Below are 57,671 nucleotides of genomic sequence, written 5' to 3'. Positions count from 1 at the left end.
TAGGCCTGTCGATTAGGGCAGATTAGCACCACTTGGCATTCCTCATTAAGCCAAAACATACTGCCAATAATTAATTGCACGCCAAGTTGGTGATTTTTGATAGCCGTATGCGCTCGCACTACGCCTGCGACCGAGCATTCATCGGTAATGGCGAGTGCGCGATAGCGGAGAAAATCCGCTTGTAAAATCAGTTCCTCAGCGTGTGAAGCTCCACTAAGAAATGAGAAATTGCTCTGACAAAAAAGCTCAGCATAGGCCATGATTTTCTCCGTTTAACTGAATTGACCGTGGAGAAACCACTGTTTGTCTTGGTTGCGAAAAACCCATAACCAGCGACCTTGTTCACTACGGGCAATAAAGTAATCACGGGTGATGTCGCCACCATCCCACCAGCCAGTAACAAAACGTTCAGGGCCTTGAATTATGGAGACTTTTTCTTGCAAAGGTGTGGGTTCAGGCAATAAAAAACTGGGGCGGCAACGTGCAATGTTACGATGAGTAATCGGTGGTGTTGATTGTGTTGGGTCACACAGTTGAGTTGCCTTTTCTGGACGCGGATCTTGGCTTAGTGCCACTTTACGAACTTTCTCTTTGCCTAACTTGGCTTGCAATAGGCTAACCAATTCTAGTGGTGACTGCTGGCCTTGTGGACCGTTAAACATATCTCTGCTAGTGGCTTCTAACGCGCCACCCCTCACGATCGCTAAGGTTAAGCCTTGTACTGGAGCGGTGAGTTTGAGTGATTCTAATGTGAGTTGGCACAGCTTCAGCCAATGTTTGGCCATTGCATCGCCACAGGCCGAGGTAAAAGTGATGGTATCGTTTTGTTTATCTCGTTGATGCAAAGTGAGTTGCAACTCATAGGCGATATGATTTCTCAAAGTTAAGAACAGCTCTAAGCGTTCAAGTAACTTTTTGAGTGGTCTTTCTAACCACTGAATATTCTCAATCTCGTAGAGTAACTCAAGATAGCTATGAAATTTCTCTGGTGGATGATAGAAGACCAATGGATGTTTGAATTGCCCCAGTAATCTACCGACGTAATTGACTAAATCGATATCAAAGCGGCGCGCTAACTCAGACATGGGTAAGCTCAGTAAATCCGCGAGGGTATTTACGCCTACTCGTTGCAAAGCGGTGACTTGTTTCTCAGCCAGTTCGGTGCAAGTGAGCGAGAAAGGTTGCAAGGTCGCCATGAGCTGTTCTTTATCATCACAGATAAGCATGGTGGCCGATTTGGCGAATAACATCGCCGAATAGGGAGAAAAACCAGTGGAATAGTCGTAGCGATAGCCCAGCTTATCCAGATGTTGCGATAAAGTTTGCCAATAAGCCTCAATGCCCCCATACAGGCACAGCATATCGGTAACCTTGAGTAACAGCCCTTGCGGGGGAAGTAACACAATATCGGAGGTGACCAAGTAGAGCCATTGAGCGATATCGACCAAGGTTTGCTGCTCTTGCTTTGCATCATAAGGGTGTACTTGTAATTCATGGCAAAGCGCACTGGCGCTACCAAGCCCCATCCCGGCCTTAATGCCAAGCTCTAATGCGACTGGGTTGACTTGCACAATTTGAAAGTGCTGCCCATCCACGATCACCATCGCTTGGCCGTTTTTCTCAGCAAAGAGGGCATCCAACTGCAGGGTTGGAAAATGTAGGTAAAGCCATAATTGCATCGTTTAGCCTTGTTTGCGCAGCGGGAAAGGGATCACGACCGGTTGTGGCTCTGCAATCACTAATTGCGACCAGCGCGAACGCATATCGAGGACAAAACTGCCATGTGGCCAACCCCCTTTACGTTTGGTGATAGTCACGGTTAGTCCGTGATGATGCGGCTCTAAGCGCATACTTAAACTCACAGGAAGAGAGAATAGGTGTTGTTGTGGCTGTTTGAATAAAAAGTGCAAGCAGCGGCCAGTTTCACTAGCGACTTGTAAACGACGCGCTTGGTGTACTTCCAGCTCAGATTGCCAAAGTAATACATTGCTACAAGCGCCGCTTTTGAGGCATTGCTCGGCGGCCCATAACGCATGTTGTGGGTTGTCTGGGTAGATGAGCAATATCTGGTCGAGATCGAAACCTTGCTCGACCAACATTTCTGCGCAGAGGTAGCCAGGTGGCTGAATGAAAACACTCATACGCTCTTTGCTGCTGTTTAACAGATGCGGCAATAGTAGCCTCAGTTCACCAATACCAGTCACGCTTTGCAGTTCAATGACGCCCTGTTTTGGAAAGCCACCTTCTAATTTGCAGTCCAGCAACGCAAAGCCCGTTGGGTGAGCGTCAATAGGCTGATGTTGGGCGTTACCTTGCCACAATCCGTGTTTCTGTTTTAGGTGTTCGATAAGTTCAGACATAGGCAGTTGTTGAATAAATGTACCTGTATACTTATACAGTATAATTTATCCTGTAAACACTGCAAGAGGGGATAGAATGAAAAACGCCTTGTGGGATCACAAGGCGTTGAAGTCAGGCTAGTTATTTTTTCGGTTGAGCATCGATGCATTGACCGTGAATCGCTTTGCCCTCAGGCGCCATCAAATAGAGGTAGAGTGGCATAATATCTAACGGTGTTTTCAGTAAATCACTATCTTCTGCGGGGAAGGCTTTTGTACGCATACCCGTACGAGTGCCGCCCGGATTAATCGCATTGACGCGAATGTTCGTATCGCTGAGCTCATCTGCGAGAACTTGCATCATGCCTTCGGTGGCAAATTTTGACATCGCGTAAGTGCCCCAGAAAGCACGACCGACATGACCCACAGTGGATGAAGTGAACACCATGCGAGCATCCGATGCTTTGTGTAGCAATGGTAGTACCGCTTGTGAGAGAAGAAATTGCGCTTTTACGTTGATTTGCATTACGTCATCAAAGCTGTCTTCGCCAATTTGATCAAATGGGCTAATCACACCAAGAATACTGGCGTTATGCAGTACGCCATCAAGTCGGCCAAATTGACTTTCAATGGTATCGACCATATCCAAGTAGTTTTGTTTACTGGCGCCTTTCATATCGAGCGGAATGATGGCCGGTTGTGGGTAGCCAGCTTGCTCAATCTCATCATAGGTTTGTTCAAGCTTTTTAACGGTACGCCCTAATAATATGACGGTTGCGCCATGTTGGGCAAAACTGATGGCGGCTTGTTTTCCAATACCAGCTCCAGCGCCTGTAACAAGAATGACTTTATCTTTTAAGGCGTTGTCAGCTACTGAATAATCCACGCTATGCTTCCTTATTGTTATGAACTGCTTTATGTCTTCGTGACAAGATGGTTACAATACAGCAATTCGCACAGTGAGAGGATATTCAGCTTGGAATTTTTGTTGGACTACGGCCTATTTTTGGCCAAGATTGTGACTGTGGTAGTCGCATTGGTGGCGATTTTAATCATTGTAAAAAGTGTTGGTGGTAAAAGTGGTGCGTCGAAAGGCGAGCTAGAAATTACTAATTTAACCGAGCAACACAAACACACGGTTGAGCAATTAGAGCACCATTTACATGATGAAGCCTTTCTAAAAGCGCGTGACAAAGCGGAAAAGAAAGAAGAGAAAGAGAAGCACAAAGCGCGCGAAAAAGAGATCAAGCAAGCGGTTAAAGAGGGTGAGTTAGAAAGCAAACGTGAAGCTCATCTGTTTGTACTTGATTTCAAAGGCAGCATTGATGCAAAAGAAGTCGCGTCACTGCGTGAAGAAGTGACGGCGATTTTGGCCGTAGCTCGTGAAGGTGATGAAGTTCTGCTTCGTCTTGAATCTGGTGGCGGCATGGTGCATGGCTATGGTCTTGCGTCATCTCAACTGGATCGCCTTAAATCAGCTGGTCTGCCATTGACGATTTCCGTTGATAAAGTGGCAGCCAGTGGTGGCTACATGATGGCATGTATCGCTGATAAGATTGTTTCGGCTCCGTTTGCGATTGTCGGTTCGATTGGCGTGATTGCTCAGTTGCCTAACTTCAATAAAGTGCTGAAAAAATACGATATTGAATACGAGCAAATCACCGCAGGTGAGTTTAAGCGCACCTTAACCATGTTTGGCGAAAACACCGATAAAGCGCGTGATAAATTTAAGCAAGAACTGGAGGAGACCCACGTATTGTTTAAAGACTTTATTCGTGAACGTCGCCCTGATCTTGATCTTGAAAACGTTGCAACCGGTGAGCACTGGTTTGGTACTCAAGCACTAAGCCTTGGCTTAGTCGATGAGATCAAAACGTCAGATGATTTGGTGGTTGAAGCGTGTAAAGACAAGACAGTGCTAGCGATTCATTATGTTGAGAAGAAAAAAATCACGTCGAAACTGGCTGCGCTAATGGGCGAAGCGGCAGACAATGTATTGATGAAGCTTATCGATCGTGGTCAACGCCCGATTGTTTAATGGTTTATCTCTACGCTAAATCAGCAATAGAATAAAAAAGGGAGCCTTGACTAGAGGCTCCCTGTTATAACACCGACTATAGGGGGGGATGGTGTTATCTTACCAACTTGATGCAATCTGATGACGAGTCTTTATATTCAGGAGCGATATATTGATTCAGTAGCCAATCACATCAAGCCGATTAAGCTAGGTTTAAAGTTTTCCTTCGCTACCGCATACGCGAATCTTACTCATCACCACTTCTTTCATTGCTGCTTTACCTGGAATGATGTACTTACGAGGGTCATTCGCATCTGGGTACTCGCCAAAATACTGTTTTACGGCGTCAGCGAAAGCAATTTTCAACTCCGTTGCTACGTTTACTTTACAAACTCCAAGGTCAATACAGCGACGCACCATCTCATCTGGTACGCCAGAAGCGCCGTGCAATACCAATGGAATATCGACGACGGAACGAATTTTCTCTAAACGATTAAAGTCGAGTCTTGGCTCTGCTTTATAAAGACCATGCGCAGTACCAATCGCCACTGCAAGTGAATCAATACCAGTATGGCGAACGAACTCTGCCGCGGAGGCTGGATCAGTCATCAAGGCATCAGCACTGTCGACGATTAAATCATCTTCTTGACCGCCTAAGCGACCAAGCTCTGCTTCGACACTGGCATCGAAACGGTTACAGTATTGCACCACAGAGCGAACGATATCGATATTCTGGTCGAAGGCATAGTGCGAGCCATCAATCATGACTGAGCGAATACCTTGTTGTACCTTATGTTGAATATCTTGTTGATCTTCATGGTGGTCAAGGTGCAATACTAAAGGAATCGAGTGCTTGTGCGCCGCTTCTTTACAGATGCTGATCAGATAATCTGTACCAGCGTAATCGTAGGTGCCAGGCGTGCCAGCAAGAATTACCGGCGATCCCATTTCTGAAGCTGTTTCGACGACCACTTGAACGGTTTCAAGGTTATGAATGTTGAATGCAGGAACCGCGTAGCCGCCTTGTTGAGCACGTTTAAGCATTTCACGAGAAGAGATTAGATACATAAAGCCTCCTGACTTGGTGTTGCAATGGCATCGAATACGAGACGTCCGTTAACCCAAGTTTTTGCAATTGAAAAATCTGAATGAATAGCCACCATTGAAGCGCGTTTACCGACTTCTAAAGTGCCTAATTGATGTTGTAAGCCTAAGGATTTTGCTGGGGTCAAAGACGCCATCAGCCACGCTTGCTCAAGAGGAATGTCGAGCCAACGTTGAATGTTTTGTACCGCAGTTAGCATGGTCAACGTGCTGCCTGCCAAACCGCCTGAATCAGTGGTGACGACACCATCTTGCATCTGCACTTGGTATTCACCGAGGGTGTATTCACCATCGGGCATGCCCGCAGCGCACATTGCATCGGTAATGAGTGTCATACGGGCGCCACAACAACGGTGAGCCACTTCGATAGCCGCCGGATGAACATGATGACCATCGGCAATCATTTCTACATAACTGTTTGGATGAAGAAGCCCTGCGCCAACCACTCCCGGATCGCGGTGATGCAATCCACGCATTCCGTTGTAGCAATGCACAATGCCACTTGCACCGGCATCAAGTGCTTGTTTAACTTGGTCGTAACTGGCATCGCTATGACCTAGCATGACCTTGATACCTTGCTCATGTAAGTAGCGAATGGCTTCAATCGCACCGTGTTTTTCTGGCGCAAGTGCGACGGTGATTAATTGGTTATCAGAATACGAAATCCAGTTTTCGAGCTCTTCAACCGAGAGTTCACGAAACCATTCCGTTGGGTGTGCACCTTTGTTTTTCTCGGTGAAGTAAGGCCCTTCTAAATACGCACCAAGAATTTCTGCCCCATTAACCCCTTGTTGTTTGCTTTTGGCTACTTGCTTTAGAGCTGCGCGAATTTTTGCAACTGGCGCCGTCACTGTGGTAGCCGCGAAGGCGGTGACGCCAAGGCTGGCAAAAAACTCAGACATAGTGTTGAGTGAGTCATGGTTTGCATCCATAACATCACAGCCTTTCGCACCATGCACATGGCTATCGATCATGCCGGGCATTAGGCTAACGTCACCTAAGTGAATCACGCTTGAATGCTTGGCGACATCAAAGGCCTCAATCGCATTAATTACGCCATCGCTATTGACGGAGATAACGGCATCATTGAGCCAAGTTTCACCATTCAGTAGGCGCTGAGCTCGATAATGGCGGGGATTAGATTCCATCGTCTTCTACCACTGCTTCTTTTTCATTACGTAATGCCATTTCAGCGGCTAAAGAAGTGATACCACGGTGGCCACACTCTAATGCTTGATCGCGAAATTCGAGTAGATTGAGTTCATCACGTTCGAGCAGCATTTCTGCCGCCATTTGTAGGTTAGTTCCTGTCACCACTTGGATATCATTGCGCTCTTGGCTCAGGAGTGATGCGGTGCGAAATGGCGTTCCACCTAATAAATCTGTCAGAAACACAATCCCTTCACCCGAATCGATATCCGTGATGGCTTGGCGCATTTGTGCTTCCAGTTGTGGGGTTGTTGACTCTTCTGGGAAGTCGATAAATTTGAACTGAGCTTGCTCGCCAATCACCTGATGAATCGCCTGCGCGATACCAGAAGCAAACCCACCATGACCAGATAAAATTACAGCAATCATTTGTCGTTCCTTATTTGGGGCTGGCGTGCCAGCCCCTTTTATCGTTTTAAATTCTCGTTTACAGAAAGTGGCTAAGCGCTATAGGAAGCCCATAAAGCGACCAACAATGGCGAGCGTTACGGTTAGACCTATCAGTTTTAGTGGGCTCCAGCCGCGTTTCACAAGGGCATACATCGTGAGCGTGTATACCAGTGGTAGGAAGGCTGGCATTAGCTTGTCAATCACATCTGCCTGTAGTTTCACTACCGCGTCGCCCGCTGTAATTTCAGCCGTGGTTGATAAGCGAACATAGGTCGCAACCAGTGCGCCAATGACGGTCATACCGACCATTGAAGCGGCATGGCTAACTTTCTTGGTGTTGGCTTTAATCACTGGAATGGCCGCCACACCCATGCGGTAGGCGTAGTGCGCAAGACCAAAACGCAGACCAAAGTGCACCACGTTAAATAGGACGATAAAGAACACCGCACCCATGATTGAGCCTTGTAACGCAAGGTCAGCACCGATACCGCCACAGATAGGCAATAGGGTCAGCCAGAACATTGCATCACCGATGCCACCCATTGGCGCGCCCACGGCAATCTTGGTACTTTGGATACTGTTGATGTTCTGTTTTGAACGCTCCATCGCCAGTACGATACCCATCACGAAGGTCACCAAGAATGGGTGAGTATTGAAGAAGCCCATGTGGCCTTGCATCGCCTTAGATAAGTCGGCTTTATTGGTGTGAATCTTCTTCAGTGCAGGCAGTAGACCGTATAACCAACCTGATGCTTGCATACGTTCATAGTTAAAAGAGGCTTGGAGTAGTAGTGAGCGCCACGCCATCTTATTGATGTCAGATTTACTTAATTCAGCGCCAATTTCCTTGTTTTCATATTCATCAGAAGAAACACCTGGTGCAGGTTGTACTGCAGGATCTGTGACGTTTAGGTTTAGCTCTTTGCTTACATTAGATTCCATCTTCAAAGTCCTCTGCTGAGCCCGCTGCTGGTGCAGGAGTTGGTTCTGATTTACGCATGAAGTCGATAATTGCCATTGCAGTTGCGGCTGCAGCAATCGCTAGGATTGGCAGTTGTAGCCAAGCGGCTGCAACAAAACCAAGGATGAAGTAAGGAATGTAGGCATTTTTCATCATGATCTTCATCAGAACAGCGAAACCAATCGCAGGCATAATGCCGCCCGCAACGCCTAAGCCATCAATCAGATCTTTTGGTAGAATTTCGACCATTCTTCCTGCGTGCTCTGCGCCAAGGTAGACCGGTAAAAATGCGCATAAGAAGTAGAAACTACCCAGCACAGCAAGCGCCATGTAGTTAACACGTTCAATACCATCGGTATCCGCGTTTTGTGCGTATTCGTCACATTTAGACATCACAGCAGACATTGCTGAGAAGAGTAGGGTGATCCCCATTTGAACAGCGACGGCGAACGGTACAGCAACACCAACGGCAACGTTAGGCTCGACTTGGGTTGTGATCGCGAAAGCCGTACCGACGATGGTGCCGATGATGACGTTTGGTGGTTGAGCGCCGGCAAGCGGTGCGAGCCCCATCCAAATCAGTTCCAGCGTACCACCGACAAGAATACCGGTTTGCACATCGCCTAAAATTAGGCCAACGAGCGGACCAAGTACCACTGGGCGGTGGAAGTGAGTCAGGCCGTTGAACATATCTAGGCCAGCAAAGAAGGCGAGAATGCCGAGCATTACTGCCTGTAAGAGTCCTATTTCCATGGTTGGTGTCCTTATTATTAGATAAGAGTAAAGAGGTCTGTTGCACTTTCGGTCGGCACACCTTGCATGGTGCACTTCACCCCTAGTGCTTTTAGTTTTTCAAATTCCGCGACGTCTTCAGTTCCCACTGAAACCGTTTTGGCAATTTGTTTTTTGCCTTCGACGTAGTGCATGTTACCTACGTTGATATTGCTAATTGCTACGCCACCTTCGACCAATTGACGGAAGTCTTTTGGTGTGCGGCATACAAGAAGAATTCGTTGACGATCAGAAGCCTTATGGATGGTGTCGATGGTCTTTTGCACGCTCCAGAAACGAATGGCAATACCATCTGCCAGCACCATTTCCATCAGGTTTTGTTGGATGGAGTCTTCAGCTACTTCGTCATTGACGACAACCACGATGTTTGCATCAGCAAAACCGACCCATTGCACGCCGACTTGGCCGTGGACTAAACGCTCATCAATGCGACTTAATACGATATTTGGCATGGTAAATTCCTTATAAAATCGGTTATTTATTCAATGGGTAAATCGTGACACCTTGCACAACGCGGTTGACTTCACCGGTTGGGCATGGATTGTCAGGGCCGTAACCCAGTTGGAGTGACTTTTCAAACGCCAAAATTTGACAGAACAGCACGTATGGGAAGCAGAGCCATTGATCGCCCAAACCTAATTGGCCAAGCTCAAAGACATCCTCTTCATTGAGTGCGGTTTCCGAAATCGCGATATGAGCCAGCGCTTGTTTGTCGCGACGGATTTCATTGAACAGGTCTAAATCGTACTGGCGGGTGTACTCGTCACTAGAAAATAGTTGGATCACCAGCGCCTTATCATTGATGCTGAATTTAGGTCCGTGACGGAAACCTAGGGAAGAGTCAAAGGTAGTCATCACTTTGCCTGCGCTCAATTCCAAAGACTTCAACGAAGCTTCACGAGCAAGGCCAGCAAAGCCGCCACTGCCAAGTACAATTAAACGCTCATAAGGCTGTTTAGCTAACTGTTTGATGGCTTGCGGCCACTGTTGCAGTTTGCTATCACATAAGCGGGCAGTGGCTTCAATTTGATTGCGCCATTGCGTGAGCGTTTGACCACTAAATAGGGTGAATGCTGACATCAACATACAGGTGAAGCTTGATGTCATGGCAAAGCTATTATCGTTTGACCCCTCAGGCATCAGCAGGCAGTAGGCGTTATCGGCATTTTCTGCATAACGGGCCAATGCACCTTCGCCATTACAGGTTAAAAAGAGGTGGTGACAATTTGGCACCAATTGATCGACCAATGTTACGGCAGCAACACTTTCTGGACTGTTGCCAGAACGAGCAAAGGAAACCAATAGGGTTGGTCGATTACTATCTAGATACTGTTCTGGATTTGAGACAATATCCGTGGTTGGAATCGATTCAACTTGGAAACGTAACCCGGCTTGAATAAACGGAACAGCGGCGTCACCGACGAAGGCTGACGTGCCTGCACCGGTTAAAATGATGCGCAATTCTGGTTGAGCGAGCAGTGGATTTAAAAAAGCACTAACGGCATCGTATTGCTGCTCTAAAATATCCGCCAACGCACGCCATAGACGCGGCTGGTGGCTAATTTCTTTTGCGGTATGAATGCCATTATGTTGCTCTAACCATGGCTGTTCGTAGCCTAGAAATAGGTTCATTACATCGTCTCCTTGCAAACCACTGCATTTGAATAACAGGCTGCGGAATAGACCTCAGTCACTTCCATAATCTTGTGAATTACAATGTCAGCGGGATGGTTTTCAATTTGTTGTTGAGAAATGGCTTTCGCCTGATTTGGTAAATACTGACTCAGTAGCGTGACCGGTAATGGCTTAGCGGCTAAATGGTCAAATAGGGCTTGTTGTGCAGCTTGAACTTCTGGATGTGTCCAGTAGTAGCGAATGCGATCGCTTAAGCTGTAGCTGCAATCAAGAAATTGTTGATGGCCTTTGCTGGCATAGTGTGAGCGCCAGTAGTTAGGTTGCTCATGCATGACTTGCTCAATGGTGTCACGCAGGTGAGAGGCATGATGCGTCCCTAGCCACTCTTTCTCTGCACGATCAAGACCATATAACGCTTCTCGCAGAGCAAAAGTTAAAGCTGGGCCCACTTTTAAAATCGCAAAATGATCACGTACAAGTTGCGAGTAGGCGCTTGGGTTTTGGTAATCGGTTGAGTGCGCTTCAAAGACAAGGTGAGGCTGGCTGTCAATCATGCGGCTTAGCGATTGTGCTTTTTCACTCTCATAGTGATGCACGTTATGATGATCAAACTCGACGCCAGGTTGCACCACTAGGCCAATAACACGAGGCCACACATAGCCAAGGCCTAAATCGCTAAAGGCTTGATGATGGGCATTTAATGTCGCTAATGCTTGTTCTGGTTTGGTAACCTCAAGTGCTTCGTCTTCGAGTGACTCTAATGCACCGCCAGGTGTAGGAACTTCAGTCCCGACAACATAAAGTGGTGCCTCTCCGCCAGTTTTCTTCCATGCTTGCTCAGCAATTAAACACAGACGAGCGGCACGCTCAGCCATGACTGACTCACTCAGTGGGGTTTGATCGTCGGCACATGACATTGAGCAATCAAGGTGAATCTTTTTAAAGCCAGCGCAGACGTAGTCGTGGATCATTTGCTCTGAGTAATCCATCGCTTGTTGTGCAGGAAGAGCTTGCCAGCAGTTAGGACCAAGGTGATCGCCGCCTAAGACAATCTTCTCTGCCGGGAAACTTAGACGTTCAGCTAAAGCAAAAACATGGTCGGCGAAATCTTGTGGCGTCATGCCTGTGTAGCCACCAAACTGATTCACTTGATTTGATGTCGCTTCAATCAGCACCAATTGTTGGTCTTGTACTGCTTGCTTTATCGCGGCTTCTAAAACCAGTGGGTGCGCAGAACAGACGGAGTAAATGCCGATCGATTGGCCCTGTTTATGCTGTTCTATTAGATCAAGTAACGATTTCATGATGATTCCTAATTTACGGTTTGGTCGGCGAGAATGACGTCGACACCCATTTCAAGCAGGGCTTGGTGAGTGGCGTGTGGAATATTGCTGTCGGTGACGAGCACATCAATTTGGTTGGCGGCGCGGATCATGCAAAAGCTCTTACGGCCAAATTTGCTGGAGTCTGTGACGGCGATAACTTGTCGTGCAACGTCACACATCGCTCGGTTGATTTGTGCTTCGTGATTGTCTGGGGTGGTAATGCCGGTCTGAAGATCGAAGCCATCAACGCCTAAAAACAACTTGTCGAATAAATAAGAGCGAATCTGTTGTTCACCGTGATGGCCAATTAAAGAACACGATGCGCGGCGTAAGCTGCCACCAACAACATGTAAGTCGATCGACTCGATGCCGCTGAGTTGGTATGCGGTATTGAGCGCGTTGGTCATTACCACCAATTGCTTCTTATTGGTTAGGTATTGCGGCATCAAGCCAATGGTGGTTCCGGAGTCGAGGATGATCGCTTCACCATCGCCAACTAAATTCGCCGCAGCCAGTGCGATGGATTGTTTGGCAGTGCGATTGAGTTGGTCTTTACGATAAAGTGGTTGATCGAAGGCAAAGTTGGGGTTGAGATTGGCGCCACCATAACAACGAAAAACGCAGCCTTCTTTTTCCAGTAAGTTAAGGTCATGACGAATGGTCACTGCAGACACATTAAATTGGCTGACAAATTCATCCACTTTGCCAGTTCCGTGGTTACGGATATGCGCCATGATTTTCTGTCTTCGCTCTGCACTGGTCATTGAACCACCTCTTCTTTCGTTGTGTTTCATTTCATAATGGAAACACTTCGATTCCTTTTGATTGGTATTAAAGCAGGGCAGGAAAAATAAAAGTGAAAGCTAGATCACAGCGACTAACCTTTCGGTTTGTGGCTCTTTTCTCTTTCGCTTTGCGTAAAGTGAAAGGGATTTCTTTCAATTGAAAGCGTGAGTTGAGCGGCTAGAGGGTTGTGGGTGTTAACTTTATTGATTGGAAAACCGAAAGGGGGTGATAAAAGTGATAAAACGAAAGGGTTTCGAAGTGAAGAGTGCGTGAGATCACAAAAAAACATTTACGCTTTAAATTACGCTAATTTTTTATTGCGAGATGAGCTGAAAATTCATGACTTAGTCTAACTAAAGGCATGTTAGGGTTCTCAGAACGGTATGGTAGTGTGAGCTTATGATGCAGGTTGCATTTGTACTGGGGTGTGTAGGCCCGTAGGCCCAGTCGCTATCGATGATCCTGGCGAGCGCTTGTGAGAAAATGAGCAGCTAAGTATGAATAGTAAATGATAGGGCTGAAGTGCAGCTCAGGGGGCTTATTGGAGTGTAATAAAGGTTAAAAATGCTTTACAAGCTGATTTTCTCATGTATCATGCACGCAGCTCTGTTAGATAGAGTTATTTAAGAAACAATTTAGTAAAGCAAATCTTCAGAATACTTCTTGTGTTGTAAACCTCTGTTATTCCCTTAGCTTCATCGTGCGATTAAATAATTTATCAGACAGTGTCCTCGCGTTTAGCGAAATTACAAACAATTTTAAAAAGGGACATCTCATGTCAAACAAAACTACTGGTATCGTTAAATGGTTTAACGAAGAGAAAGGTTTCGGTTTCATTTCTCAAGACAACGGCGGCGCAGACGTATTTGTTCACTTCCGTGCTATCGCATCTGAAGGTTTCAAAACTCTTTCTGAAGGCCAAAAAGTGTCTTTCGAAGTTGAGCAAGGTCAAAAAGGTCCACAAGCGTCTAACGTGACAGCTCTGTAATCTTTTGATCAGACACAAGTTGATTCGTTCAGCTTGTGTCTATCTTACCTCTAAGTATCTGTAAACCTCCTCACTTTCGTTTCAACTGTTTCAATATGATGCTCGCACTCATTTGCTCACAGCTTATGAGCCCATTCTCTGCATCCCACTTTCCGTATTTAACTCTCTGTATTTGATTTTCGGCATTAAATATTCGCAATTTAACGAATCGTCAAATGAGCTAATCAATCAGTAATCTTGGCCAGATTGTCTTCCATCGTGATTTGTTCAATCAATATCTGCGTTTGTTGAGCCTTCTTTCATCAAGTTCTAACGTCATACTCGCTCTCATTACTTTTCTTTTTAGCATAATTTTTTTGTAATAAAACAATTATACGCTTAAGTGCATATTATAAATCAAAGGAAAAACATTATGTCTCGTTCATCTGGTCGTCATCGCTTTTGGTTCCACAAAGCCAAAGTTAAAACTGCTTCGTTCAACAAATCACAAGGTACGAAATGAGAATAGAATTTACAATTTTTGAAAACAGCAGAAATTGGTCAGCAACGGCTCATCAAATCAACAGTGATATTTTACTAAGAAACGTATTGGTACAAGGTCAAGTCTCTGATTTTGATATTGGTTTTACTTATGATGAGAGGCAGGCTCGTGGAGAAATCATCAATAGACATCAACAAGTTATTGGTGACTTTGAGGTAAGTTTCTAGTTCTCCTCATCTTGTTCCAGTCACTTCATTCAATCGATCTGCGGTATTTATATTTTCTATCCAGCATCGATAATCCTCACATCCACACCCAGCTCTGTTAGCTTGGTGACATAATGCGGTGGAATACCGCTGTCAGTAATCAACATATCCAATTGCTCTGGTCGCGCAATCATGCAAAAACTTTGTCGGTTAAACTTCGAAGAATCGGTGATTGCAATGATGGTTTGAGCTGCTTCAATCATTTTTCGGTTGATATCTGCTTCACCTTGATGGGGCGTGGTAATGCCGCTCTCTATATCAAAGCCATCGACGCCTATAAACAAGGTGTTAAAGCGAAACTCGTTAAGAAGGCTCTCGGCACTCTTGCCATGGAGTGAGTAAGAGTTATCGCGAATCACTCCGCCGGTAAGCATCACGCTGATGTTGGGTTTATTGGCTAAGTGGTAAGCAATGTGGATACCATTGGTCATTACCGTCACGTCTTGCTTGTGCGCTAAATGATGAGCAATTTGCTCGGTTGTTGAACCTGAATCGAGAATCACTTTGTCGCCATCATGGATCAACGAGGCTGCATACTCACCTAACTTTGCTTTGATATTGCAGTTGAGTTGTTTTTTGTCATTAAGCGGTTGTTCAAAGGCAAATGTATTATTGAGCAATGCACCGCCATAGCAACGTGTGACACAGCCGGTTTTTTCTAGATAATTAAGGTCGTTACGTATAGTGACTTCAGACAGTTGATAATGCTGCGCAAAGTAATTTACTTCACCTTTCTGATGAGTTTGAATGTGTTGAAGGATCTCTTCACGGCGTTGAGCGGTAGTAGTCATTGAGAGTGTATAACTATATTTATGTATGGCTAATTACGAGATCATGAGCATATCAAGCTTTTGCTTTTAGGCAACAACTAGACGCTGAGTGAGTGCGAGCTAGCGAGCATTTTTATACAGTGGATAGGAGATAAGCGCGAAGACAATACCGCTTATCACACCAAAGAGATGAGCCTCGACGGCGACACGGGTTCCGATCAGTTCCATACTGGACTGACTCGCCCCCATAGTCAGCTCCCAGCTCACTTTTGCGACCACTCCCACGACTAATAACCAACTGGATGAGCGACCTTGCAACGCTTCACGCAAAGCGTAATAAGCAAAGAGTCCATGCAGTGTACCAGATAGGCCGACATAGCTTTGAACATCACTATATAGCATTCCAATTCCGACGCTAAGACTGATGAAAATGAGTAATGTACTTAATGAACGGACACTGGGTCGAAAGATAAAGCAGATGATCCATAATCCAGCTAAATTCATCGCCAGATGGTTGAAGTTGGTATGAGTGAAATTTCCTGTTAGGATGCGCAACCATTGTCCCGCCGGGATTAAATCGTATCGCCAGGCGGAGAGTGAAGCCAAAGGCTCAAATTGTAGTCCGAAGCACAATACACTTACGCCCATTACTAGGAAGATTAATTGCACGTCATGTCTCGATATTGTTCTCAATGCGGAAAATCACTCAAAGCGTGTATTTGTCAGTGGATACATAGCCTAGCATCGAATGTTGAGTTAATCATCCTTCAACATCCATCAGAAGCAAAACGCCCAATGGGGACCGCTCGCATTCTGACGCTTTCGCTACCAAGCAGCCACTATTTTGAAGGGGAAAACTTCTCCGATCATGATGAACTGAATCAGTTACTCAATGAGCCTGATGTGCGCCATTTTGTCTTGTACCCAGGTGAAGGTTCGATTGAAGCACAGCCGGAGATGGTTAGTGGTGAAGGTAAGGTGCGAGTGATCCTATTGGATGGCACTTGGAAGAAAGCCTTTAAAATGTGGCAGCTTTCGAGCAACTTGCATTCATTGCCATTGTTGCGGTTACCGATAGAGCTGAAGGGCAACTATCGTATTCGCAAAGCGCCGAGTGACAATGCATTATCAACGGTTGAGGCGGGGTATTATATTCTTTCCATTATGCAGCCGGAGAATGATTTTTCGCCGCTTATCGACGCTTTTGAGCGCATGATTCAATTTCAAATTGATCAAATGCCAGCCGGTGTGTTTGAGAAAAACTACCGCAACGAATGATGTAAGATTGGCTCAAGAATTTAGATGACCGCCATCGCTTTGATAAAGCATGGCGGTTTTGCGTTTTAATGAGAAGAGAAAAGCTGTTGGTGGAAGCGTTTCGCATGGCCATCTGTCATCGAAGATATGTAATCAGCAATGATCCGCATCCCTTGCGCTTCACCGTCAATCATCTGCCATGCTTGGCGCGTTTCAATCGGCAATAGACGTTCTGGGTCAGCGCTAAGTGCTTCAAAAATATCCATAATAATCTGCTGCCCTTTGTATTCCATCAATTGGACGTGGGGGGCTTGAATGACATATTGGCTGACGAATGTTTTTAAAATCTCTAGTGCTCTTGCCATGCTTGGCTCAAGTACCGCGTTAAACGCGAGTAGCTGGGAAGTGAAAGGTGCATCAATCGGTTTAACGGAGATGCTGGTCAACAATGCGTTAACGATACCGCCAATGGCATCTTTACGTTTGTGGTGCGGCCCAGCAAAGAGCATTTCGCTGACGGAAGCGATATTTTGTTCAAACCAAGCGTCGCCACATTCTGCTAATTGACTCGCCGCCGCTTCTAACCATTGATGGCGACTCACCATGCCCAGCACGATGGCATCTTCGAGATCATGCACGCCATAGGCGATGTCGTCCGCCAATTCCATGATTGAGCAGTCTAGTGATTTAAAGCGAGTTTTCTTATGCTTTGTGACGGATACATCTTCACTACGCATTTGTGAAAACAGCGCTTTTTCATCGTCTTTGAGTGGCGCAATGACCCAATCGAACAGGGCTTTGTCACAGTCATAAATGCCTTTTGCCGGAGCCCAATCTTTGGCACGTAACTTACGTTGATGACTGACCGCTGGCGCTTGTTGCTGAGCGCAGGTATTACTCAGTAATGCTGGGTATTTTAGTAAACCTAATAATGTGCGACGGGCGAGGTTCATACCAAATTTTTCGGTGTAAGGCTCAAGCTGAGTGACAATGCGAAACGTCTGTGCATTGCCCTCAAAACCACCATGCTCACGCATCATATAGTTGAGTGCCACTTCGCCACCATGACCATAGGGTGGGTGGCCAATATCATGTGCAAGGCAAAGAGAGTCGATGAGACTATCGGTTGGTAATAGGCTGTGAAATTCAGGCTGTTTTTTCTTGATTTGCGCCACAATGCCAGTACCGATCTGAGCCGCTTCTAACGAGTGGGTCAGGCGAGTGCGGTGGAAATCATCGATACTGGTACCGTGGATTTGGGTTTTGGCTTGTAAGCGGCGAAAGGCTGCGGAGTGCAAAATACGAGCGCGATCGCGTTGATAAGGGCTGCGGTGATCATCACGGCGAAGCTTGTGTTCATCATCATGGCGCTGTTGCCATAACTCACTGATCTCAAATGTCATTCTGCACTCCTTTCTACGCTTTAGCCCTTACACTACTGCCAGTTAGCTAATTTCGTCCAGTGATAATTCAAAACTGGGTGCGAAAGTATTGAGAAAGTAATCCATTTCCGGTGTATAGCGCTCTTTCAAGGTGATATCGAGGCGTTTTTTTGCCAGCGCATATTCGTGGTTACCTGCGCTGAGCTCTTCTAAGCATTTCAGGTAAGCGCAGATGGTGTCAGCCTGTTTGACGATCACTTCATCTTCTTTGTGGGCACTTTCTGAGATCAGATAAGGGGCAAAGTCTTGCTGAAACTCTTCTGGCAACATGGCCAGCAGTTTCTTTTCCGCCGCCGCTTCAATCTTTTTGTACTCTTTGGCGATTTCTGGGCTGTAGTACTTCACCGGGGTAGGCAGATCACCGGTTAATACCTCACTGGTATCGTGATACATCCCCAACAGAGCAATCCGCTCCGGGTTTAAGTTACCGCCGAATTTTTTGTTTTTGATCAGTGCCAGAGCATGCGCAACAAAAGCGACTTGCAGGCTGTGTTCTGAAATGTTTTCGCTTGAGACAGAGCGCATCAGAGGCCAGCGCTGGATAAGCTTCATGCGTGCTAGATGGGCAAAAAAATGACTTTCTTTCATAGCTACATCCTTTTCCAATGAGGAGAGTCGTAATAAAAAAGGCACTCATTAGAGTGCCTTTAAGAATATGAAACTTGAGAGCGAAATGCTACTTACTGACTGTAAGTTGAAATGAAGCGCTCAAAACGACCGATAGCCGTTTCCAAATCTTCCACGTGTGGCAAAGTCACAATGCGGAAGTGATCTGGTTTTGGCCAGTTAAAGCCAGTACCTTGTACCAATAGCACTTTTTCTTGAATCAAGAAATCGAGCACCATTTTTTGGTCATTGTGGATTTTGTATTTCTTAGTGTCGATTTTCGGGAACAAGTACATTGCCCCTTTTGGTTTCACACAAGAGATACCTGGGATCTGGTTAATCAACTCCCAAGCGCGGTCACGCTGCTCCAGCAGGCGACCACCCGGTAGAATCAACTCATTAATGCTTTGATAGCCACCCAGTGCCGTTTGAATAGCATGTTGCATTGGCACGTTGGCACACAGGCGCATTGAAGAGAGCATCTCTAAACCGGCGATGTAACCTTGAGCAAGATGCTTAGGTCCGGTTAGGAACATCCAACCACCACGGAAACCACAAACGCGGTACGCTTTTGATAGGCCGTTAAACGTCACAACCAAAACATCTTCAGTAAGCGTTGCCACTGAAGTATGCGTTGCGCCATCGTAAAGTACCTTGTCGTAGATCTCATCAGCAAAAATAATCAATTTGTGCTGGCGAGCGATTTCAATGACTTCTAGTAGGAAATCACGGCTGTAAACTGCGCCCGTTGGGTTGTTCGGGTTGATCAGCACGATACCACGTGTTTTTGGTGTGATTTTGCTTTTGATGTCGTCGAGATCTGGATACCAATCTGCTTCTTCATCACAGATGTAATGTACCGCTTTGCCACCTGATAGCGCGACAGATGCTGTCCACAATGGGTAGTCAGGTGCAGGTACGAGCATTTCATCGCCATTGTTTAATAGCGCTTGCATTGACATAACGATGAGCTCAGAGGCGCCGTTGCCGATGTAAACATCTTCAACGTCGAGTGAGCGAATGCCTTTTTTCTGATAATGCTGTACGACGGCTTTACGCGCAGAGTAGATGCCTTTTGAGTCGCAGTAACCTTGCGATGTTGGCAAGTTACGGATTACATCGACTAAAATTTCATCAGGGGCGTCAAAACCAAATGGGGCAGGGTTACCAATGTTGAGTTTTAGTATTTTATGCCCCTCTTCCTCCATGCGCTTAGCATGTTTGAGTACTGGTCCGCGAATGTCATAGCAGACATTGTCGAGTTTTGACGACATCCCGATATTTTGCATTGTGTAAAACCTAAAAATAATTGAATTTCTTTATTAAAGTACACCAAAATAACGTTTGGTAGAATAAAAATCTATGATTGTGGCTTTTTTTCCACTTTACACTTCAGATGCCAATCACAGGATTACGTAAAAGATGGGCCACAACCTTGATTTGGCTGCGCGCTAGAAATACATTAGCCCGCGCATTGTATGTTCACCGGTTGAATCGATTTGTGAGCTTGCAATAAGATTTGTCGCTATCCGTCGGTTTTTTATACAGACAGCACACGTATACGTTGAATCCTCTGCATATCACAGTAATAAAAGCGTAGAATAAAGTGATAGATGCAAATCTTCGGATTGGATGAAAGTGTTTTGTTGTACTTGTTTTCGTTACAATAGTTTGGCGTTAACTCTTAGCGATATCAAAGCACGTTATTTTCAACGCAACGCAGCGCAAGCGTAAGACCTATTGGTTCTAGTTATACGAGGTTTATTTGTCATATTTTCAGCAAGCCATTACCGAACTGATTGAACGTGTAAAGGATGCAACGGACGAGGTGACTCGTTTGGTTCAAGTTCTGCCGACAAAGCCTGACTTTGCTTTCATCGATTGGTTGCAAGCTCAGCCTATTTTTCCCAAGTTTTATTGGCAATCTCGCGATACGCGTGAAGAAGTGGTTGCGCTTGGTCAATTGAGTACGTTTAACGATCCTGCTCCTGCATACGCTTTTCTAAAAGGTGAACAACGGATCTGGGGTGGGCGCTCATTCGACGGCCAAAGTGCTAAGAACCCGCGCTGCCCAGCGTCTTTTTTCTTTTTGCCTAAAGTCGAGCTCTGCCGTCAAGATCAACAGTGGGTGATTGCCGCCAATATTAGTGGCTGTAAACAACAAACGATTGAGAGTTTACAGCAATTAAGAACGGTGATTCCTAAGTTATTACCTGTTTCAGCGCACATTCAGCATATTGAGCACACCCCGACTCAACCTCAATGGGAGAGTTTGGTTGAAAAGGTGCTCACTGGCATTGCTGATAATCAATTTAAAAAAGTGGTATTAGCTCGCGAAACGACGCTTGAGCTTGATTCCGCTATTTGTGCAGCTCAACTATTGAAGGCAAGTGCAGAGCATAACCAGCACAGTTTTCACTTTATGCTGGCTCAAAATGAACGCCATAGTTTTATTGGTTCAACGCCTGAGCGTCTGTATTCTCGTCAAGGTAAAGATCTTTATACTGAAGCACTTGCCGGAACGATTGGCCGTGGTAACAATGCCAGCCAAGATATGGAGTTGGCGAACTGGTTAACGCAAGACAGCAAAAATCTGAATGAAAACCAATATGTGGTGGACGATATTATCGACCGCCTCAAGCCTTATTCTGATTTGGTTGAAGTGGAATCGGAAGCGCGTTTAGTTCGCTTACGTAAAGTACAGCATTTAAAACGCAGTATTCACGCGCATTTAAATCAGGGTGTTAATGGCGTTCAGCTATTATCTGCTCTACAACCAACCGCCGCGGTTGCGGGCTTGCCACGTAAAGAGTCGATGGATTTCATTCAGCAACATGAGCCTTTTTCACGTAGCTGGTACGCCGGTTCTATGGGCTTTATTAGCCAACAACGCGCGGAATTTTGTGTGGCGATACGCAGTGCTCAGATCGTTGATGAAGTGATTCAACTTTATGCTGGCGCGGGGATCGTTCCCGGTTCTATTGCAGAGCATGAATGGCAGGAGTTGGACAAGAAAATGTCGACTCTGCTGTCACTGATTTCCGATCATCCTCCTTTAGGTGTTGCGTCATGAACAGTATTGCCAATCGTGACCAAGCGGTGATGAACCGTATTTGGTGTCAGGTGTTATTGGAAGAATTGACCCGTTTTGAGGTTGAACACATCTGTGTCGCGCCAGGCTCTCGTTCTACGCCGCTAACGCTTGAAGCCGATGAAAACCCGAATTTAACCCTGCACACACACTATGATGAACGTGGGCTTGGTTTTTTGGCTTTAGGTCTTGCCAAAGCGAGTCGTAAGCCTGTTGCTATTGTTGTGACATCCGGCACCGCGGTTGCTAATTTATTGCCCGCTATAGCTGAAGCAAAACTGACTGGTGAAAAGCTGGTGGTGCTTACTGCAGACCGCCCGGTGGAGCTTGTCGCTTGTGGTGCCAATCAAGCGATCGTGCAACAAGGTATTTTTTCTAGCCATGTGACTGCGGCTCTCAACCTTCCTAGTCCAAATGAGCAAGTCTCGCTGCGTTGGTTGTTAACTTCGATTGATGATGTCATGTATCGTCAAGATCGTGATGGTAGTGCAGTGCATATTAATTGTGCTTTCCCTGAGCCACTTTATTCCAAGCAGCCAAAGTCGATCTATCAGAGTTATCTCGATGATGTTGCCTTATGGCAGCAAAGCAATCAACGCTATAGCCAACAGTTATCTGGTGCTGGAGCACTCTTTGATTGTCAAACATGGCGTGGGCGCAAAGGCTTGATCGTGGTTGGCAGTGTATCGCAAGCGGAAGCGAAATTAGCGCAAACCCTCGCACAGCGTTTAGGTTGGCCTATTTTATGCGATGTCCAATCGGGTACGAGCAGTGCGTGGGCGCATTTTGATATTTGGTTGCAAAGCGAAGCAGGTCAAAAGGCGCTGAGTGAAGCCGAATTGGTGTTACAAGTTGGTTCGCGCGTTATATCTAAGCGTTTGAATCACTGGCTATCGCAAACTCAATTGGGTACTGATGCCTTAACTAAAGCGCCATTTGAGTATCACTATCTCAGCCCAAGTATTGATCGTAATAACCAAGATCATTTGATGCAGATTCATCATCATGCTGATACCTCCACTTGGTTAACGCATGCTATTAAACAGTTTGAAGCGGATGAACCGCTTTGTGATTGGGCGAATGAGCTGAGCCAGTTTAGCGGTGCGGTGAATCGTGCCGCTAAGTGGCATGTTGAAGCATCGGTGGAACTGAACGAAGTTGTGTTAGCGACCACGTTAAACCAATTGCCTTCAGCGGTGAATATCTTCTTAGGCAACAGCTTATTTGTGCGTTTAGTTGATATGTTTGGCGAAGTGGCTCATGAAGTCTACTCTAACCGTGGAGCCTCGGGCATTGATGGCCTAGTAGCGACGGCCGCAGGGACGGCGAGAGCCACCAATCAGCCAACCGTGCTCTACATTGGTGATACATCGTTGTTGTATGATCTCAATTCATTGGCGCTGTTTACCCATCAACAAACTCCATGTGCGATTGTGGTGACCAATAACGATGGCGGCGCTATTTTTGGTTTGCTACCGGTTCCTGAACAGCAAAAGCAGCAACTTTATCAAATGCCTCATGGTTATGATTTTTCTGCCGCAGCCGCTCAATTTAAACTGGCTTACTATCAAGCTGACCAACAGGAAGCCTACCAAGCTAAGCTAGAGCAGCATCTGACGTCAGGGCAAGGCTGTTTACTTATTGAAGTGACAACGCCACCAGAGCAAGCTTCAGCGCACATCAAAGAGGTTGTTAACCGCTTCCATGCTAGCTTATAGTCACCGAGAGTCAGACTCAGCGAATGCAGAAATGCCAGTATTGGTATTTCTGCACGGCTTGCTGGGCAGCGGTGAAGATTGGCAAGCGTGTATTGAAGCTTTGAGTGACTACTCGACGGTGACGCTTGATTTACCCGGCCATGGACGCAGTATCGCCATCAGCACCGATGGCTTTGATGATACCTGCCAACAAATTACTCTTACGCTTCAATCTATTCTTCCTCCCCAACAAAAATTGATATTGGTCGGCTACTCTTTAGGTGGTCGAATTGCGATGCATGGCATTGCCAATCATCGCTTTGATCGACTAAACCTTAGTATGGCCTTCATTGAAGGTGGCAATTTTGGCCTTGCCAGTGAATCTGCCCGACAAGCGCGTTGGCAACATGATCAGGGTTGGGCGATAAGGTTCAAAAGCGAGCCAATTGAGCAGGTATTGAACGATTGGTATCAGCAAGCGGTATTTTCTTCATTAAATCATGAGCAAAGACAAACTCTGATCGCTAAGCGCAGTGCTAATCTTGGCTCTGCAATCAGTCAGATGTTACTTGCCACTTCATTGGCGAAGCAACAAGCGCTACTTGAGCCGCTCGCTCGTAGCGCAGTACTAATTCACTATATTTGCGGCGAGAAAGACAGCAAGTTCAGCCAGTTGGCCGAGCAAAGTGGCTTGTCTTTCAGTCAAGTAGCGCAAGCGGGGCACAACGTACATCACGAACAGCCGCACGCTTTTGCTAGTGTAATAAAAAATCTAATCCAAACTCACGAGAGTGAGTGATAAACAAAAGTAGGAATCACCATGGCTAAAACAGTAGGTATTTCAGAAGAAGAACTATACGCACCGGTAAACTGGAATGACTGCAGCGGTGAATATGAAGATATTCAATACCATAAGTCAGAAGATGGCATCGCGAAGATCACCATTGCTCGTCCACAAGTTCACAATGCGTTTCGTCCTAATACTGTAAAAGAGATGATCAATGCACTCGCAGACGCGCGTTACGACGAAAGTGTTGGTGTGATTATTTTGACTGGTCTTGGTGAAAAAGCTTTCTGTTCTGGCGGTGACCAAAAAATCCGTGGCGATTACGGCGGTTACCGAGATGACAGCGGTACACATCACCTAAACGTATTGGACTTCCAACGTCAAATTCGTACTTGTCCAAAACCAGTGATCGCAGCGGTTGCGGGTTGGGCAGTCGGTGGCGGTCATGTTCTCCATATGATGTGTGATTTAACCATCGCAGCGGAAAACGCACAATTTGGTCAAACAGGTCCTAAAGTGGGCTCATTTGATGGTGGCTGGGGTGCATCTTACATGGCTCGCATCGTCGGCCAGAAGAAAGCTCGCGAAATCTGGTTCCTATGTCGTTTCTACGATGCACAAGAAGCATTAGATATGGGCTTAGTGAACACGGTAGTACCGGTTGAAGATCTTGAGAAAGAAGCGGTTCGTTGGTCTCGTGAAACGCTACAACACAGCCCAATGGCTCTGCGTTGCTTGAAAGCTGCATTAAACGCTGACTGTGATGGTCAAGCGGGCCTTCAAGAGCTTGCGGGTAACGCAACGATGATGTTCTACATGACTGAAGAAGGTCAGGAAGGTCGCAATGCGTTCAACGAGAAGCGCCGTCCAGACTTCAACAAGTTTCCGCGCAACCCATAATCTAGCGTTGTCTTGGTTGTTATTGTTGCGATAGCGGTGTCACAAGTGCGCATTTATATTGATAAGTTGCGCGCTTGTTCCTTGTTCTCCCGACAATGGCCTACAAGTCAACTCTACATTCAACGTGGTTACAATCGGCTAGTTATAAAAATAATAAACAAGGGAATATGGGTATGAGATCAGCCAAACTGTATCGCTACGCTTTGCCAATGGACAGTGGGGTGATTTTGCGTGAACGTCGACTGACTGAGCGTGAAGGTTTTGTTATCGAACTTGCTGAAGATGGACGTATCGGTCGTGGTGAAGTGGCACCTCTACCGGGCTTTAGCTGTGAAACGATGGAAGAGGTTTACACTCAACTTATCGAGCAGTTAAATGGTTGGAAAAATGGTGAGCCTGCGCTTGATGAAAGCGAACTGTACCCTTCGGTGGCATTTGGTCTCTCTATGGCACAACTCGAGCTAGAAGGTGGTTTACCGAGTGAAGGAATATATCGTTCTGCGCCATTGTGCAGCGGCGATCCTGATGAGCTATTGCCAAAACTAAACGCAATGGAAGGTAAAAAGGTCGCTAAGATCAAAGTGGGTCTTTACGAACCGATTCGTGATGGCATGCTGGTGAACCTCTTCTTAGAATCCATCCCAGATTTGAATCTACGTCTAGATGCCAATCGAGCATGGACCAAAGAGAAGGCTCTTAAGTTTGCTAGCTACGTGACACCTTCTTATCGTCAACGCATTGAATTTATTGAAGAACCGTGTCAGGTTCCGGGTGACAGTTTCTCTTTTGCTATTGATACGGGGATTGCTTTAGCGTGGGATGAGACGCTGCAACATGCAGTGCGTAAGCCTGAGTTTAAGCTGACGGATTTTACCGGTGTGAAAACAATCGTGATTAAGCCAACCTTAATTGGTTCTGTACAAACCTGTATCGATTTGATCGCTGCAGCAAAAGGGCTTGGTATAAAAACGGTGATCAGTTCGAGTATTGAGTCGAGCTTAGGTTTAACTCAGTTGGCACGCTTTGCCAAATGGCAGCTACCAGACGAAGTACCCGGTTTAGATACTATCGGCTTATACGCTGAACAGTTGGAAGTACCTTGGCCTGAGAGCCCACTTCCACTGAAAAAGCTATCCGATCAGGCTTTGATTTGGCAGGCATAATGCACGATTCACCTTTAAAATACTGGGCTCTTATGAGCCCAGATTGTTTAGCGCTGATGACTCCTCAGCGCCGTTATACTTGGTCTGAATTAGAACAAGTGGTCTCCCTTTATGCTAAAGCGTTAGTTGATCAACAAGTCACCCAAGGCAGTGTCGTGACTTGCGTGGGGAAAAATAGCCCAGAGATGCTACTGATCTATCTAGCTTGTGCTGAGCTTGGTGCGATTTGTGCGCTCACCATGCCACAACCTCAGTTGGCTCTTGATGGCAAGTTGGGTACGCTCTATTCGTCGAGCCAATCAGCCAAAGTTTGGCGGCATGACGTTAGTGATGGGATTGATTACTCGTTACTGAAGGCGACTCAAATCGCAGTCCCTCAAATAGAACTGGCGCAATCATGTTCTCAAGCAGAGATAACCCGTCGCTACCATACTGACTCACTTGCCTCGATCATCTTTACCTCCGGCTCAATGGGTAAACCCAAAGCTGTAGTCCACACTCATGCTCAGCATTTCGCCTCCGCTCAAGGATTGCTGCTAAAGTTCCACTTTAAGCCTTCAGACTGCTGGTTACTCAGCCTACCTATGTATCACGTTTCTGGTTTGGCCATTGTCTATCGTTGGTTGGCCGCGGGGGCACAATTAAAAGTAGGTGGTGGTGACCTGTTGCAAGATATTCAAGGTGTGACGCACGCCTCTCTCGTGGCGACTCAATTAGATCGATTACTGAATTCAGCCACGTCGCTTGATTTAAGCCATGTATTGTTAGGTGGTAGCCATGTGCCATTGACGTTAAGTCAGCAAGCGGCTGAGCAAGGGATTGAAACTTGGCTCGGTTACGGCATGACGGAAGCGGCCTCAACGGTGACCGCAAAGCAAATTGATGCGACCTACAGTGCTGGAACGGTATTGCCTAACCGTCGTTTAAAATTAAGAGACGGACGAATTTACATTGGTGGTGAAACGCTGGCCAGTGGTTACTTTGAACAAGGTGTTGTAACCCCAATAGTGGATGCGCAGGGCTGGTTTGACAGCAAAGATCTCGGCGAGCAACTTGCTAATGGCGAACTGGTTATCAAAGGACGGGCAGACAATCAATTCATCTCTGGTGGAGAGAACGTTCACTGCGAGGAAATTGAAGCGGTACTTAATCAGATGGAGGCGATCACGCAGTCAATTGTCGTGCCTGTTGCCGATGAAGAATTTGGTCAACGGCCAGTCGCCGTATTGCAAACTGATGGGCTTCCAGAGCAAAAGCGCATTGAACAGCACCTCGAGCGAAAGCTGGTGAAATTTAAATGGCCAGTCGCGTACTTTCTGCTGCCCGAGTCTCTATTAGGTAGCGGGATTAAAGTGTCGCGCAAGCAAGTTAAAGATTGGCTTGCTACTCAGCTAAAAGGCGCGAATTAACGTTTACACGCAGCTACATTAGACTGAAAGTGTTAGACCGAAAGTGCACACCTTCATTAAGTGGTTGGAAAGCCAACTTAGTTAATTTAGCAATGTCATAGTACAAAACCGAATTTCTCAACCTTATAACGCTGACTCATAATAAAACCCGATGGATAGCGATAAGGATATAAAAATGAAGTTGATACTGACAGTAGGTGCGGTGTTACTGATTGCTACGGCAACGCAAGTAGAAGGACTCTATCGAGCGTTAGCCGAGTTATCTGCGTTTCTCTTCGTGGCAGCGTTAGTGATTCATTACCGCAAAGAGAAACGCCAAAAAATATCGATTGAGCCTGAAGATATTTAATGGCTCTGGAAGTATTTTGCTCTATGCCAGTGTTAGCCAAGCCAGCGAACTGGTCGAGATCAATACCCACAAGGTCACACCAAACAGTAACGGTTTTGCTCCCGCAGCTTTGAGTTTGCTGACTGAGATCCCGCAACCAATCAAGAACAAACACACCACTAACGCGCGCTTAGCGACATCAAAAATAACGTTATAGATCGCCTCAAATTGCGGTAGAGCGTCACTAACCCCAATCGCTAGACAGTAAAAAAGAATAAAGAATGGGATGGTGATTTTTTTCGAATCGCTACGGAAGATAAACGCACTAACGAAAGCAACGGGAATGATCCACAATGTGCGCGCCAGCTTTAAGGTTGTCGCGGTGGTAAGTGCTTCTTCACCATAGGCTGAGGCTGCACCAACAACAGACGAGGTATCGTGGATAGCAATCGCCGCCCAAGTACCAAAGGTGTGCTGATCCAAATTGAGCGCATGGCCAATTACCGGGAAGATAAACAGAGCGATAGAGTTGAGCACAAAGACCGTTGCTAAAGCGAGACCAATCTCTTCATCTTCCGCTTGAATCGCGGGTGAAACTGCCGCAATCGCGCTACCGCCACAAATGGCTGTGCCTGCTGAAATCAAATAGCCGAGCTTCTTATCCAGTTTCAATAATTTGGTTAGCCACCAACCGACAACTAAGGTGCTGACAATGGTGGTAATGATAATGCCAATACCATCGGAGGTAACCGCGAGAGCTTCTTCAAAGTGAATCCCAAAACCGAGGCCGACAATCGAATAAGCTAAGAGCTTCTTAGTGATTTTTGCGAGATTAACGTGGCTTGGGACTAAACCGAAGGAAGCCAATAGAAAGCCAATCACTAAGGCGGTTGGTGATGTAACGAAAGGGGTTAGGCAGGCAAGCAGGCCCATAATAAAAGGAACAGTTTGTTGATATGGTTTCATGGTTTACATGCGCTTATGCGTCTAAAGGGGGCAGTGAACATCATTGCTCACTTATAAAGAACGCCATTTTACATAATAGCGCTCGGTCAGTAAGTCTGAATGAATTGAACAGCTGTTCAGAAAAATTAAACAACTGTCCAGTCACTGGTTATCGATTAGCGCCAGTCACCGCGTAACTGGCTGACTTTTTGATGCATTGTTTGAGTCGTTGCTTGCTCTGGCATGACTGGCTCTCCCGCTTCAATCTCAACCTTAGACCAAAATTGTGTTGGTCGCCCCTTACAAGCGTGACCTTTGTAGCGGCTAAAATAGCTACCCCATAAGCCTTTAAGCGCCATCGGGATAACGGGGACTGGGCTACGACGCAAAATAATGTCCATTCCGCGCATAAACTCTTCGATTTCGCCACTGCTGGTGAGGTGCCCTTCAGGGAAAATACACACGATGTGACCGTTATTGAGATCTTGTTCTACTTGATTAAATGCACGGCGAATCGAACCACGATTGGTCGAGGAGATAGGGATCACGCCAGCTCGCTTTAAAAAACGACGAATTGGCGGTAAATTGGCGTACTCTTCTTGCATCACAAAACGAATCAAGCGTGGATAAGCGCCACTAAGTAGCAGTGCATCCATATAGCTGACATGGTTACAAACAATCAGTGCACCGCCTTGTTCTGGCAAGTTGTGCAAATTTTTATGAGTGACGCGATACATGGTGTGAGTGATGATCCAAACCAAAAAGCGCACCACAAAAATCGGTACTTGAGCAAATAGGTAGAACGCAACCAATAAGTTTAACGCCGCCAAAAGCAGGAAAAACTGTGGTATCGATAACTCAATGATGCTCAGACAGACAATGCCTAAGATGGCACTGCCAACCATGAATAATGAGTTATAGATGTTCAATGCTGCAACCACTTGAGCCCGTTCAGTCACTTTGGCTCGCTTTTGCATCATGGCGTAGAGCGGTACGATAAATACCCCACCAGAAGCCCCTAGTAGCAGCAAGTAGGTAAAGACAGGCCACAAGGGTTGATAGGCAATAAATGCGCTAAAATTGTCGAAGACGGGTAACGAGGCTGGTACTGAACTGGCCATCAGCCAACCAAAAATAGTGATGCCTAAACTGCCCAGCGGTACGATACCAATTTCAATTCGGTGATTAGAGAGCTTATCGCACGCCAATGAGCCAAAGGCGATACCTACGGAGAACAGTGCCAATAGAAAGGAAACGGCACTTTCACTGCCATTGAGATAGGTCTTCGTAAAATTAGGGAACTGGGTGAGGTAGGCTGCGCCTAAAAACCAGAACCAACTGATGGCCATGATGGATTGAAATATGACGCGATCCGATTTGGCGATAGCGATGGTTTTCTTTGTGTGCTTAATCGGTTGCCAACGAAATTTTAGTTCTGGCGCTGAAGCGGCGGCTTCAGGAATCGAACGGCTGGCGAAATAACCTAATAAGGCGAATAGCACCACACAGCCAGCGGCAAGGTAGTTAGCATTCTCAGCAGAGGCAATTACCCCTGCGCCTAGCGTGCCGAGTAAAATGGCCAAAAAAGTACCGGTTTCAACCAGCGCGTTGCCTGGGACTAGCTCTTTAGTTTTAAGTTGCTGTGGCAAGAGGGCGTACTTGACTGGACCAAAGAAGGCCGATTGGGTACCCATTAAGAACAGCAGCACCAACAGTACCAGATAGCTTTCGGTAATAAAGCCAATAGCACCGAGCAACATGATGCCAATTTCAGCCAGTTTTACCTTACGAATAAAGCCCGATTTTTCATACTTATCGGCCAGTACTCCAGCGGAGGCAGAGAACAGAAAAAACGGTAAAATGAACAGACCTGCAGCCAGATTGATAAACAGATGGCTTGAAACGGGCAAAACCCCAACGCCTGCGAACGCAACAAACAACAGCAGGACATTTTTGAAAATGTTGTCGTTAAATGCGCCAAAAAATTGGGTAATAAAATAGGGCAGAAAGCGACGTTGAGTCAGCAGTGAGGTTTGGCTTTGCTGTGGCATTGCAGATCCTTGTGCGTTACCAGTTTTTCAAGTAGTTCGACAGTAAATTTTCAATCAACTCTTTACCATCAATCGGTTCCGCGGCGAAAAATTTGTCGTCGACACTGAGCAAAGTAATGCCGTGCACACCCGACCATAGAACACGACTGGCTTGAAGGACTTCAGTGTCGCTGCGCGCAGGGGCGAGGGTACGTAATAAATGCTCGAGCATACCGGTCATATTATCAATACGCGCACTTTGCCACTCTGGCAGTACTTCTCCATTCATGTTGTGCTCAAAAATAAGCTGCCAACGATGTGGATGGCGTTGAGCAAATTCATGATAGCAATAAGCGAGCTCATACAGAGCTTGGTTTGGATCCTGGCTTTTCGTCACCACCGCTTTTGCTTCCGCAGACAGTTCATCCAGCGTTTGTGCCACGGCATGAAGTAGCAATAAGTTGTAGTTCCCGAACACATTCACCAGCGTGCTCGGTACATAGCCAATCATGTTGGCGATTTTGCGCAAGCTTAGCTCATGATAAGAGTGCTCGTCCAAAAAACGCTTTACCGTCTCTAAGGTCAGTGAGATAAGCTGTTCGCGTGTGTGATCGTTTCTTCGTGCCATAATGGAAAATAAAAAATGAACATTGTTCGATATTCTAATGAGCTACTACCTCAAGCGTCAACAACCTCAATTATCAAATTTGCAATATTCTGATACATGAATTCGATTGTGGGATGTATCTTTCTCTTGTAGAGAGCGCTAAGATTAAAGAACCAGAGCCTTCAATGGGCTGGATATTAAACTAAATAAAGTACCCTAAAGGAAAAACATGAAACGACTTTTTTCTCTAGTGGCGTTATTGATGGTTTCTGTAGCCATCACGCCTGTAGCGGAAGCTAAGAAGTTTGGTGGTGGCAAGTCTTTCGGTAAAAGCTTTAAGACAGCACCAGCGCCTAAACAGCAAAAACAGAACACCAATACCATTGGTAAAGAGCAAGCAGCGAAGCAGTCATCAAGCAAAAAAGGTTTGATGGGTGGCATTCTAGGTGGTCTGCTGGTTGGTGGTTTACTTGGTTCGTTGCTTGGCGGTGGCGCATTCGAAGGTATCCAGTTCATGGATATTCTGATCATCGGCCTTATTGCCTTCGTGATCTTCAAACTCATGCGCGCCATGCTGGGGGCGAAGCAGGGCAGTATGAATCAGCATCGACAGCAACCGGCTTTCGGTAGTTCTGCGCCTAAGTTTGAACAGCCAAATGTTCATAACTTTGAGCAACCACAGAACGTAAACCAAGGTGGCTTTGGTGGTTTTGGTGCGCAAACAGACGTACCACATAACTTTCCACCAAGCTTTGATCAAGCGGCATTTGTAAACGGTTCTCGTGAACACTACCGTATTATCCAAGGTGCGTGGAACCACAACCAGCTTGAAACGATCCAAGAGTATGTTTCTCCGAGCTTGTATCAAGATCTGCAAGAAGAACGCGCAAAATTGGATGGCGAACAGCACACCGACGTAATGTACGTAGATGCAGAAATTGTTCGTGCTGATTACGATGCAAACAAAGCACAGCTAAGCCTACAGTTTAGTGGCCGCTACCGTGATGCTGCGGAAGGTATTGAAGAAGATATCGAAGACGTATGGCACTTAGAGCGTGACCTAACGGTTGATAATGCACCATGGTTGATTGTGGGCATCCAAGGATAATCCTTCGTTACTGAGAGCACAGTTTTCAAAAACGCCCGAGCCGAACGCTTGGGCGTTTTTTTATCTATCGCGTATACTAGCTCTCTGAAGAATTAGAAAGATAAGGAAAGTAAAGTGGCTGAATTCAAACATAAAAATCTGACGCAAGAACAGCAAGACAAACTCGATGCTGCGGTTTTTCGCCGTTTGCTCGCGCACCTTGATGATAATAAAGATGTGCAAAACATCGATTTGATGATTTTGGCGGGTTTTTGCCGTAACTGCTTTAGCAAATGGTACAAAGCCGAAGCTGAAAATCAGCAGTTAGATCTGGATATTGATGATGCGCGTGAGCGTGTGTATGGCATGACATATGATGAGTGGAAACAGAACCATCAACCCGCTGCAACTCCAGAGCAGCTCGCGGCATTTGAAGCGCGTGAAAAAGCAAAGTAATTAACCGATAGCGCCGGTGTTCGCACCGCAGAGATAAAAAATGGCACTCCTGTGAGTGCCATTTTATTTTGTACTAGTTTACCCGTTCACCTTACCGCATCACAGTGAAGGTGGAATATCGCGTCAATTAATCAAGTTGCCCAGTAGCCTCAAAGCGTTCAAGTCTTGTCATGAACGGTTGTAGGTCACCAATGTTTGTTTGTACCCATTCTGGGTTGTAGTAGGTGTCTAGGTAACGTTCGCCGCTATCACACAATAACGTGACAATTGACCCTTTCTCGCCGCGCAGTTTCATTTCTCCGGCAAGTTGCAATACGCCATATAAGTTGGTACCTGTTGAGGCTCCGACTTTTCGGCCGAGAATTTTTTCTAGCCAATGGGCCGTCGCTACTGAAGCGGCATCTTCAATGGTGCGCATTTCATCCACCACACCAGGGATAAAGCTTGGCTCAACACGTGGGCGGCCAATACCTTCAATTTTACTGCCGTTTTCGCCCGTGATCGCCTTGTTACCGGTACGATAAAATTCGTGGAACACTGAGTTTTCAGGGTCAACGACACATAATTTGGTATCGTGTTGTTGATGGCGAATAAAGCGACCGATGGTTGCTGATGTACCGCCCGTACCTGGGCTCATCACAACCCATGCCGGGACTGGATGATCTTCCAGTTGCATTTGGTCAAAGATGGAATTGGCGATGTTATTGTTACCACGCCAGTCAGTTGCGCGCTCTGCGTAAGTAAACTGATCCATATAGTGGCCGTTTAGCTCTTCGGCTAGGCGATGTGATTCCGCATAAATCTGATCTGAGCGCTCAACCAAGTGCGCTTTACCGCCGTAAAATTCGATTTGTTCAATCTTTTTACATGCCGTGCTTTTTGGCATAACAGCAATAAACGGCAACCCTAACAAGCGAGCAAAGTAGGCTTCAGAAACGGCCGTGCTACCTGATGAAGATTCGATGATGGTTGTTTCAGGACCAACCCAGCCGTTACAAATGGCATAAAGAAACAGGGAGCGAGCAAGGCGATGCTTTAGTGAACCGGTTGGGTGAGTGCTCTCATCTTTTAGATAGATGTCGATACCCTCAACACTTGGTAGGTCGAGTTTAATTAGGTGGGTATCTGCTGAGCGTTGGTAGTCGGCTTCGATTTTTCTAACCGCATTGTTAATCCAATCATGATCGGTACACATTAGGCTATCTCCTTAAATATCGTTATGCTGATAATTTACCTACAATTAGGGAGAAAACCTTTGCATTTTTTGTTCTATTTTTCTTATATTAGAGAAATATTTTCTCCAAATTGATTGGGTTGTGAAATGGAACTGGATGGAATTGATCGAAAAATACTCGCTTTGCTGCAACGTGATGCGACCTTGTCTTTAAGTGACCTGGCCGATGCTGTGAATCTAACCACCACACCGTGTTGGAAGCGGCTCAAAAAGCTGGAAGAGAGTGGGGTGATCCAAAAGCGGGTAGCGTTGCTCAATCCAGATAAACTCGACTTATCATTTAATGCTTTTGTGATGATAAAAACGCGTGATCACTCTCATGAGTGGTATAGCCAATTTGTTGCCACTGCGACTGAATTCCCTGAGGTGATGGAGTTTTATCGTATGGCGGGTGAGTACGACTACATGATGAAAGTGCTGGTTAAAGATATGCAAAGCTTTGACCGTTTTTACAAAAAACTGGTTAACTCAGTGAAAGGGATTTCGGATGTGACGTCGACGTTTGCTATGGAACCTTTAAAATACACCACAGCGCTACCGATTTAATCCGGTAGACGCTGTGGTACGAGGTGCTGATTTAGTCAATAAAGCGCATCACTCCTTCTTGTACTGCGCTGGCCACTAGGTTGCCTTGACGATCATAAATTTCACCACGGACTAAGCCGCGAGTGTTACTTGCGGTTGGGCTATCAATCGCATACAGCAGCCATTCATCCATCTTAAATGGGCGGTGGAACCAGATTGAGTGGTCAATGGTCGCAACTTGGAATTTAGGCGTGAGCAGCGATACGCCGTGAGGATGAAGTGCAGTCGTCAAAAAGCCCCAGTCTGACGCATAAGCCAACAGGTATTGATGAATCAACTGATTATCTGGTAACGCGCCATTCGCTTTGATCCACAAATATTGTTTAGCTTCTGTCTTAGCTGGTTTTAGCGGATTTACCACGACGACAGGGCGCATTTCAATGGGCTTTTCGCCACAAAAGGTTTGGCGTAATTTTTCTGGTAAGAAGTCGGCAACGCGTGCTGCGAGCTCTGATTCCGATGCGAAGTTTTCTGGCCCAGGGATATCTGGCATGGTGTTTTGATGCTCAAAACCAGGCGCATCGCCATGATAAGACGCAGTGAGGTAGAAAATAGGGCGGCCATTTTGAATCGCTTTAACGCGACGAGTACTGAAGCTACGACCATCGCGTAGATTTTCTACATCATAAATAATCGGTTTTTCCGGATCGCCTGGGTAGAGAAAGTAACTATGAAATGAGTGGACGGTACGTTCGTCGTCGACGGTATAACGCGCTGCAGAGAGCGCTTGGCCAATGACTTGGCCCCCGTAAACTTGAGGCAAGCCTAGGTTTTCACTTTGGCCGCGAAACAATCCTTCTTCTAGCTTTTCAAGTTTCAGCAGATTTAGCAGCTCGTTCAGTGGTTTACTCATCATGTATTATCCAAAATTGATTCTTTAAGCATTCTACGTAGTGTCATTATTGCACGCAATGATCATGGCTAAAGCCACTCACGGTTAACACCAGTATAGAGTAAAAGCTCATTATAACGGCGTTGCGTCAGAAATTGGTCAAGAGTGAATTCCCTCTCATGACAGTATGCAAAACTACGACTATAATTCAGCAAGTTAATTATACTATTCTCATTGTGAGGCGTTATGAAAAAGACACTGATGTTAGCAACGTCGGTTTTATTTGGGGCTGTTTTAATGGGTTGTCAAAATGAGCCTGCAGCACAGCAGGAACAAGTACAAGCACAGCAAACCATTACCGGTAATGTCGCTTACCGCGAACGTATTATGCTGCCTGATAACGCAGTGGTAACGGTTCGTCTGCAAGATGTGTCGCTAATGGATGCGCCTGCTAAGCTGATTTCTGAGCAAGTGATCGAAACCAACGGCGCACAAGTGCCTGTTGCGTTTGAGTTAAGCTACAATCCAAACGATATCAAACCTGGTCACCGTTACAGTGTAAGCGCACGCATTGAAGTTGCGGGTGAGCTACGTTTCATCACGGATACGATGAATGCGGTAATCACCGATGAGAACCATACTCAGCAACTAAACCTAATGTTGGTTGGTACGCGTTAATCAAATAGCCTAAGAATAACTAGGATAAGTTAATGGCAGCTTTAGGGCTGCCATTTGTGTTTCTTGAGGCTAATTCGCCCGCCATCACTCACTTCTATTCCTTCTGCCAGTAACTTACGTCGTTGTCTTTGTAAATCCTCTCCTTTGAGAGAAATTTGCCCTTGGCTGTTTACCACTCGGTGCCAAGGCAATTTTGAACCTTCAGGTAAATTGCCAAGCGCTTTTCCAACGTGACGGGCATAACCGGGATAACCGGCTAATTTTGCGATCTCACCATAACTTGTGACTTTTCCATGCGGAATTTGGTGAATTACAGCAAAGATTTGCACTAAAAACTGGTCCATACTCATTTATTGATAATTTAGTTTTCGATAGTTGCTGTTAGCAGGATGACTTTCAGCAGCGATAATTGTGATTTATGGTCATCATATCCTAACTCGTCGATTCCAGGATGGAATAAGGAGCAGGAATGCTATTTTCTACCTTACAATTTTTTATTGCGACTTTATTGGCGGTCATCTGTGCGCGGGTGATTGGTTTTAGCGAGGGTGATATACCGCTATTAGCCATGGTTGCGCCCGTTCTCTGGTTTATTCCTCAACGAGGTTTTGCCTCAGCGGTTTTTCTCGTCAGCGTATTGGCGTACGGATTAACGCTACCTCATCAACCCATCACCTTATCGGTCAGTGTGTGGATATTATTTCCACTCATGATGGTCGCGTTTTCACGACGAAGTCACTTTTGGGTCGTGTTTGTTGCTGCCTTGATCGTCATCACCTTACAAGTCGGCATTATGGTTACGCAAAATGCAGGCAAGCTTGAAGGCGATGCTGCGCTAACTGCTATTCAAACGGTCGCAGTGGTGATGATTTGGTGGTCAATGAGCCATTGGAAGCCAATCAAACAACATCGCTGGTGGGCATTATTGTTGCTCTTGCCGTTATGGATTACACAAATGGCTTACGCGGTACTGTTTGCATTGGCGGTGATTGGTATTGTGGGTGCGTTAGAAAATTTATCCAAACTAAAAGATTTTCGTTGGGGTAAATTGTTGTGTTGGACTCTCCCTACGGTCGCCTTTGCTGCCTTGGTGATTAGTCCTCATGTGGAAGTCCCCAATCCTGTTTTTGTGGTTTGGTTGTGTTTACTTGGTACGGCATGGATTACTGACTATATCTTGCAGAGCGTCGAATATAACGAAGAAATATGAATCGTATTGCTGTCAATAATTGGAATGGTGACAAGAATATGACAGAATTGTTCGATTAATGCTCAATGGAATGTTGCATTTACTTTGTGCCGCCTTGGCGCGGCTTAAATAAGAAGTGTAAGACCATACCAACAGGGTAACCAAAAGCAAAAATATATGGTTAGGTTAGGATTACTTCGAGGATTTATTCTCGCGATTGTTTCTGTATTTGCGACTTGCTGTTTGAGCATGTCAGCGTATGCGAGCGAGCAATATCGAGTTGCGATAGAAGCGGATGATGTAGTCACTCGCGTTTTATTTGATGCCGTATCGCAGCGCTTTGAGGTAGATATTGCCTACGTCTACTACCCAAGCTTTAATGATATTCTCACGGCAGTTGAAAGTGGCGAGAGTGATTTTGCCGCCAACGTTACCTATACACCGCAGCGTGCGGAACGATTTGATTATTCTAGCCCGACCAATATCGAATATACCTACCTCTACAGCTATACCAATGCCACATTAGAAACGATTGAGCGAGTTGGGATCCCCAAAGGGACTATTTATGGCGAGCTGATCAAGAAGTATTTTCCTTCGTTAACTCAAATAGAATATAGCGGCCATCAGCAAGCGCGTCATCTCATTGATAGTGGTCAGGTTGATGGTGTTGTCGATGCCATTAACCAGCTTAAGCCGATGCTGTTGGCTGGATTAGATGCACAACTCCTCAATCATCAAATTTCCATTAAGCCCGTATCATTGATCGGAACCAAAGATAAGTTTCAATCGCAGCTCAAAGCGTTCGAGCAGCATTTACACAGTGCGCCAGTGCAAAAGCTATTGCGTGAAACAGTGAATCAATACCAGTTTGATATTCGCCAAAAATCGTTGCGTGATTTGGTCGTAGCGAGCGGGATTGATCGTAGCCGCCCGTTAAAAGTTAAAATTGAACACGCGGGTCAATACGCCACTTACCATGACAATGGCCAGGTCACGGGCATTACTCCGGATGTGCTTTTTTCTGCATGTGATATTTTGATGCTGAATTGTAAACTGGTTAGCCGTGGTGATGAGACGTGGGAAGATATGTATGCTGATTTTTTTGCACAAAAGGTTGATCTAATTTCGCCATTTGCGAAATCTGAACTGCGGAAGCAATTCGCCTATTTCAGTGTGCCGTATTATCAATCTACGGCAATCATGATCAAGCGTGAAGGCTATAAAAATAACGTCTACAGCAATGTGTCGGAGTTAATTGTTGAACGCATTGGCGTGGTAAAAGATGATTTTTATCAAGAGCTATTAGAAAGTCTGCTACCTCAGAAAACACTGATTACCTACCGTAATGCAGAGCAGCAAATTGCTGCTCTACTGGCAAAAGAAATTGATTATGTAATCATCACTCGCTCAAGTTATAACAAAATACTGCGTGAATCGAAAACCTTGTTGCCGTTGACAGAAGATAAATTGATTGGCGAATTTTATACTTCCAATGTGACGATTGGCTTTACTAAAAATGCGCGTGGTAAGGCTCTGGTACCGCTGTTTGATCGTGCGATCAAAATGCTTGATTTGGAAAAAATCACCAATACGCACTACGTTCAACCTGATTGGAAAGCCGCGTTACAGAGTGAACAGCGCTTAGCTCGTCGTAGTATTGCCGTGGTCGCATTGGGACTGATTGCTTCGATTCTCGTCAGTTTGTATCTGCACCATCAATCCAATACAGATAACTTGACGAGATTAAAGAATCGCCGTGCATTGCAGCGTCGCTATAGCAAAGATATCAGTCCGCATTTAACCTTGGTCTACCTAGATGTTAATAACTTCAAACCGATTAACGATACGTTTGGCCATGAAATCGGCGACCAAGTGTTAAAGCACATCGCCAAGCAAATATCGCGCTATTGGAAAGGCCAGAGTTACCGCATTGGTGGTGACGAATTCATTCTGATTGGATCAGTCGACAGTGTTACGCTCAGTTATGCGTTATTGAATTTACAGAAGCTGCAATTCACCTCACAAGATCATCGTATCACTTTAGATGTCTCGGTTGCTTTTGGGGTCTCCAAGCCAAGACGGGAGGCAATGACGTTAGAAGATGTGATGCATCAAGCCGATCTTTCAATGTATTCGCATAAGCGTAAAGTAACGGAACGTGAGATCAATGTGGCGAAACAGCAGATAGAACAAGAACTCAATATGATTCAACCATAATAAGTGATGGTAAAAGCGACGTTTTTGGTGGTTGTTGGTTGTTCTGTGCTCACTTGGCTCGAAATTGGAAGTTTTCTAATAAGATAGGGTTGCAAAGCTAACGGCTATGCCTGATAATTCTCGCACTCTCTGGAACAACAGAGATGCTCTATGGAGGCCTGGTCCTCCCGCAACAATAACTCGTGAACTCGGTCAGGTCCGGAAGGAAGCAGCCGCAGCGAGTGACTTGTGTGCCGGGATGTGGCTGGGTCTCCACCCAATTTAGAAAAGCCGCTCTTTATGAGCGGCTTTTTGCTATCTGGCATTTATGATTTTTAATCATGAATCTATCACCTTACAATTAGCCATTATTGTTATTCACCACAACAGTTTGCGACTGATTCCTTATATATTCAATTAACTCAATCGGATAGGCAGAAGTTTTTCTTGCCAGTGCTATACTGCCGCCAATTTTGCTTTCGATTTGATTGAGTTAAGGATAACAGATGAAAAAGCTTCATTCTTTGTGGGTCATCTTGATGGTCATGGTGGGAGTGGCCACCGGCTGCGTACAAGCACAGGTACTGACGATCGACGATGTTAAGTTTAATAAGTCGACGGGTGAGATAGGGGAGTACTTAGCTCAGTATCGGGACATCATTATTCCGAGCCATTTGGATGGTGTCCCAGTGGTGATCATTGGCGAAAGGGCGTTCAGAAATCAAGGGCTCACCAAGGTTGTTTTGCCTGAGACGATCAAGAAAATCGATGATGAGGCTTTTGCCAATAACTACTTGACCAATATTATCCTGCCGGATTCTCTAACATCAATAAGGCATCAAGCGTTTCAAAACAATAATATTATTCATCTGGATATCCCCGATTCAGTCACTTTCGTCGGGGATGCGGCTTTTATTCAAAATGATCTCAAGAGCATCAAACTCTCAAACTCACTACGTGCGATCAGCCACGGAATGTTGGCTGACAATGAACTCACGGAAGTCATTATTCCTGACTCCGTAGAATTGATAGATAACTACGCATTTCATAAAAATAAGCTGAGCCATGTGGTTATCCCTAACTCGGTTAAGACGATACTGACCCGAGCGTTTGCTAAAAATAAGCTCACCAGTGTGACTATCTCTAACTCGATATCACACATTCATAATTATACTTTTTCTGAAAATGATCTGACGAGTGTTGTGATTCCTGATTCTGTGAAAGTGATTGGTTTTCGCGCTTTTTATCAAAATAAACTGGTTAACGTAGAGTTATCAGATGAGCTTATTTATATCCAAGATGAAGTCTTTGCTGAAAACGAGTTAGAAACCGTGATGTTGAATGACAAGCTGGAAACGATAGGTCGGTATGCATTCTATAAAAACAATCTCACCACTGTGACTATTCCAAAGTCGGTGACTGAGATCTATCCTTCTGCATTTAAGGATAATCCGTTAACCCGAGTTGCTGTACCAAAAGCGATGATAGAAGAAAGCCGCTACGTGTTTGACGAAGAGGTAGACGTTGTCGAAACGTCATGGTTTAGTGGGCTTTTTAACTAGGCTAAGTGAATAACCAAAGAAACTCCGCTAATAGTATTGATATAAAAAGGCCGATAGAATTATCTATCGGCCTTTTGTTTACCTACAAGCTATCATTAGTGGGTCACTGAGCTACTCATTGGTGTAGTAGATTGAGTTCACCTTGAGCGGGCTATTGTAAGGTTTTCCGAGGTTTAACTCACTGACTAGCGCTGCCATTTTGTTTAAGCCTTGGTTACTGATACCACCGTTATATACTTTGGTGTTGTCAGGATTTGTCATGGAGGTTTCTCCGACATTCCAAGTGGTAAAGAAATCACTTAGGTCGTAGCCTGATACGTAAGAGCTACACACCATAAGCAAGTCTCCACCAGTTAGACCTGTTTCGTTTGAACTACAGTAGTTAGTGCTTTGGTCGCCTTGTTTGTCACCACGAGCTTTACGGTGCATAAGCTTGAACATGTTCCAGCCTTCGTCTGCACCATAGATGGATGGTTTTACTGTATCTGTATACCAACGATCGATAGTAAAATGAGCTTTAGCCCAGATTTTTAGTTGGCCAAACATGACTAGGCGCATACCTGCATCACCATGTGACCAAGCATGCTGGTTATTTGAAGTTAACCAAATTGGCGCTTTTTGGATATCAATCTTAATGCGGTCCATTTCTGGATTGTCATTGCGTCCTTCCAGTTCCTGCATGTATAGCGCTAATAAGTTATTCGTTACTTCTGTACTGCCTTCCGCAGAGAATGGTGCAGAGGCAAGGTTGTGGCCAACTTCATGCCATAATAGCCAATCATTTAACGCGTTTGTTGGAACGCTAGTGCGGTCGGCATTAAAGCTTGAGTTCATGACAGGGTAGCCAGAGTGAGCAGCACCAACCGAGATTTGTACGTCATTGACGAAGCGATGACGGAACTCTTTTAGCGCTGAGTATGTGAAACGACGATGTTGGCCATCTTCCGTGACTTCATCGCGGCCGTAAAAATCACTGGCAGCGTCAGCGAAACGATTCATGTCTGCGGCAAACTTCACAAGGTCAATTGATTGAATATTATTGACTGGGGTAGTGTAGATAAATGATCCAGTATCAACTTCGGCAATCGGTGCGCTTGAATCGTTAGGGTGATTAATCCAACGTCCTTCCTTCCACCAAGCGGCATATTCAACACCGGAAAGATCAAAACTCACCTCACCAAGTCCTTTCTCTTTTGGTGTAATATAAATTAAACCGCCGTAAGGGACTTTAAATGTTAGGCTTGCACCGTCGTATTGGTAGCTTGTTTGCATACGCGGTGGGCGTTTCAAACTGGTTTCGTGGTTAGGTTTTCCGGTCAGATCATCAGCAAACATCACGGTGATTGTTGCTTTTACGCCTTTACTTACTGAAACCTCTTGTAGTTGAGGGGCCCAAAGACCGGTAGATTGATTGTTACCAGCTGAGTAACTTACCGCTTGGCCGTTGGTTTGAATTATAGCCGAAACTGATTCGCCATTACCTGGTGTACGACCAGGGTACATGGTGGTATCTACAGTGATTTCGTGATCCCAGAATGAACGCCCCAGCATGATGCGAGTCAATGGTTTTTCCATATAGTTAAGTGGGTAACTCGGGTTCATTTGGCCGCTAAGTTCACCTTCCCCATGAATCATCCCGTTGCTAATGAGCGATGCCTTTAAGTCCACAGGGCAGAGAGCTTCTTCGGTATCTTGTTGGTGTTGACCGCCGGTGTAACAGTTTAGAAATTGTACTGCTTGTTTGAAGCCCAGCTCGTCTTGGATATTGGTTTCGAATCTATATGGGTTGTCATTCCACATCCAAATTGAAAGATTATCAAACGTTTGATTCAGTTCTGCTGATGATAGGCGTTTGCCTTGTGTACCTTTTGTGCGGTAGTAGAGCTCATGATGGTAAAGAGCATTGAAATTAGAGCCAAGGTTAGCGGCTTTAACCATACTATCAACGACAGTTTGACTTATTTCATAACGGTCGAAGTCAGGACGATGGTAGTTACCACGAACGGTTTCACCATGGCCATCACGAGTTTCAATGCAGTTAAACTCCCACTGATAGTCGTTGTTACAAACCGGCGTGCCAACAAAGGCCGTTTTTAGTTCATCAATAGCCGCTTGACGCTCTTCTGGGGTGTTGACAAAGATGCGAGCTTGTTTGGTGACCATTTGAGGTGCACCGTCTTCACCTATGACAGGGTTACCTTCACTATCTTGTTTTACGACCTCATAGTGTGGTATTTCAAATTTAATTTTTGTTTCGTCTTTAATCCATTCAACCGTACCGTCTTGATTTACGGTAAAAGGTTGTTCGCCTTGATTATCCTGGAAGCGTTCAAGGACAACCATATCCGAACCACCCCTAACATGTAAGTTCGGGTACATAGTCTGGCAGTAGTAGGAACTGCCACAAAACGCTTGATTGGTTGGTGTGACGTTTTGCCCACCTACAGACATGCCAGCCGCATCAGCAAGACGACCAATCGGTTCTGGATTGGCACTTTGAATCGCATCCATAAACAATACATTACCACCTGCGCTGATGTATTTTATCAATGCAGTGATGTCGTCTTGACTTAGGTTAGGGTTCTCTATATCCGCGACAAAGTTAAGAGTCATACCGTCACCGATGATTTTAGGCGGGTAGGCTTGCAGTAGTAAAATTGGAGTGTCAGACGGATTGATGCCATCAAATCCATTTTTCATTAGGTGAGTAACATTCTTGTTGAAACCGAACTCTGGACTCACAAAGAAATCATACTCAAAACCAGAGTGAGAGTTATGGTGAGCAAAGTAGGCTTTATCAATGTTGGTGGCTACTTTGAGACCTGCGGTAGGCGCTTTATCGTTAAACCATTGGAATAGGTTTGAGAAAAACAGCTTCATACTGCCGTTGTCATCGTGCTGAGGGTTTTCAATTTTGGATGACGTACATATTTGAGCTTGGCTATCAATGGTGACAGAGCGGTTGTTCCAGTAATTATCTGGGCATGAAAGAATGCTTGGGTACATCCCGTTGCCCATGAAGACGACTTTTCCTGCGCCAATTTCCCCAGCGGTAACAAATGGGAAACCGAAAGTGGCATTATCTTCATTAACAGTTGGAATTGCTGGCATATCAATACCCGGCCAATCAGCTACGTAAGGCTTACCTTCTCGAGTCCAAGCTTGTGCCTGACCGAAAGGTATCTCACGGTTTTTATCTGCACGAGGCATCATGATTGGGAACGCACGGTTTGATATGTTCAGCGCCCGCATACCGCGTGTGTAGCCAGTTGCACCATAAAAGCTACCGTTATCGTTGAATACGTGGAACGTTTCTACGTTACGGAATATTGCCGTTAATGACTCCGTGACGTATTTTCCGCTATCCAGAGATAACACCGCTGGTTGACGTATTAGGCTGCTAAAAGTCGCAGGTTGGCGTAATTCTTGATCGATCACCGAGGTGAGGCCTTGGCTAAATTGGGCTTCAAATTCATTCGGAAGACTAAAGTCTGAGCCATCAAGCTTGCCACCATTCGGAAGAGAAAGATTGATCAGTTCATTAATTACGTTTGGATAGAGAGCGAAAGTACTCTGAATCTCGTTGGTGACGATAAATGTGTTATTTTGACGTTCTGCATAACGTTCAATCAGAGCTTGAATATTTGCTTTAGTTATTGGGTTATTTGAAACGTCGGTTAGTTTGTAGTCAACTTGATTTCCCGTCACTTTACCAAACTCGAAAGTATCGATACCAAACGTTAGGGTATCTCCCCATAGGTACTCGAACTCGCCGTTTTCATCTGTTGTACCAATTGAGTTTGCCGAGAAAAAGCTCATACCTGAAATGGCATTGCCGTTAGCATCGGTTAACGTACTACGAGTCAGAACCTTACCTTCAGAACTTGGTTTATAAGCGTAGCTAGATTCAGCATCCGCAGATACAAAATCAGCATTAAGGTTACTGTTTGCTTCTGGGTCTACGGCCGGTATTACTTTGTCGTCAACGTGAGAACTAGGAGCTTTGCCTACTTCGTCCGTCGCTTCTTCTTCTTTAGATTTCAAAAAAGCATCAACTGCACTCTGAACGCCTAGATTTTGATAGATTTCATCTATATCGATCACATCGATTTCGTCTAGACATATATTGTCACTCGATTTGCAATTGTTGATTGATTGAAGAATTTGTGTCGCGTTTCTCCCATGTGGTAGCGATACTAAATCAAACGACGTTTCTACTTTGTCGTTAACTGCTGTACTTCTTGCTACTTTGGCGGTTGGAACTGTGAATTCACCCAACATTACACTACCAAAATTACAGCTAAAAGAGGTCCCTTCGAGTACTTCAAAACGGCCATTTTTAATTCGGCTACCATTACAATCTACATCACCGAGAATCACTTTACTCGATGCTTGAATCGTGCTGATATACGTTGTAGGTAGAACATCTTCTGTTGGTGGAGTGACATCCGTAGGTGGTTCAATACCTTCTTCAGGATTGGTGAATACGATATCTTCATCATTACACCCTGCGAGTGCAAGTGACACCATCGTCGCTAGAAATAGCTTATTTCTCATTATTTATAGTTTCTCTTTTTAAGGGCTGCGATACTTATTTAGGTCAAATGTTGGTGGGATGGATGGTTGAAAATCAGCCAGTATTGGAGAGCAAACGGTGGTTGTTTGTCGCACATCAGTCGAGTTAAGTATCCGCGGTTTGACGGCTCTATTGCTTATCATTGAATCCGTATTGCTCAAATTTCAGCAATGACATTTAATATAATAAGTATCTAATTTTAATGAATATTAAATGTGTAGCACGCTGTTAACCAATCAATAGAATTTACCGTGTCGATAGGTGCTTGTTTTTGTTGTGGGCGTGTTTTGTCGGAAATGACTGACAAAATAAGAGGGTGGTGGTGAATTATTTTACAATGCTGGGCAGGGTGTTCAAAAGGTGTTCCGTGGGATATAAATCGCCCCACAGAGAGTGGGGCGAAAAGTGTCAGTTTGCTTCCAAAATATTTTGATAGAGCTGTTCGTAATTGGCTTTTTCACGCTCTTGTTCATCCATCATCTGACGAATCACGGTGTCACACTGATGAACGACTGTGAGTAAAAATTCCATATCAGCATCTTTGGGCCAACGACGTGCAAGTAGCTTGATAATACTCATGCAAACCGATTGTAAGAACGGGCAGCGTTGATTAATTTCAATGTATATTTTAATCAGCTCGCTTAGCGTCATGCGGTTGGCCTGAATGTATTTGTGTTTGCTTTCGAGCCACTCCAACTTTTCGATATTTGCTTGTTGGATCTGTTTTAGCATCGTGACTTGGCTGGAAAAAATATGTTCGTGCTGATGGCTATGAATGGCTTCAGTACACTTAGGAATAAGGCGTGCAAACTCACTGTCAAAATTCATGCGATTTAATATCCAAGCAAATTGATGCAGTGGATAGAAGTGGCTAAATGGCCCCCTACGGTGTATTTCATTGAGTTTGCTAACAGCTAAAGCGTATTGATTTTCTTCCAATGCAATATGCGCGAGCAATAGGTCTAACTCAGCTTCGAGTTTTGTCGCCTCTCGCATACCAATAATTTGGCTATAAAGGCTCTTTGCTTCGTTCAATCGGGCGACTTTCAGCCCTGGTTCGCAGTTAAAACAAGTGTAGAGAATCATGCGAGCCAAGTTGATTTTGGCAAAGATAGTGTTGCGATAAGTGTCTTTGTTGATTTCCATATAGACGCGATAGTGATCCAGTGCGTTTTGATAGTCACCAACTGATATACACAGGTTGGAAATCACCAGTTCGCGCTCCGAGTTGCCTCGCACCATTTTACTCGCCAGTTCAAAGTGGCGAATAGCGGTGGGTATCTCGCTGTTCATTAAGCTGATGCTGGCGGCAGCGGTGCGAACCAAAGTGCTATTAGGCTTTGTTGCTAATAGCTTATTGATCATTACGTTAGCCGCTTTTTTATCACCCAAGTTCATCAGCGAATTAGCCAAGCCAATCGTCGCCCAGTCACACTCTTTACGGATCAATATGTTTTCATACAGAACTTTAGATTGTTCGTGTAGCTGCAAACGACTTAAAAAATCGCCTTTAAAGCGGCAAATAGTAAAGTGATATTCAGGGTAGAACGGTAATAGTTCGTCGCACAGCTCAATGCCTTTTTGATATTGATGGATCAACTGCGCAGTATAGAGTTGATATAAGGCATGCTTACGAGCGACGGCAGAATGAATACGCTCTTTGAGCGACATGATATTAAACGGCTTGAGTAAGTAGTCATCCGGTTTCAATTCGATAATTGAATGGACGACAGTTGAAGAGCTCTCACCAGTAATTAGGATCAACACCGCTTTTTCATGCAGCAAATTGTAGTGTTTCATCTCTTCAAACACTTGTTTTCCGTTGATGCCACGGCCTAAGTTGTAATCACACAAGATCAGATCATATTGCTCTTGGCGAGCGAGTTGAATACTCGCTTTGGCGCTTGAACAGTAAGTAATGTTGCGGTCATGAAACCCGAGCTTGAGTAGCATGCTTTTTACTGTGACGACGACAATTGAGGCATCATCAACAATCAGTACCTTTAAAGAGGAAAAGTGGTTCATTGGTTCTTATCTAAACTGTGCTAACTCGACAATAGATTGAATTTCCAGCTTTTTGAAAATTCTATTTTTATAAGTACTCACCGTCTTCTCGCTGATGTCGAGCGTGGTGGCGACTTTTTTGTTGTTAAAGCCTTTTAGCAATAAATTGGCGACGTTGATTTCTTGTGTCGACAGTAATTGATAGATTTTCTGAATACTGCTTTTATCACGGTCACTTAATATTGATGCGATTGTCTGAATGTAGCGCGGATTTTTATTAGCTTTAAAGCAATGGTAATTGTGATTAGTGATCGTGATTTCAACGGGGTTGTTGCCTTCCAACAAGCACACCGAGCCAATGAAATTGGTGGAGTTCAAGTTGGCGAGTAATTCGTTAACATCACAATCAAGAAAATCGATATCAATCACTAATAAACTGACTTTTTGTATCTCGTCATTTTCAAGTAATTGACTGATACCTTTGTAAGTAAAGATTCGGCCGAAGATCGCATCTTTACCCATTGCTTTGGTAATGGCGTGAGAGGATGAGGTGTTTGGGCTAAGAATCACGGCATCATGCAATGGTTGCAGCTCTGCCGATTCATGTTCAACATCCTGATAATGCGAGACAAATTCCCACAAGGCTGCAATAGGGAGAGGTTTACAGGCATAGAAGCCCTGATAGCTGTCGACCCCTAAACTGTTGAGATATTGCAGAGTCGCTTCGTCTTCAATACCTTCGACAACGCAGTGCAAGCCAAGTGAATTGGCTAATTGCACACACATACTGGTCAATTGCTGGTTACGATAGTTACTCGTCACATCCTTAATAAAGCTACGATCAATTTTGAGCTCGGTGAAAGGCAATAACGCCAACTGACTAAGCGAGGCGTGGCCAGTACCAAAATCATCGATCGATAAGCAAATACCATGCATGCGCAAACGAGCCAAGTTGGCCAGTGAATTGCGTGAGTAATCATACACTTCGTATTCGGTTAGTTCGAGTACGAGGCGTTTTGGTGAGAACTGGTGTTGTTCACATAACGCCAGTAAGCGGTCGCACATGTCATCTTCAAAATTAGATTGGCTAACATTGATTGATAGGCTGATGTCTTGCTGAAGCAGTGCCACAGCAGCGATCGCTTTTTCTGCTACGTGCCAAAACAATTGATCACTTAAGCCCATTTGATGAATGGTCGTTAGGAAACTGGCAGGGGTAAGTACCCCAAAACGCGGGTGTAAGCAGCGGATCAGTGATTCTACACCGATGATACGTTTGCTATGAACACTGAATTGCGGTTGATAGTAGTTAACGAACCAATTTTGTTCGAAAGCATCAATGACTTCTTGTTCACTCAAGCAAATATGATTGGCATCTTCAGTCGATTGCAGCTTACGGCTTTCGAAGCGTTCGAACATGGTTTGCAAAGCTGAGACGGAATGAGGCTTATTGATGGTATCGACAAACTTAAAACCAGCGGCAATACACATGTTGCTGGTCAACTCAATCACATCCTCACGCATGGCACTGTGGATAGCAATGCCAATATTGAGAGAGTGGTTAGACAGGGTTGCAAGAAATTGAATACCATCCATGTCTGGCAAGTTTATATCACAAATAATGAATTCGATGTTCTGTTGCTGACAGATCTCAAGCGCCGATTGAGCATCACGAGTGAGTACAATATGATGATATCCCAGCGCCATGAGCGACAGCTTAAGCTTGGTTGCTTGAATAATGTCGTCTTCAATTATAAGTATTTGCATGGTTATTGCCTTGTTTCTAGCCATAATTTTACTTTGCTATTTATAGCTTGTAATTCTTCGATAATGCTTTGTTTTAAGTTGGCTTTATCTTCTACAATATCCGTTGCTTCGTACTGTTTTGTTGCTTCAGTAAGCGTATTCATCTCAAGTAAAGCGGATGACCCCTTTATTCGATGAATGATCGCTTTATCATCCATGCTTCCTTTTTCTAGTGCTTTGATCTCTTTTTGGAAGGTTTCAAAAACCACCAAAGCCATTTCCATTTGTTCTTTTTCGCCGCCAGAGTTCAACCAATTCATATTTTCATTTGAGTCTGCTTTAGGCGGTTTAGCCACTATATATTGAGTCAATACTTGGCTAAGTTCACTGAGCGTGTAAGGCTTATATAGTACATCATTCATACCGCAAGCCTGTGCTTTTTCTGCAATAATTCGTGAGTCTTCCGCAGTACATCCAATAATGGGCAGTGAGCCAAACTTATCAGGCTGCGCTTTAATCGATTTGGCCAGCTCGAAGCCACTCATCAATGGCATATGACAATCGGTTAGCACTAGTGAAACGTGCTCAGTAAACTGCTCCAAGTAGTCCAGAGCTTCTTGGCCATTGCTGACGATGTGGAACTCAACCCCAAGCCGCGCCAATTGTTTGTGCAGTAGCATCTGGTTGATCAGATCGTCATCAGCGACGAGGATTAAGCCTTGAGCATCTTCGATCGCTTTGGTTGCGACAATATCATCTTGACGTGTCATTGCTGTCCAGCGTTCAAAGAGCCTATCAGGATAAATATTACCCAAACATTTGTGCTCATTAGTCGTGTTCACACGTTTGCCTAGCCAGGCTGATAGCCATTGTGCTTCTCTCTCTGTATCAGCTAGCAAGTTTTCACCCAATTGGATCGTGCTTGGTTTACTGATGATTGGGATCACACACATCACGGTAGTGCCAATGCCAAAATCACTGTAAATATTTATCTCGCCACCCATGAGAGCAATCAGATTCTTGGTAATACTCATACCAAGTCCTGTACCACCATAACGACGTGAAATATCTTTATCTGCTTGGACAAAAGGCTCAAATACCGTTTCAAGCTGTGCGCTGGTCATGCCGCAACCGGTATCGGCGATACTGATCGTCATCAGTTCTTCAGTGTTACTGATGCAGACAGTAATCGAACCAAACTTGGTAAACTTGAGAGCATTTGACAACAAGTTAGCCAGCACTTGATTGACGCGCATCGCATCCATTTCAACTTGATGGATGGCCGATGGGTGCCAATCTAAAACAAAATTTAAGCCTTTCACTTTTGCGACGGTCTCAAAACTGCGTAGAGAGGGGCACAGCTCTTGGTAAACGTTATGGCTACGAACATCGATTTGCAGTTGTCGAGCTTCGATTTTTGAAAAATCAAGGATCTCGTTGACCTGACTTTTTAAACGTTGTGCAGAATGAACGGCGTTTTTGAGCAGCTCCGCATCTTGTGGTTTCTTTAAGTTAAATTGCAGTAGTTCCATCAATCCGAGCATGGCAGCAATCGGTGTGCGTAATTCATGGCTGACCACCGCCAGAAAGTGATTGCGTGCTTCAATGGCTTGCATTGCTTGCTGATTTGAGAGTTGTAAATCAGCTTCAAACTGTTTCTCGACGGTAATGTCATCGACCACCGTCATTCGGTGATTTGAGCCCAACTCAGGGTGAATAATCGCTTGATGACGAATATGAAAATAACGACCACTTAACGAACAGTCGCTCACGTCGTAATACAAAACTTCATTACTTTCGGTACTCAACACATCATGAGTAAAACCGCAGGGTGTTACGGGGCTATTGGCAGAGTCCATCTGACAATCTTTTACTTTGTCGCTGTAAACGGAGTTAGTAAAAACAATCTCTTCATTCTCATCGGTAATGAAAATGATGCTGGGCATATTATCGAGCAGCGTCGAAAGCCAACTGATTTCACTTTGCGATAGTTGATTGATTTTTTGCGTACGTTTTAGTCGACCAGACAATACCCCAAGGACAGCAATACCAATGAGGATAAAGATAGTTACCAGTACTAACGCCAAAATAACGTAGTAATCGACCATATTTTTGCTGTATCCATAGTTTACAAATAGCTTACTATGGCCCTGCTTGAGCGTTTCAATTTCACTATGGTCAGTAATAGCCAACATGCGAGAGAGCATATTAAGCAGTAGTGCCGAGTCTTTTCTAACAGACATCACCAGTGGAATGTCAAAATCCATGTAGTCAGGTTTAGGCAACGACTCAAACTGATAGTTCGCGCTATTACTATTGCTGTACAAATAGTCTTCTATGATCTCTCGATCTAATAAAAGGTGTGTGATTTTACCGGCGTTAAAATCAACCAACATATCCGCTGCACTCGAATACACGATAACGGGTTCATGTCGCTCAATTTCGGCGATTTGCGGTTGAAGTGTACTGGTACGGTCTAATACGGCTAAAATTCTCTTCGTATCGACGTTCTTAGCTTTTATTAAGCCATATTCAACGGTTGTGTATCTCTCAGTAATCAGTTGTGTTTTTGGATTGATGCTAAAGACATTTTTTCCCGGTAATACATCAACTAAGCCTTGCTCTAGCATCTCTTCTATATTTCGGCCATTGGCTGGTACATATTCAAACTCAAAGAGTGTCTTTCTTTCCAGAAGGTCTAATAGATCATGCACATAACCGCGAACGTCACCGCTTTTTTCATCTAAATATGAAAGAGGGTAACTGTGTTCTTGAATTGTGTAGCGGATCGTTGGATTTTTTTGTTGGTTTTGTAATAGCTGCCAATGCGCCATCTCGTTAAGTACGTAGAGGTTCGACAATTTGATGTTAGTGAGTGCTAACTGATGATCTTCAATCGCATTATCAAGTGTCTTTTTGATGTTTGGTCGATCTTTAGCCATCATCAGACCAATATCAGCACTGCCCATATTGTGTTCTAGGAAAATGCGTCCGTGAGAATGGCGTGGATCAAGAATGTACTGATTCACTTCGATCAGTGTTGTTACAGTGGCATCGGCGATATTGTGGCGTAGCATTTGAGCCACGACATTCAATTTGTTCGAAGTAACGAATTTGGTCACGCCAAACTTTTCCAGTGCTTCGCAATCTTCACCACCACGCACACAAACCCAAGTCCAAGACGCGGGGTCTTGATCTTGCAGTTTATCATCGGCTAACCAGATAATTTTCTTTAGGGAGATCAGAGGCTCGGAGAATTGGAAGCGTTTTCGACGTAATTCGCTACTTGCAAACCCAATGGTGGCATCAACTCTGTGATTTTCCAATGCACTAAACAACTGCTCAAAATCATCGTAGCCGCGATAGACTAACTTGAGATTCAATACTTCGGTGAGAGTAATGAGAAAATCATGGTAAAGCCCGGATGGATTATCGATTCCTCCCCAGTAAGGCGCCCATTTTTCTTTAGGCATGCCAACCACCAAACGGTCATGATTAAATTCGTCTGCATAACTTGGTGTCGTAAATAGGATGGCATTTAAAAAGGTGAAAAAGATTAAGGCAAATCGAAACACGTTTGGGGGGGTACTCAGGATAAATTCGGGCGGCGATTTTATCAGCTAATACACGAAGGGCAAAGTAAAAATAAAGCTTAAATTTAACCTTTAAAAACAGTAGGTTACCACATGTAGGAATTATCCTACACGGGATGAATTTGCTGTTTTGTTGCGCAACGGATGGATTTGTATCAAGTTAAAACTACTGAAATCGGTGGCGCATAAAATCGAGGAATGATCGCAAACGTTTGGGTTGGTAGCGGTCTTTATGGAAAATAGCTGAAAAAGGCACTGAGGCGATTTTCCACTCAGGCATGAGTTCAATTAACTCGCCACTTTTGATTTCTTTCTCACAGTACACCTTAGGGACTCGAATAATACCGTTACCCATTTTGGCCGCCTTAATTAAGGCGCGCCCATTCTTACAGGTTAACTTTCCTTTAACGTGAATCTCAACCGATTTATTGGGGAACTCAGGGTCAACAAAACTCCACTTGGTGACAGAGCCGGTGAGCGTTCTGTGTTGTTGGAGCTGTTTAGGATGGGTGAGCTCACCGTAATTGGTGACGTATTCAGGGCTTGCGAGTGTCACCATGTCGATATCCATTAAATGCTTGGCGACGAAACCTGCATCTTCCAAATTACCCATGCGAAAAGCGATATCAAATTGATCATCAATGAGATCAATCCGATGGCTGGAAAAATCTAAATCTATCGTTACCTGAGGATGGAGCGAGAGAAAATCAGCAATGGCTGCCGCGATCACTTCTTCTCCTAAATAGCCTCCAACACAGTTAACGCGCAACAAACCTTGTACTTGTTCAGTGTCGTCAATCGCGGCAATTAAGGCTTGATCAATTTGATGTAGAGCCGTTTCACATTGACGATAAAAACGTTCACCGGCTTGTGTTAAACGTAAAGTCCGCGTGGTACGTGTGAGAAGTGTTACTCCCATCTGTTTTTCTAGCGCGGTAATTTGCCGTGAAACATGTGAGCGCGATACCGCCAAGGCATCGGCTGCTTTGGTGAAATTGCCAAGCTGCGCAATAAGTACGAACGAACGGATATCGGCAAGGTTAATTTGATTGAGCATCATATTGGCCTAAATTTAGTGGTAACGGACGCTTTTAATGGCAAAGCAATAGCTGCCTATCACTGGGCACATAGCAGTGGTAGGCAGTTCAGCAAGTCTTTCGTTTAATAGCGTTATTCTCTTATTGTTGCACAGTAGCAACAGTGAGTGAACTTAAATGCTATATATCAACGATAAAGGCTTTCGTAATATAGCGCCATCAGCAGGGGATAAGCCCTGACTTCTTATTAAAATGGTTTAACTCTTTGGAGAACAACATGAAAAAGCTCGTTGTTATTACAGGTGCAAGTTCTGGTATTGGTGAAGCAATCGCTCGTCGCATGAGCGATGCAGGCCATCCACTGTTGTTGATTGCGCGTCGTTTGGAACGCTTGGAGTCTCTTAACCTTCCGAATACTCTATGTGAAAAAGTCGATGTACTCGATAAAGCAGCATTTGAAGCAGCGATCACTAAAGCGGAAGCTCAATTTGGTCCTGCAGATTGTATTGTTAATAATGCCGGTGTGATGCTGTTGAGCGAATTAGATGTGCAAGATCCTAATGAATGGAAACGCATGTTTGATGTGAACGTGATCGGCTTGATGAATGGTATGCAAGCGGTATTAGCACCAATGAAAGCACGTCGTAGCGGCACGATTATTAATATTAGCTCTGTGGCTGGTCGCAAAACCTTCCCTAATCATGCTGCTTACTGTGGAACCAAGTTTGCAGTGCATGCTATCTCTGAAAATGTGCGTGAAGAAGTGGCTAATTTCGATGTACGTGTTACCACTATTGCTCCAGGAGCGGTTGAGACAGAGCTACTGTCACACACGAGTAATCAACAGATCAAAGACGGTTATGGTGACTGGAAAGAAGAGATGGGTGGTGTACTCGCGGCTGACGATATTGCTCGTGCGGTTGAGTATGCTTATGCGCAGCCGCAAGGCGTGTGTGTACGTGAAGTGGTTATCGCGCCAACACGTCAACAGCCTTAATCGATCGCTCTAGTTAATGAGAGATTTAAAATTGTGCCCCTCAATATGAGGGGCTTTTTTGTTTATGACTAATTAGTGACTAAATCTAAATAATTATACGTTTCTAGGATTAATATACTTTGGTTTTCTTTTCGTTTTTATCAGCCAGCTCTAGATGACTTTAAATAAATGACAGTGATTGATGAATGCCTTGTAAGCCTGATGTTAATACCTATTGAGGTTTGGTTGTGGTTTGTACGAAAAATCTCAACATAACAGGTGCTTTTAGAGCCTCAAGCTGCAACTTTGATGTAAGTTGGCGTTATATGCCGTATTTTTGTTTTAATGTGGTTGTTTATTGTGGTTATTAACGAATTGTGAGGAATTATTCAATTTTTTAATACATTTTTATGGAAAATTACTTTGGGGATTGCTAATATGTGCCACAACCTTTGTAAGGTTTTAGTTATTTATGCTTATTTATCGAGCGATTTAAAACTAAACCACTATCGTTCAAGTGGACTTGCAAAGGAGTCATGGATGCAATAAAAAAACTTGGAGTTTTTACACATGTATAAGAATAAAATTACCCAAGCCCTTCTTCTAGGCGCTGGTCTGGCCGTAGCGGCCACTTCTACTGTTTCAATCGCTGCAGACGTTCCTGCGGGCACTAAACTTGCGCAAGTACAAGAGTTGGTTCGTGGTAACGGAACTGAAGTTGCAACGATCGACCCACATAAATCTCAAGGTGTACCAGAGTCTCACGTTATCGCTGATTTGCTTGAAGGCCTAGTGGGTCAAGATGCAAACGGTAATATTATTCCTGGTGTTGCCGATAGTTGGGAAACGGCAGACAACAAGACCTTTACTTTCCACCTACGCAAAGATGCGAAGTGGTCAAATGGTGATCCAGTAACCGCGCACGATTTTGTCTACAGTTTTCAGCGTTCTGTCGATCCTATGACCGCATCTCCTTACTCTTGGTATATGGAATACACCAAGATGAAAAATGCAAAGGATATTATTGCAGGTAAAGCCGATAAGAGCACCTTGGGAGTGAAAGCGCTCGATGATCAAACCTTGGTGGTTGAATTAGACTCGGCAGTACCATACTTCGTAATGATGATGGGCCACACCACAACCAAACCGGTTCACAAAGCAACCGTTGAAAAGTTTGGTGATCAATGGACGAAGCCAGAAAACTTTGTTGGTAATGGTGCATTTGTCGTTGATAAATGGGTTGTGAATGAGCGTCTAGTTCTTAAGCGTAATGAGCAATACTGGGATAACGATAAGACCGTACTGAACCAAGTTACGTTCTTGCCAATTGAAAACCAAGTAACGGAGATGAACCGTTTCTTGTCAGGCGAAATTGATTTTACTAACGAACTGCCGTTGGAGCATTTCAAACGCCTAAGCAAAGAGCACCCGGAGTCTGTTTCTGTCGTGGGTAACCTTTGTACTTACTACTACCTATTTAACACTAAGAAAGCCCCGTTTGATGACGTTCGCGTTCGTCAGGCAGTTTCTTACACTATCGACCGTAACATCGTTGCGAATGCGATCATGGGACAAGGTCAAAAACCGGCGTATTTCCTAACACCTGAAATCACTGCTGGTTTTGAACCTGAAATGCCAGCATACGGTCAGATGAGTCAACAAGAGCGCAACGCAGAAGCGAAGCGTCTATTGGAAGAAGCGGGTTACGGAAAAGATAACCCTCTGAAATTCACTCTGCTTTACAACACGTCAGAGAACCACAAAAAAGTGGCGATCGCATTAGGTTCTATGTGGAAAAAATCACTGGGCCTTAATGTTACGCTTGAAAACCAAGAGTGGAAAACTTACCTATCAACTAAAGATTCAGGCAACTTCGAAATTGCTCGTGCTGGCTGGTGTGGTGACTACAACGAAGCGTCTTCGTTCCTAACTCTTATGAAGAGTGGTAACACGACCGGTGGTATTCACTACGATAGCAAAGCGTACGATGATTTGATGGAACGCGCGATCACCTCAACATCTGAAGAAGAGCGTAAAGCCCTTTATAGTGAAGCTGAGAAGTTGATGGCGAAAGACATGCCTATCGCTCCTATCTACCAGTACGTGAAATCACGTCTACTTTCTCCTAAGGTTGGTGGTTTCCCAGCAAACAACCCAGAAGAGAAAATCTACTCGAAAGATCTGTACATCATCGAGTAATTCTTCACCCGATAGAACTATAAAAATAGAGCCACTGCATAACGCGTTAAGCGCATGCAGTGGCCAATTGTACCTTGGTTTATCGAGAGGCTAAGCAGGATAGCTGCGCCTGTCGCCAGGTACACATTCATACATTTTACTGTCACAGACTGAAAGAGTGAGTTTATGCTTAAATTCATCGCAAAAAGGATATTTGAAGCGATCCCAACTATGTTGGTGTTGATCACAGTATCTTTCTTTCTCATGCGTTTCGCACCGGGTAACCCATTTTCAAGCGAACGTCCTTTACCACCAGAAGTCATGGCTAACATTGAAGCGAAATACGGCCTAGATAAGCCGGTCGCTGAGCAATATTTCACCTACCTAACCAACGTTATCCAAGGTGATTTTGGCCCA

The 57,671-nt window shown here is 44.9% G+C and carries 50 protein-coding genes and 1 other RNA gene (2 of these 51 running past the window's edge); 22 read left to right on the top strand and 29 right to left on the bottom strand.

Features of this window, described 5'->3' with window-relative positions:
* The 4 genes from RH86_RS15865 to RH86_RS15850 form a co-directional block, all read right to left on the bottom strand.
* Window positions 1-260, bottom strand: the beginning of a protein-coding gene (locus RH86_RS15865; protein WP_009387211.1) for an error-prone DNA polymerase. Its footprint begins 2,827 nt before the window's first position; only the first 260 of its 3,087 coding nucleotides appear in the window; its start codon is at window positions 258-260; its stop codon lies off the left edge, out of view.
* 12 nt (window positions 261-272) lie between these two features.
* The gene (locus tag RH86_RS15860) at window positions 273-1,679 is read right to left on the bottom strand and encodes a Y-family DNA polymerase (RefSeq protein WP_009387210.1); all 1,407 of its coding nucleotides are present in this window, start codon (window positions 1,677-1,679) and stop codon (window positions 273-275) included.
* A gap of 3 nt (window positions 1,680-1,682) precedes the next feature.
* The gene (imuA, locus tag RH86_RS15855; RefSeq protein WP_009387209.1) at window positions 1,683-2,360 is read right to left on the bottom strand and encodes a translesion DNA synthesis-associated protein ImuA; all 678 of its coding nucleotides are present in this window, start codon (window positions 2,358-2,360) and stop codon (window positions 1,683-1,685) included.
* Between the two features lie 121 nt (window positions 2,361-2,481).
* Complete coding sequence (locus RH86_RS15850) at window positions 2,482-3,225, bottom strand: YciK family oxidoreductase (protein ID WP_009387208.1); 744 nt, start codon at window positions 3,223-3,225, stop codon at window positions 2,482-2,484.
* Between the two features lie 90 nt (window positions 3,226-3,315).
* Between RH86_RS15850 and sohB the strand changes: the two genes are divergently transcribed.
* Window positions 3,316-4,377 carry a protease SohB gene (gene sohB / locus RH86_RS15845; RefSeq protein WP_005595997.1) on the top strand — a complete coding sequence of 354 codons (1,062 nt, stop codon included), beginning with the start codon at window positions 3,316-3,318 and terminating at the stop codon, window positions 4,375-4,377.
* 192 nt (window positions 4,378-4,569) lie between these two features.
* On the opposite strand, the gene RH86_RS15840 is transcribed toward sohB, so the two are convergent.
* The 9 genes from RH86_RS15840 to agaR (RH86_RS15800) all read right to left on the bottom strand — a co-directional run bounded on the left by RH86_RS15840 (window position 4,570) and on the right by agaR (RH86_RS15800) (window position 12,536).
* Window positions 4,570-5,424: a tagatose bisphosphate family class II aldolase gene (locus tag RH86_RS15840; RefSeq protein ID WP_009387207.1), complete on the bottom strand. Its 855-nt coding sequence runs from the start codon at window positions 5,422-5,424 to the stop codon at window positions 4,570-4,572.
* The gene (nagA, locus tag RH86_RS15835) at window positions 5,415-6,608 is read right to left on the bottom strand and encodes an N-acetylglucosamine-6-phosphate deacetylase (protein ID WP_009387206.1); all 1,194 of its coding nucleotides are present in this window, start codon (window positions 6,606-6,608) and stop codon (window positions 5,415-5,417) included. Before nagA ends, RH86_RS15840 begins: the two co-directional genes overlap by 10 nt.
* Window positions 6,598-7,038 (bottom strand): PTS galactosamine/N-acetylgalactosamine transporter subunit IIA, encoded by a 441-nt coding sequence (gene agaF / locus RH86_RS15830; protein WP_009387205.1) that lies wholly within the window; start codon window positions 7,036-7,038, stop codon window positions 6,598-6,600. Before agaF ends, nagA begins: the two co-directional genes overlap by 11 nt.
* A gap of 78 nt (window positions 7,039-7,116) precedes the next feature.
* Window positions 7,117-8,001 carry a PTS N-acetylgalactosamine transporter subunit IID gene (gene agaE, locus RH86_RS15825; protein ID WP_005596001.1) on the bottom strand — a complete coding sequence of 295 codons (885 nt, stop codon included), beginning with the start codon at window positions 7,999-8,001 and terminating at the stop codon, window positions 7,117-7,119.
* The gene (gene agaW / locus RH86_RS15820; RefSeq protein ID WP_009387204.1) at window positions 7,991-8,773 is read right to left on the bottom strand and encodes a PTS N-acetylgalactosamine transporter subunit IIC; all 783 of its coding nucleotides are present in this window, start codon (window positions 8,771-8,773) and stop codon (window positions 7,991-7,993) included. Before agaW ends, agaE begins: the two co-directional genes overlap by 11 nt.
* Window positions 8,774-8,790: 17 nt before the next feature.
* A complete protein-coding gene (gene agaV, locus RH86_RS15815) occupies window positions 8,791-9,264 on the bottom strand; it encodes a PTS N-acetylgalactosamine transporter subunit IIB (protein ID WP_005596004.1) in 474 nt (157 codons plus the stop codon).
* A gap of 22 nt (window positions 9,265-9,286) precedes the next feature.
* Window positions 9,287-10,444: an SIS domain-containing protein gene (locus tag RH86_RS15810; protein ID WP_009387203.1), complete on the bottom strand. Its 1,158-nt coding sequence runs from the start codon at window positions 10,442-10,444 to the stop codon at window positions 9,287-9,289.
* On the bottom strand, window positions 10,444-11,751 hold the full coding sequence (locus tag RH86_RS15805; protein WP_009387202.1) for a D-tagatose-bisphosphate aldolase, class II, non-catalytic subunit: 1,308 nt from the start codon (window positions 11,749-11,751) through the stop codon (window positions 10,444-10,446). The genes RH86_RS15810 and RH86_RS15805 overlap by 1 nt, the downstream gene beginning before the upstream one ends.
* An 8-nt stretch (window positions 11,752-11,759) precedes the next feature.
* Window positions 11,760-12,536, bottom strand: a complete 777-nt coding sequence (gene agaR / locus RH86_RS15800; RefSeq protein ID WP_009387201.1) for a transcriptional repressor AgaR — start codon at window positions 12,534-12,536, stop codon at window positions 11,760-11,762.
* Window positions 12,537-13,333: 797 nt separating this feature from the next.
* Here agaR (RH86_RS15800) and RH86_RS15795 point away from each other — a divergent pair.
* Window positions 13,334-13,546, top strand: a complete 213-nt coding sequence (locus tag RH86_RS15795; RefSeq protein ID WP_005596011.1) for a cold-shock protein — start codon at window positions 13,334-13,336, stop codon at window positions 13,544-13,546.
* A gap of 498 nt (window positions 13,547-14,044) precedes the next feature.
* Entirely contained in the window at window positions 14,045-14,254 is a 210-nt protein-coding gene (locus tag RH86_RS15790) for a hypothetical protein (protein ID WP_009387200.1), read from the top strand.
* A gap of 56 nt (window positions 14,255-14,310) precedes the next feature.
* Here the strand turns inward: RH86_RS15790 and agaR (RH86_RS15785) are convergent, their stop codons facing one another.
* A complete protein-coding gene (gene agaR / locus RH86_RS15785) occupies window positions 14,311-15,084 on the bottom strand; it encodes a transcriptional repressor AgaR (protein WP_005596016.1) in 774 nt (257 codons plus the stop codon).
* Window positions 15,085-15,183: 99 nt separating this feature from the next.
* On the bottom strand, window positions 15,184-15,711 hold the full coding sequence (gene rrtA, locus RH86_RS15780; protein ID WP_190275921.1) for a rhombosortase: 528 nt from the start codon (window positions 15,709-15,711) through the stop codon (window positions 15,184-15,186).
* 24 nt (window positions 15,712-15,735) lie between these two features.
* Here rrtA and RH86_RS15775 point away from each other — a divergent pair, with 24 nt between their 5' ends.
* On the top strand, window positions 15,736-16,341 hold the full coding sequence (locus tag RH86_RS15775) for a tRNA-uridine aminocarboxypropyltransferase (protein WP_009387198.1): 606 nt from the start codon (window positions 15,736-15,738) through the stop codon (window positions 16,339-16,341).
* 65 nt (window positions 16,342-16,406) lie between these two features.
* Here the strand turns inward: RH86_RS15775 and RH86_RS15770 are convergent, their stop codons facing one another.
* The 3 genes from RH86_RS15770 to RH86_RS15760 form a co-directional block, all read right to left on the bottom strand.
* Window positions 16,407-17,723, bottom strand: a complete 1,317-nt coding sequence (locus RH86_RS15770) for an anti-phage deoxyguanosine triphosphatase (RefSeq protein WP_009387189.1) — start codon at window positions 17,721-17,723, stop codon at window positions 16,407-16,409.
* Window positions 17,724-17,765: 42 nt separating this feature from the next.
* Window positions 17,766-18,350, bottom strand: coding sequence for a 5'-deoxynucleotidase (gene yfbR, locus RH86_RS15765; RefSeq protein ID WP_005596022.1), 585 nt, complete (start codon window positions 18,348-18,350; stop codon window positions 17,766-17,768).
* 92 nt (window positions 18,351-18,442) lie between these two features.
* Complete coding sequence (locus tag RH86_RS15760; RefSeq protein WP_005596023.1) at window positions 18,443-19,657, bottom strand: pyridoxal phosphate-dependent aminotransferase; 1,215 nt, start codon at window positions 19,655-19,657, stop codon at window positions 18,443-18,445.
* A 476-nt stretch (window positions 19,658-20,133) separates the two neighbouring features.
* Here RH86_RS15760 and RH86_RS15755 point away from each other — a divergent pair, with 476 nt between their 5' ends.
* The 7 genes from RH86_RS15755 to RH86_RS20580 all read left to right on the top strand — a co-directional run bounded on the left by RH86_RS15755 (window position 20,134) and on the right by RH86_RS20580 (window position 27,764).
* Entirely contained in the window at window positions 20,134-21,441 is a 1,308-nt protein-coding gene (locus tag RH86_RS15755; protein WP_009387187.1) for an isochorismate synthase MenF, read from the top strand.
* Window positions 21,438-23,177 carry a 2-succinyl-5-enolpyruvyl-6-hydroxy-3-cyclohexene-1-carboxylic-acid synthase gene (menD, locus tag RH86_RS15750; protein WP_009387185.1) on the top strand — a complete coding sequence of 580 codons (1,740 nt, stop codon included), beginning with the start codon at window positions 21,438-21,440 and terminating at the stop codon, window positions 23,175-23,177. The genes RH86_RS15755 and menD overlap by 4 nt, the downstream gene beginning before the upstream one ends.
* Window positions 23,164-23,955, top strand: coding sequence for a 2-succinyl-6-hydroxy-2,4-cyclohexadiene-1-carboxylate synthase (gene menH, locus RH86_RS15745; RefSeq protein WP_009387183.1), 792 nt, complete (start codon window positions 23,164-23,166; stop codon window positions 23,953-23,955). The genes menD and menH overlap by 14 nt, the downstream gene beginning before the upstream one ends.
* A 21-nt stretch (window positions 23,956-23,976) precedes the next feature.
* The gene (gene menB / locus RH86_RS15740; protein WP_005596027.1) at window positions 23,977-24,843 is read left to right on the top strand and encodes a 1,4-dihydroxy-2-naphthoyl-CoA synthase; all 867 of its coding nucleotides are present in this window, start codon (window positions 23,977-23,979) and stop codon (window positions 24,841-24,843) included.
* Window positions 24,844-25,016: 173 nt separating this feature from the next.
* On the top strand, window positions 25,017-26,006 hold the full coding sequence (menC, locus tag RH86_RS15735) for an o-succinylbenzoate synthase (RefSeq protein ID WP_009387181.1): 990 nt from the start codon (window positions 25,017-25,019) through the stop codon (window positions 26,004-26,006).
* Window positions 26,006-27,415 (top strand): o-succinylbenzoate--CoA ligase, encoded by a 1,410-nt coding sequence (gene menE, locus RH86_RS15730; RefSeq protein WP_009387180.1) that lies wholly within the window; start codon window positions 26,006-26,008, stop codon window positions 27,413-27,415. Before menC ends, menE begins: the two co-directional genes overlap by 1 nt.
* A gap of 175 nt (window positions 27,416-27,590) precedes the next feature.
* Window positions 27,591-27,764, top strand: coding sequence for a hypothetical protein (locus RH86_RS20580; protein ID WP_005596034.1), 174 nt, complete (start codon window positions 27,591-27,593; stop codon window positions 27,762-27,764).
* 21 nt (window positions 27,765-27,785) lie between these two features.
* Here RH86_RS20580 and RH86_RS15725 read toward each other — a convergent pair whose 3' ends face one another.
* The 3 genes from RH86_RS15725 to RH86_RS15715 form a co-directional block, all read right to left on the bottom strand.
* On the bottom strand, window positions 27,786-28,709 hold the full coding sequence (locus tag RH86_RS15725; RefSeq protein WP_009387177.1) for a YeiH family protein: 924 nt from the start codon (window positions 28,707-28,709) through the stop codon (window positions 27,786-27,788).
* 155 nt (window positions 28,710-28,864) lie between these two features.
* Complete coding sequence (locus tag RH86_RS15720; protein ID WP_009387175.1) at window positions 28,865-30,739, bottom strand: MFS transporter; 1,875 nt, start codon at window positions 30,737-30,739, stop codon at window positions 28,865-28,867.
* 16 nt (window positions 30,740-30,755) lie between these two features.
* Entirely contained in the window at window positions 30,756-31,346 is a 591-nt protein-coding gene (locus RH86_RS15715) for a TetR/AcrR family transcriptional regulator (RefSeq protein ID WP_005596039.1), read from the bottom strand.
* A 208-nt stretch (window positions 31,347-31,554) separates the two neighbouring features.
* Here RH86_RS15715 and RH86_RS15710 point away from each other — a divergent pair, with 208 nt between their 5' ends.
* Window positions 31,555-32,433, top strand: a complete 879-nt coding sequence (locus RH86_RS15710; protein WP_009387173.1) for a Tim44 domain-containing protein — start codon at window positions 31,555-31,557, stop codon at window positions 32,431-32,433.
* A gap of 114 nt (window positions 32,434-32,547) precedes the next feature.
* Entirely contained in the window at window positions 32,548-32,868 is a 321-nt protein-coding gene (locus RH86_RS15705; RefSeq protein ID WP_005596041.1) for a DUF1244 domain-containing protein, read from the top strand.
* A gap of 127 nt (window positions 32,869-32,995) precedes the next feature.
* Here the strand turns inward: RH86_RS15705 and RH86_RS15700 are convergent, their stop codons facing one another.
* Window positions 32,996-34,063, bottom strand: coding sequence for a PLP-dependent cysteine synthase family protein (locus tag RH86_RS15700; protein ID WP_009387169.1), 1,068 nt, complete (start codon window positions 34,061-34,063; stop codon window positions 32,996-32,998).
* Window positions 34,064-34,189: 126 nt separating this feature from the next.
* On the opposite strand from RH86_RS15700, the gene RH86_RS15695 reads away from it, so the two are divergent.
* Window positions 34,190-34,648 carry an Lrp/AsnC family transcriptional regulator gene (locus RH86_RS15695; RefSeq protein WP_005596043.1) on the top strand — a complete coding sequence of 153 codons (459 nt, stop codon included), beginning with the start codon at window positions 34,190-34,192 and terminating at the stop codon, window positions 34,646-34,648.
* A gap of 31 nt (window positions 34,649-34,679) precedes the next feature.
* Here the strand turns inward: RH86_RS15695 and tesB are convergent, their stop codons facing one another.
* Window positions 34,680-35,540: an acyl-CoA thioesterase II gene (gene tesB, locus RH86_RS15690; RefSeq protein WP_005596044.1), complete on the bottom strand. Its 861-nt coding sequence runs from the start codon at window positions 35,538-35,540 to the stop codon at window positions 34,680-34,682.
* A 225-nt stretch (window positions 35,541-35,765) separates the two neighbouring features.
* On the opposite strand from tesB, the gene RH86_RS15685 reads away from it, so the two are divergent.
* The gene (locus tag RH86_RS15685) at window positions 35,766-36,197 is read left to right on the top strand and encodes a YbaY family lipoprotein (protein WP_038219775.1); all 432 of its coding nucleotides are present in this window, start codon (window positions 35,766-35,768) and stop codon (window positions 36,195-36,197) included.
* Window positions 36,198-36,238: 41 nt separating this feature from the next.
* Here RH86_RS15685 and RH86_RS15680 read toward each other — a convergent pair whose 3' ends face one another.
* Complete coding sequence (locus RH86_RS15680; protein WP_009387167.1) at window positions 36,239-36,541, bottom strand: DNA base-flipping protein; 303 nt, start codon at window positions 36,539-36,541, stop codon at window positions 36,239-36,241.
* 125 nt (window positions 36,542-36,666) lie between these two features.
* Here RH86_RS15680 and RH86_RS15675 point away from each other — a divergent pair, with 125 nt between their 5' ends.
* From RH86_RS15675 to RH86_RS15665, 4 genes are all read left to right on the top strand, one after another.
* Window positions 36,667-37,407, top strand: coding sequence for a hypothetical protein (locus RH86_RS15675; protein ID WP_009387166.1), 741 nt, complete (start codon window positions 36,667-36,669; stop codon window positions 37,405-37,407).
* A 228-nt stretch (window positions 37,408-37,635) separates the two neighbouring features.
* Window positions 37,636-39,603 (top strand): GGDEF domain-containing protein, encoded by a 1,968-nt coding sequence (locus RH86_RS15670; RefSeq protein WP_009387165.1) that lies wholly within the window; start codon window positions 37,636-37,638, stop codon window positions 39,601-39,603.
* Between the two features lie 156 nt (window positions 39,604-39,759).
* An RNA gene (gene ffs / locus RH86_RS20200) (signal recognition particle sRNA small type) lies at window positions 39,760-39,856 on the top strand.
* A gap of 232 nt (window positions 39,857-40,088) precedes the next feature.
* Window positions 40,089-41,144 (top strand): leucine-rich repeat domain-containing protein, encoded by a 1,056-nt coding sequence (locus RH86_RS15665; protein ID WP_009387164.1) that lies wholly within the window; start codon window positions 40,089-40,091, stop codon window positions 41,142-41,144.
* 111 nt (window positions 41,145-41,255) lie between these two features.
* On the opposite strand, the gene RH86_RS15660 is transcribed toward RH86_RS15665, so the two are convergent.
* From RH86_RS15660 to RH86_RS15640, 5 genes are all read right to left on the bottom strand, one after another.
* On the bottom strand, window positions 41,256-45,701 hold the full coding sequence (locus RH86_RS15660; protein WP_009387163.1) for an SslE/AcfD family lipoprotein zinc metalloprotease: 4,446 nt from the start codon (window positions 45,699-45,701) through the stop codon (window positions 41,256-41,258).
* Window positions 45,702-46,128: 427 nt separating this feature from the next.
* Entirely contained in the window at window positions 46,129-47,745 is a 1,617-nt protein-coding gene (locus RH86_RS15655) for a response regulator (protein ID WP_009387162.1), read from the bottom strand.
* Window positions 47,746-47,751: 6 nt separating this feature from the next.
* Window positions 47,752-49,491 carry an EAL domain-containing protein gene (locus RH86_RS15650; RefSeq protein ID WP_009387161.1) on the bottom strand — a complete coding sequence of 580 codons (1,740 nt, stop codon included), beginning with the start codon at window positions 49,489-49,491 and terminating at the stop codon, window positions 47,752-47,754.
* 2 nt (window positions 49,492-49,493) lie between these two features.
* Window positions 49,494-52,943 carry an ATP-binding protein gene (locus tag RH86_RS15645; protein ID WP_038219774.1) on the bottom strand — a complete coding sequence of 1,150 codons (3,450 nt, stop codon included), beginning with the start codon at window positions 52,941-52,943 and terminating at the stop codon, window positions 49,494-49,496.
* Between the two features lie 286 nt (window positions 52,944-53,229).
* Complete coding sequence (locus RH86_RS15640) at window positions 53,230-54,120, bottom strand: LysR family transcriptional regulator (protein ID WP_009387055.1); 891 nt, start codon at window positions 54,118-54,120, stop codon at window positions 53,230-53,232.
* Window positions 54,121-54,377: 257 nt separating this feature from the next.
* Between RH86_RS15640 and RH86_RS15635 the strand changes: the two genes are divergently transcribed.
* The 3 genes from RH86_RS15635 to oppB all read left to right on the top strand — a co-directional run.
* Complete coding sequence (locus RH86_RS15635; RefSeq protein WP_005596055.1) at window positions 54,378-55,097, top strand: SDR family oxidoreductase; 720 nt, start codon at window positions 54,378-54,380, stop codon at window positions 55,095-55,097.
* Window positions 55,098-55,646: 549 nt separating this feature from the next.
* The gene (locus tag RH86_RS15630; protein ID WP_009387054.1) at window positions 55,647-57,275 is read left to right on the top strand and encodes an ABC transporter substrate-binding protein; all 1,629 of its coding nucleotides are present in this window, start codon (window positions 55,647-55,649) and stop codon (window positions 57,273-57,275) included.
* Between the two features lie 165 nt (window positions 57,276-57,440).
* Window positions 57,441-57,671, top strand: partial view of an oligopeptide ABC transporter permease OppB gene (gene oppB / locus RH86_RS15625; RefSeq protein WP_005596057.1) — the beginning only. It continues 690 nt past the right edge of the window; the window shows 231 of its 921 coding nt (coding positions 1-231); its start codon is at window positions 57,441-57,443; its stop codon lies beyond the right edge, outside the window.

Origin of the sequence: Vibrio sp. N418 (assembly GCF_000222565.1) — a bacterium.
Taxonomy (GTDB): Bacteria; Pseudomonadota; Gammaproteobacteria; order Enterobacterales; family Vibrionaceae; genus Vibrio; species Vibrio scophthalmi.
Note: the sequence above shows the minus strand (reverse complement) of the source record. Positions and strands in the feature narration are given on the sequence as shown.

Coding starts and splice junctions, on each gene's coding strand:
- agaF (WP_009387205.1), bottom strand. CDS start 7,038: ATGATTGCTGTAATTTTATCTGGTCATGGTGGGTTTGCTTCTGGTATC.
- menC (WP_009387181.1), top strand. CDS start 25,017: ATGAGATCAGCCAAACTGTATCGCTACGCTTTGCCAATGGACAGTGGG.
- RH86_RS15840 (WP_009387207.1), bottom strand. CDS start 5,424: ATGTATCTAATCTCTTCTCGTGAAATGCTTAAACGTGCTCAACAAGGC.
- RH86_RS15670 (WP_009387165.1), top strand. CDS start 37,636: ATGTCAGCGTATGCGAGCGAGCAATATCGAGTTGCGATAGAAGCGGAT.
- RH86_RS15805 (WP_009387202.1), bottom strand. CDS start 11,751: ATGAAATCGTTACTTGATCTAATAGAACAGCATAAACAGGGCCAATCG.
- RH86_RS15695 (WP_005596043.1), top strand. CDS start 34,190: ATGGAACTGGATGGAATTGATCGAAAAATACTCGCTTTGCTGCAACGT.
- RH86_RS15680 (WP_009387167.1), bottom strand. CDS start 36,541: ATGGACCAGTTTTTAGTGCAAATCTTTGCTGTAATTCACCAAATTCCG.
- RH86_RS15725 (WP_009387177.1), bottom strand. CDS start 28,709: ATGAAACCATATCAACAAACTGTTCCTTTTATTATGGGCCTGCTTGCC.
- RH86_RS15655 (WP_009387162.1), bottom strand. CDS start 47,745: ATGAACCACTTTTCCTCTTTAAAGGTACTGATTGTTGATGATGCCTCA.
- RH86_RS15810 (WP_009387203.1), bottom strand. CDS start 10,444: ATGAACCTATTTCTAGGCTACGAACAGCCATGGTTAGAGCAACATAAT.
- RH86_RS15770 (WP_009387189.1), bottom strand. CDS start 17,723: ATGACATTTGAGATCAGTGAGTTATGGCAACAGCGCCATGATGATGAA.
- RH86_RS15630 (WP_009387054.1), top strand. CDS start 55,647: ATGTATAAGAATAAAATTACCCAAGCCCTTCTTCTAGGCGCTGGTCTG.
- menH (WP_009387183.1), top strand. CDS start 23,164: ATGCTAGCTTATAGTCACCGAGAGTCAGACTCAGCGAATGCAGAAATG.
- menB (WP_005596027.1), top strand. CDS start 23,977: ATGGCTAAAACAGTAGGTATTTCAGAAGAAGAACTATACGCACCGGTA.
- RH86_RS15790 (WP_009387200.1), top strand. CDS start 14,045: ATGAGAATAGAATTTACAATTTTTGAAAACAGCAGAAATTGGTCAGCA.
- RH86_RS15700 (WP_009387169.1), bottom strand. CDS start 34,063: ATGTGTACCGATCATGATTGGATTAACAATGCGGTTAGAAAAATCGAA.
- agaW (WP_009387204.1), bottom strand. CDS start 8,773: ATGGAAATAGGACTCTTACAGGCAGTAATGCTCGGCATTCTCGCCTTC.
- RH86_RS15665 (WP_009387164.1), top strand. CDS start 40,089: ATGAAAAAGCTTCATTCTTTGTGGGTCATCTTGATGGTCATGGTGGGA.
- RH86_RS15685 (WP_038219775.1), top strand. CDS start 35,766: ATGAAAAAGACACTGATGTTAGCAACGTCGGTTTTATTTGGGGCTGTT.
- nagA (WP_009387206.1), bottom strand. CDS start 6,608: ATGGAATCTAATCCCCGCCATTATCGAGCTCAGCGCCTACTGAATGGT.
- menE (WP_009387180.1), top strand. CDS start 26,006: ATGCACGATTCACCTTTAAAATACTGGGCTCTTATGAGCCCAGATTGT.
- RH86_RS15860 (WP_009387210.1), bottom strand. CDS start 1,679: ATGCAATTATGGCTTTACCTACATTTTCCAACCCTGCAGTTGGATGCC.
- menD (WP_009387185.1), top strand. CDS start 21,438: ATGAACAGTATTGCCAATCGTGACCAAGCGGTGATGAACCGTATTTGG.
- agaE (WP_005596001.1), bottom strand. CDS start 8,001: ATGGAATCTAATGTAAGCAAAGAGCTAAACCTAAACGTCACAGATCCT.
- RH86_RS15660 (WP_009387163.1), bottom strand. CDS start 45,701: ATGAGAAATAAGCTATTTCTAGCGACGATGGTGTCACTTGCACTCGCA.
- yfbR (WP_005596022.1), bottom strand. CDS start 18,350: ATGAAAGAAAGTCATTTTTTTGCCCATCTAGCACGCATGAAGCTTATC.
- RH86_RS15710 (WP_009387173.1), top strand. CDS start 31,555: ATGAAACGACTTTTTTCTCTAGTGGCGTTATTGATGGTTTCTGTAGCC.
- agaR (WP_005596016.1), bottom strand. CDS start 15,084: ATGACTACTACCGCTCAACGCCGTGAAGAGATCCTTCAACACATTCAA.
- tesB (WP_005596044.1), bottom strand. CDS start 35,540: ATGAGTAAACCACTGAACGAGCTGCTAAATCTGCTGAAACTTGAAAAG.
- RH86_RS15645 (WP_038219774.1), bottom strand. CDS start 52,943: ATGCCTAAAGAAAAATGGGCGCCTTACTGGGGAGGAATCGATAATCCA.
- RH86_RS20580 (WP_005596034.1), top strand. CDS start 27,591: ATGAAGTTGATACTGACAGTAGGTGCGGTGTTACTGATTGCTACGGCA.
- agaR (WP_009387201.1), bottom strand. CDS start 12,536: ATGACCAGTGCAGAGCGAAGACAGAAAATCATGGCGCATATCCGTAAC.
- RH86_RS15635 (WP_005596055.1), top strand. CDS start 54,378: ATGAAAAAGCTCGTTGTTATTACAGGTGCAAGTTCTGGTATTGGTGAA.
- RH86_RS15775 (WP_009387198.1), top strand. CDS start 15,736: ATGTCTCGATATTGTTCTCAATGCGGAAAATCACTCAAAGCGTGTATT.
- RH86_RS15715 (WP_005596039.1), bottom strand. CDS start 31,346: ATGGCACGAAGAAACGATCACACACGCGAACAGCTTATCTCACTGACC.
- RH86_RS15640 (WP_009387055.1), bottom strand. CDS start 54,120: ATGCTCAATCAAATTAACCTTGCCGATATCCGTTCGTTCGTACTTATT.
- RH86_RS15795 (WP_005596011.1), top strand. CDS start 13,334: ATGTCAAACAAAACTACTGGTATCGTTAAATGGTTTAACGAAGAGAAA.
- RH86_RS15760 (WP_005596023.1), bottom strand. CDS start 19,657: ATGCAAAATATCGGGATGTCGTCAAAACTCGACAATGTCTGCTATGAC.
- RH86_RS15650 (WP_009387161.1), bottom strand. CDS start 49,491: ATGCAAATACTTATAATTGAAGACGACATTATTCAAGCAACCAAGCTT.
- imuA (WP_009387209.1), bottom strand. CDS start 2,360: ATGTCTGAACTTATCGAACACCTAAAACAGAAACACGGATTGTGGCAA.
- rrtA (WP_190275921.1), bottom strand. CDS start 15,711: ATGGGCGTAAGTGTATTGTGCTTCGGACTACAATTTGAGCCTTTGGCT.
- agaV (WP_005596004.1), bottom strand. CDS start 9,264: ATGCCAAATATCGTATTAAGTCGCATTGATGAGCGTTTAGTCCACGGC.
- RH86_RS15720 (WP_009387175.1), bottom strand. CDS start 30,739: ATGCCACAGCAAAGCCAAACCTCACTGCTGACTCAACGTCGCTTTCTG.
- RH86_RS15675 (WP_009387166.1), top strand. CDS start 36,667: ATGCTATTTTCTACCTTACAATTTTTTATTGCGACTTTATTGGCGGTC.